The organism is Streptomyces shenzhenensis (assembly GCF_003688995.1).
GTDB lineage: Bacteria > Actinomycetota > Actinomycetes > Streptomycetales > Streptomycetaceae > Streptomyces > Streptomyces shenzhenensis_A.
Window position 1 is genome coordinate 518435 of sequence record NZ_PENI01000002.1, and the last position, 56150, is coordinate 574584.

The 56150-nt window shown below is 71.8% G+C and carries 55 protein-coding genes (2 of these 55 running past the window's edge); 29 read left to right on the forward strand and 26 right to left on the reverse strand.

Annotation, left to right across the window (positions count from 1 at the left end):
* The 3 genes from CTZ28_RS05185 to CTZ28_RS05195 all read left to right on the forward strand — a co-directional run.
* Positions 1-817: the 3' portion of a PAC2 family protein gene (locus tag CTZ28_RS05185; protein ID WP_121888014.1), read on the forward strand. Its footprint begins 119 nt before the window's first position; 817 of the gene's 936 nt are visible here — the last part of the coding sequence; its start codon lies beyond the left edge, outside the window; it ends in the stop codon at positions 815-817.
* Between the two features lie 333 nt (positions 818-1150).
* Positions 1151-1783, forward strand: a complete 633-nt coding sequence (coaE, locus tag CTZ28_RS05190) for a dephospho-CoA kinase (protein WP_121888015.1) — start codon at positions 1151-1153, stop codon at positions 1781-1783.
* Between the two features lie 50 nt (positions 1784-1833).
* Positions 1834-2214: a tetratricopeptide repeat protein gene (locus tag CTZ28_RS05195; protein ID WP_121888016.1), complete on the forward strand. Its 381-nt coding sequence runs from the start codon at positions 1834-1836 to the stop codon at positions 2212-2214.
* 91 nt (positions 2215-2305) lie between these two features.
* On the opposite strand, the gene CTZ28_RS05200 is transcribed toward CTZ28_RS05195, so the two are convergent.
* On the reverse strand, positions 2306-2632 hold the full coding sequence (locus CTZ28_RS05200) for a DUF6343 family protein (RefSeq protein WP_121888017.1): 327 nt from the start codon (positions 2630-2632) through the stop codon (positions 2306-2308).
* A gap of 263 nt (positions 2633-2895) precedes the next feature.
* Between CTZ28_RS05200 and CTZ28_RS05205 the strand changes: the two genes are divergently transcribed.
* Both CTZ28_RS05205 and CTZ28_RS05210 read left to right on the forward strand, forming a co-directional pair.
* On the forward strand, positions 2896-3576 hold the full coding sequence (locus tag CTZ28_RS05205; RefSeq protein ID WP_121888018.1) for a class I SAM-dependent methyltransferase: 681 nt from the start codon (positions 2896-2898) through the stop codon (positions 3574-3576).
* A 187-nt stretch (positions 3577-3763) separates the two neighbouring features.
* Positions 3764-4228, forward strand: coding sequence for a DoxX family protein (locus tag CTZ28_RS05210; RefSeq protein WP_121888019.1), 465 nt, complete (start codon positions 3764-3766; stop codon positions 4226-4228).
* An 85-nt stretch (positions 4229-4313) separates the two neighbouring features.
* Here CTZ28_RS05210 and CTZ28_RS05215 read toward each other — a convergent pair whose 3' ends face one another.
* Positions 4314-4934 (reverse strand): RNA-binding S4 domain-containing protein, encoded by a 621-nt coding sequence (locus CTZ28_RS05215; RefSeq protein WP_259471477.1) that lies wholly within the window; start codon positions 4932-4934, stop codon positions 4314-4316.
* A gap of 171 nt (positions 4935-5105) precedes the next feature.
* Between CTZ28_RS05215 and CTZ28_RS05220 the strand changes: the two genes are divergently transcribed.
* Both CTZ28_RS05220 and pip read left to right on the forward strand, forming a co-directional pair.
* Positions 5106-5807: a uracil-DNA glycosylase gene (locus tag CTZ28_RS05220; RefSeq protein ID WP_121888020.1), complete on the forward strand. Its 702-nt coding sequence runs from the start codon at positions 5106-5108 to the stop codon at positions 5805-5807.
* Positions 5808-5844: 37 nt separating this feature from the next.
* On the forward strand, positions 5845-6804 hold the full coding sequence (gene pip / locus CTZ28_RS05225; RefSeq protein WP_121888021.1) for a prolyl aminopeptidase: 960 nt from the start codon (positions 5845-5847) through the stop codon (positions 6802-6804).
* Positions 6805-6821: 17 nt separating this feature from the next.
* Here pip and CTZ28_RS46850 read toward each other — a convergent pair whose 3' ends face one another.
* The 3 genes from CTZ28_RS46850 to CTZ28_RS05235 are packed head-to-tail and all read right to left on the reverse strand — an operon-like array spanning position 6822 to position 7552.
* The gene (locus CTZ28_RS46850; RefSeq protein WP_183154272.1) at positions 6822-7004 is read right to left on the reverse strand and encodes a hypothetical protein; all 183 of its coding nucleotides are present in this window, start codon (positions 7002-7004) and stop codon (positions 6822-6824) included.
* 3 nt (positions 7005-7007) lie between these two features.
* Entirely contained in the window at positions 7008-7142 is a 135-nt protein-coding gene (locus CTZ28_RS48030; protein ID WP_259471478.1) for a hypothetical protein, read from the reverse strand.
* Complete coding sequence (locus CTZ28_RS05235) at positions 7139-7552, reverse strand: RidA family protein (RefSeq protein ID WP_121888022.1); 414 nt, start codon at positions 7550-7552, stop codon at positions 7139-7141. Before CTZ28_RS05235 ends, CTZ28_RS48030 begins: the two co-directional genes overlap by 4 nt.
* Before the next feature lie 182 nt (positions 7553-7734).
* Between CTZ28_RS05235 and CTZ28_RS05240 the strand changes: the two genes are divergently transcribed.
* The 5 genes from CTZ28_RS05240 (at position 7735) to CTZ28_RS05265 (ending at position 13930) form a co-directional block, all read left to right on the forward strand.
* Positions 7735-8565: a nucleotidyltransferase domain-containing protein gene (locus CTZ28_RS05240; protein ID WP_121888023.1), complete on the forward strand. Its 831-nt coding sequence runs from the start codon at positions 7735-7737 to the stop codon at positions 8563-8565.
* Positions 8566-8583: 18 nt separating this feature from the next.
* Positions 8584-9315 (forward strand): DUF7873 family protein, encoded by a 732-nt coding sequence (locus CTZ28_RS05245; RefSeq protein WP_121888024.1) that lies wholly within the window; start codon positions 8584-8586, stop codon positions 9313-9315.
* A gap of 649 nt (positions 9316-9964) precedes the next feature.
* Positions 9965-11818, forward strand: coding sequence for an FUSC family protein (locus CTZ28_RS05255; protein ID WP_121888025.1), 1854 nt, complete (start codon positions 9965-9967; stop codon positions 11816-11818).
* A gap of 187 nt (positions 11819-12005) precedes the next feature.
* Entirely contained in the window at positions 12006-13172 is a 1167-nt protein-coding gene (locus tag CTZ28_RS05260; RefSeq protein WP_121888026.1) for a cytochrome P450 family protein, read from the forward strand.
* Positions 13173-13285: 113 nt separating this feature from the next.
* Complete coding sequence (locus CTZ28_RS05265; RefSeq protein ID WP_121888027.1) at positions 13286-13930, forward strand: DUF899 domain-containing protein; 645 nt, start codon at positions 13286-13288, stop codon at positions 13928-13930.
* A gap of 195 nt (positions 13931-14125) precedes the next feature.
* Here the strand turns inward: CTZ28_RS05265 and CTZ28_RS05270 are convergent, their stop codons facing one another.
* The 3 genes from CTZ28_RS05270 to CTZ28_RS05280 all read right to left on the reverse strand — a co-directional run bounded on the left by CTZ28_RS05270 (position 14126) and on the right by CTZ28_RS05280 (position 17432).
* Complete coding sequence (locus CTZ28_RS05270) at positions 14126-15988, reverse strand: ABC transporter ATP-binding protein (RefSeq protein ID WP_183154276.1); 1863 nt, start codon at positions 15986-15988, stop codon at positions 14126-14128.
* Between the two features lie 368 nt (positions 15989-16356).
* On the reverse strand, positions 16357-16791 hold the full coding sequence (locus CTZ28_RS05275) for a hypothetical protein (RefSeq protein ID WP_121888029.1): 435 nt from the start codon (positions 16789-16791) through the stop codon (positions 16357-16359).
* Positions 16782-17432 carry an ATP-binding protein gene (locus tag CTZ28_RS05280; protein WP_121888030.1) on the reverse strand — a complete coding sequence of 217 codons (651 nt, stop codon included), beginning with the start codon at positions 17430-17432 and terminating at the stop codon, positions 16782-16784. The genes CTZ28_RS05275 and CTZ28_RS05280 overlap by 10 nt, the downstream gene beginning before the upstream one ends.
* A gap of 222 nt (positions 17433-17654) precedes the next feature.
* Between CTZ28_RS05280 and CTZ28_RS05285 the strand changes: the two genes are divergently transcribed.
* Both CTZ28_RS05285 and CTZ28_RS05290 read left to right on the forward strand, forming a co-directional pair.
* A complete protein-coding gene (locus tag CTZ28_RS05285; RefSeq protein WP_121888031.1) occupies positions 17655-18515 on the forward strand; it encodes a helix-turn-helix domain-containing protein in 861 nt (286 codons plus the stop codon).
* Positions 18516-18791, forward strand: coding sequence for a DUF397 domain-containing protein (locus tag CTZ28_RS05290; RefSeq protein ID WP_121888032.1), 276 nt, complete (start codon positions 18516-18518; stop codon positions 18789-18791).
* A gap of 366 nt (positions 18792-19157) precedes the next feature.
* Here CTZ28_RS05290 and CTZ28_RS05295 read toward each other — a convergent pair whose 3' ends face one another.
* The 3 genes from CTZ28_RS05295 to CTZ28_RS05305 form a co-directional block, all read right to left on the reverse strand.
* Positions 19158-20645, reverse strand: coding sequence for a glutamate synthase subunit beta (locus tag CTZ28_RS05295; protein ID WP_121888033.1), 1488 nt, complete (start codon positions 20643-20645; stop codon positions 19158-19160).
* A 163-nt stretch (positions 20646-20808) separates the two neighbouring features.
* Complete coding sequence (locus CTZ28_RS05300) at positions 20809-21288, reverse strand: anthrone oxygenase family protein (RefSeq protein WP_121888034.1); 480 nt, start codon at positions 21286-21288, stop codon at positions 20809-20811.
* A gap of 140 nt (positions 21289-21428) precedes the next feature.
* Positions 21429-22124: a DUF2293 domain-containing protein gene (locus CTZ28_RS05305; protein WP_121888035.1), complete on the reverse strand. Its 696-nt coding sequence runs from the start codon at positions 22122-22124 to the stop codon at positions 21429-21431.
* Positions 22125-22611: 487 nt separating this feature from the next.
* On the opposite strand from CTZ28_RS05305, the gene CTZ28_RS05310 reads away from it, so the two are divergent.
* Positions 22612-23244, forward strand: coding sequence for a nucleoside/nucleotide kinase family protein (locus CTZ28_RS05310; RefSeq protein WP_121888036.1), 633 nt, complete (start codon positions 22612-22614; stop codon positions 23242-23244).
* Positions 23245-23424: 180 nt separating this feature from the next.
* Positions 23425-23859, forward strand: coding sequence for a CBS domain-containing protein (locus CTZ28_RS05315; protein WP_121888037.1), 435 nt, complete (start codon positions 23425-23427; stop codon positions 23857-23859).
* Between the two features lie 25 nt (positions 23860-23884).
* Here the strand turns inward: CTZ28_RS05315 and CTZ28_RS05320 are convergent, their stop codons facing one another.
* Positions 23885-25012, reverse strand: coding sequence for a magnesium and cobalt transport protein CorA (locus tag CTZ28_RS05320; RefSeq protein ID WP_121888038.1), 1128 nt, complete (start codon positions 25010-25012; stop codon positions 23885-23887).
* A gap of 213 nt (positions 25013-25225) precedes the next feature.
* On the opposite strand from CTZ28_RS05320, the gene CTZ28_RS05325 reads away from it, so the two are divergent.
* On the forward strand, positions 25226-26020 hold the full coding sequence (locus tag CTZ28_RS05325; RefSeq protein ID WP_121888039.1) for a methyltransferase: 795 nt from the start codon (positions 25226-25228) through the stop codon (positions 26018-26020).
* Positions 26021-26347: 327 nt separating this feature from the next.
* Here CTZ28_RS05325 and CTZ28_RS05330 read toward each other — a convergent pair whose 3' ends face one another.
* From CTZ28_RS05330 to CTZ28_RS05345, 4 genes are all read right to left on the reverse strand, one after another.
* Positions 26348-27274: a carbohydrate kinase family protein gene (locus CTZ28_RS05330; RefSeq protein WP_121888040.1), complete on the reverse strand. Its 927-nt coding sequence runs from the start codon at positions 27272-27274 to the stop codon at positions 26348-26350.
* A complete protein-coding gene (locus CTZ28_RS05335) occupies positions 27259-28167 on the reverse strand; it encodes a pseudouridine-5'-phosphate glycosidase (RefSeq protein WP_183154273.1) in 909 nt (302 codons plus the stop codon). The genes CTZ28_RS05330 and CTZ28_RS05335 overlap by 16 nt, the downstream gene beginning before the upstream one ends.
* Before the next feature lie 249 nt (positions 28168-28416).
* Complete coding sequence (locus CTZ28_RS05340; protein WP_121888041.1) at positions 28417-28971, reverse strand: methylated-DNA--[protein]-cysteine S-methyltransferase; 555 nt, start codon at positions 28969-28971, stop codon at positions 28417-28419.
* A gap of 72 nt (positions 28972-29043) precedes the next feature.
* Positions 29044-29916 carry a glycerophosphodiester phosphodiesterase gene (locus CTZ28_RS05345; protein WP_121888042.1) on the reverse strand — a complete coding sequence of 291 codons (873 nt, stop codon included), beginning with the start codon at positions 29914-29916 and terminating at the stop codon, positions 29044-29046.
* A 274-nt stretch (positions 29917-30190) separates the two neighbouring features.
* Between CTZ28_RS05345 and CTZ28_RS05350 the strand changes: the two genes are divergently transcribed.
* From CTZ28_RS05350 to CTZ28_RS05375, 6 genes are all read left to right on the forward strand, one after another.
* On the forward strand, positions 30191-31078 hold the full coding sequence (locus tag CTZ28_RS05350; protein ID WP_121888043.1) for an MHYT domain-containing protein: 888 nt from the start codon (positions 30191-30193) through the stop codon (positions 31076-31078).
* Between the two features lie 40 nt (positions 31079-31118).
* The gene (gene uvrB, locus CTZ28_RS05355; RefSeq protein WP_121888044.1) at positions 31119-33266 is read left to right on the forward strand and encodes an excinuclease ABC subunit UvrB; all 2148 of its coding nucleotides are present in this window, start codon (positions 31119-31121) and stop codon (positions 33264-33266) included.
* 160 nt (positions 33267-33426) lie between these two features.
* Entirely contained in the window at positions 33427-34005 is a 579-nt protein-coding gene (locus tag CTZ28_RS05360) for a TerD family protein (protein WP_121888045.1), read from the forward strand.
* 55 nt (positions 34006-34060) lie between these two features.
* The gene (locus tag CTZ28_RS05365) at positions 34061-36073 is read left to right on the forward strand and encodes a TerD family protein (RefSeq protein ID WP_121888046.1); all 2013 of its coding nucleotides are present in this window, start codon (positions 34061-34063) and stop codon (positions 36071-36073) included.
* A 224-nt stretch (positions 36074-36297) separates the two neighbouring features.
* On the forward strand, positions 36298-37302 hold the full coding sequence (locus tag CTZ28_RS05370; RefSeq protein WP_121888047.1) for a TerC family protein: 1005 nt from the start codon (positions 36298-36300) through the stop codon (positions 37300-37302).
* A 248-nt stretch (positions 37303-37550) separates the two neighbouring features.
* Complete coding sequence (locus CTZ28_RS05375) at positions 37551-38648, forward strand: calcium:cation antiporter (protein ID WP_121888048.1); 1098 nt, start codon at positions 37551-37553, stop codon at positions 38646-38648.
* Here CTZ28_RS05375 and CTZ28_RS05380 read toward each other — a convergent pair.
* On the reverse strand, positions 38638-39909 hold the full coding sequence (locus CTZ28_RS05380; protein WP_121888049.1) for an MFS transporter: 1272 nt from the start codon (positions 39907-39909) through the stop codon (positions 38638-38640). The two genes, CTZ28_RS05375 and CTZ28_RS05380, sit on opposite strands and share 11 nt — an antisense overlap.
* 205 nt (positions 39910-40114) lie before the next feature.
* On the opposite strand from CTZ28_RS05380, the gene aroQ reads away from it, so the two are divergent.
* Complete coding sequence (gene aroQ / locus CTZ28_RS05385) at positions 40115-40588, forward strand: type II 3-dehydroquinate dehydratase (RefSeq protein ID WP_121888050.1); 474 nt, start codon at positions 40115-40117, stop codon at positions 40586-40588.
* A 70-nt stretch (positions 40589-40658) separates the two neighbouring features.
* On the opposite strand, the gene CTZ28_RS05390 is transcribed toward aroQ, so the two are convergent.
* The 6 genes from CTZ28_RS05390 to CTZ28_RS05415 all read right to left on the reverse strand — a co-directional run bounded on the left by CTZ28_RS05390 (position 40659) and on the right by CTZ28_RS05415 (position 45563).
* Positions 40659-41426, reverse strand: a complete 768-nt coding sequence (locus CTZ28_RS05390; RefSeq protein ID WP_121888051.1) for an amino acid ABC transporter ATP-binding protein — start codon at positions 41424-41426, stop codon at positions 40659-40661.
* Positions 41423-42355 (reverse strand): amino acid ABC transporter permease, encoded by a 933-nt coding sequence (locus CTZ28_RS05395; protein ID WP_121888052.1) that lies wholly within the window; start codon positions 42353-42355, stop codon positions 41423-41425. The genes CTZ28_RS05390 and CTZ28_RS05395 overlap by 4 nt, the downstream gene beginning before the upstream one ends.
* Complete coding sequence (locus CTZ28_RS05400) at positions 42352-43233, reverse strand: ABC transporter substrate-binding protein (RefSeq protein ID WP_121888053.1); 882 nt, start codon at positions 43231-43233, stop codon at positions 42352-42354. The genes CTZ28_RS05395 and CTZ28_RS05400 overlap by 4 nt, the downstream gene beginning before the upstream one ends.
* A gap of 446 nt (positions 43234-43679) precedes the next feature.
* Positions 43680-44051: a hypothetical protein gene (locus CTZ28_RS05405; RefSeq protein ID WP_121888054.1), complete on the reverse strand. Its 372-nt coding sequence runs from the start codon at positions 44049-44051 to the stop codon at positions 43680-43682.
* Positions 44052-44177: 126 nt separating this feature from the next.
* The gene (locus CTZ28_RS05410; protein WP_121888055.1) at positions 44178-44828 is read right to left on the reverse strand and encodes an MBL fold metallo-hydrolase; all 651 of its coding nucleotides are present in this window, start codon (positions 44826-44828) and stop codon (positions 44178-44180) included.
* Between the two features lie 45 nt (positions 44829-44873).
* Positions 44874-45563: a maleylpyruvate isomerase family mycothiol-dependent enzyme gene (locus CTZ28_RS05415; RefSeq protein ID WP_121888056.1), complete on the reverse strand. Its 690-nt coding sequence runs from the start codon at positions 45561-45563 to the stop codon at positions 44874-44876.
* A gap of 224 nt (positions 45564-45787) precedes the next feature.
* Between CTZ28_RS05415 and uvrA the strand changes: the two genes are divergently transcribed.
* Positions 45788-48838 (forward strand): excinuclease ABC subunit UvrA, encoded by a 3051-nt coding sequence (gene uvrA, locus CTZ28_RS05420; protein WP_121888057.1) that lies wholly within the window; start codon positions 45788-45790, stop codon positions 48836-48838.
* A 231-nt stretch (positions 48839-49069) separates the two neighbouring features.
* Here uvrA and CTZ28_RS05425 read toward each other — a convergent pair whose 3' ends face one another.
* Positions 49070-49981 carry a carbohydrate kinase family protein gene (locus CTZ28_RS05425; protein ID WP_121888058.1) on the reverse strand — a complete coding sequence of 304 codons (912 nt, stop codon included), beginning with the start codon at positions 49979-49981 and terminating at the stop codon, positions 49070-49072.
* Positions 49978-51102 carry a LacI family DNA-binding transcriptional regulator gene (locus tag CTZ28_RS05430; RefSeq protein WP_121888059.1) on the reverse strand — a complete coding sequence of 375 codons (1125 nt, stop codon included), beginning with the start codon at positions 51100-51102 and terminating at the stop codon, positions 49978-49980. The genes CTZ28_RS05425 and CTZ28_RS05430 overlap by 4 nt, the downstream gene beginning before the upstream one ends.
* A gap of 263 nt (positions 51103-51365) precedes the next feature.
* Between CTZ28_RS05430 and CTZ28_RS05440 the strand changes: the two genes are divergently transcribed.
* A complete protein-coding gene (locus tag CTZ28_RS05440) occupies positions 51366-51791 on the forward strand; it encodes a Rieske (2Fe-2S) protein (RefSeq protein WP_121888061.1) in 426 nt (141 codons plus the stop codon).
* Between the two features lie 26 nt (positions 51792-51817).
* Here the strand turns inward: CTZ28_RS05440 and CTZ28_RS05445 are convergent, their stop codons facing one another.
* Entirely contained in the window at positions 51818-52765 is a 948-nt protein-coding gene (locus CTZ28_RS05445; RefSeq protein ID WP_121888062.1) for a hypothetical protein, read from the reverse strand.
* 324 nt (positions 52766-53089) lie between these two features.
* On the opposite strand from CTZ28_RS05445, the gene CTZ28_RS05450 reads away from it, so the two are divergent.
* The 3 genes from CTZ28_RS05450 to rapZ form a co-directional block, all read left to right on the forward strand.
* On the forward strand, positions 53090-53464 hold the full coding sequence (locus CTZ28_RS05450; RefSeq protein WP_121888063.1) for a hypothetical protein: 375 nt from the start codon (positions 53090-53092) through the stop codon (positions 53462-53464).
* A 66-nt stretch (positions 53465-53530) separates the two neighbouring features.
* Positions 53531-55573, forward strand: a complete 2043-nt coding sequence (gene uvrC, locus CTZ28_RS05455; protein ID WP_121888064.1) for an excinuclease ABC subunit UvrC — start codon at positions 53531-53533, stop codon at positions 55571-55573.
* Positions 55570-56150: the 5' portion of an RNase adapter RapZ gene (rapZ, locus tag CTZ28_RS05460; RefSeq protein WP_121888065.1), read on the forward strand. The gene runs 421 nt beyond the window's last position; the window shows 581 of its 1002 coding nt (coding positions 1-581); its start codon is at positions 55570-55572; its stop codon lies beyond the right edge, outside the window. The genes uvrC and rapZ overlap by 4 nt, the downstream gene beginning before the upstream one ends.

Below are 56150 nucleotides of genomic sequence, written 5' to 3' on the forward strand. Positions count from 1 at the left end.
CGCGGGCGAGACCGGCGACCAGATCGTCGACCGGCTGCTCGACTCGCTGCCTCACCAACTCGTGGCCCGCTTCGACCACGACCGGCTCGTGGACTACCGGGCTCGCCGCCCGCTGCTGACGTTCAAACGGGACCGCTGGACCGACTACGAGGTCCCGGCCATCGAGGTCCGCCTCGTCCAGGACGCCACCGGAGCGCCCTTCCTGCTGCTGTCCGGCCCGGAGCCGGACGTGGAGTGGGAGCGCTTCGCCACCGCCGTACGGCAGATCGTGGAGCGGCTGGGCGTCCGCCTGTCCGTGAACTTCCACGGCATCCCCATGGGCGTCCCGCACACTCGCCCCGTGGGTGTCACGCCGCACGGCAACCGCACCGACCTCGTCCCGGGCCGCAGCCTCTTCGAGGAGGCCCAGGTGCCCGGCAGCGCGGAGTCGCTCCTGGAGTACCGCCTCATGGAGGCGGGACACGACGTCCTGGGCGTCGCCGCGCACGTCCCGCACTACATCGCCCGCTCCCCGTACCCGGACGCGGCGCTGACCGTCCTGGAGGCCATCACGGCCGCCACCGGCCTGGTCCTGCCCGGCATCGCGCACGCGCTCCGCACGGACGCGCACCGCACGCAGACCGAGATCGACCGGCAGATCCAGGAGGGCGACGAGGAACTGACGGCCCTCGTCCAGGGCCTTGAACACCAGTACGACGCCGCCGCGGGCGCCGAGACCCGGGGCAATATGCTCGCCGAGCCGGTCGAGATCCCGTCGGCGGACGAGATCGGGCAGGAGTTCGAACGGTTCCTGGCGGAGCGGGAGGGCGAGGGCTGACCGGTCCGGGGTGGGCCGTTACAGCCCGCGTGGGCGACCGAGTCCGGGGCGTTCGTGTGCGGGGCCGACAGGGTCGGGGCTGTTCCGGCCTGTTTGTGTGCGGGGTCGTTCGCGTGCTGAGCGTTCGGGGGATCGAACGTGGTGCGGCCGGCCGTGCGACGGGGCGCCGGACCCATGGACGGACCGCGCTGTCCGTGGGCGGTTCGCCTGGTCGGGCCCGCGTGATCAAGGGGCGGGCTGTCGTGGTCGGCCCGAGCGTGATCGGGGGTGGCCGTCGTGGTCGGTCCGTCCCGCCGATGTCGCCCGCGGAGCCGAGCGTCTAGGCTTCCGTTCATGCTGAAAGTTGGCCTTACCGGCGGAATCGGGGCCGGAAAGAGCGAGGTGTCGCGGCTGCTCGTGGAGCGCGGGGCCGTGCTGATCGACGCCGACCGCATCGCCCGCGAGGTCGTCGCACCCGGCACCCCGGGACTCGCGGCGGTGGTCGAGGCCTTCGGCGAGCGGGTCCTCGCCGCCGACGGCAGCCTGGACAGGCCCGGACTCGGCGCGATCGTCTTCGCCGACCCCGAGAAGCTGGCCGTCCTGAACTCGATCGTGCACCCCCTGGTGGGCGCCCGCTCGCGCGAGCTGGAGAGCGCGGCGGCCGATGACGCCGTCGTCGTGCACGATGTACCGCTCCTCGCCGAGAACGGCCTCGCGCCGCTCTACGACGTCGTGGTCGTCGTGGACGCCGGCCCCGAGACCCAGCTCGACCGGCTCGTACGGCTGCGCGGCATGACCGAGGACGACGCACGCGCGCGTATGGCCGCGCAGGCGACGCGGGAAAAGCGTCTGGAGATCGCGGACGTCGTCATCGACAATGATGTACCTCTCGACGCCCTGCGGCGGCGCGTCGCCGAGGTGTGGGCCGACCTGGTCCGCAGGGAACACACGCACCGCGCGGGTTCCGCAGAGGCCGCCGGGGAATAGCGTGCGCCCGACAGGGCGTTGAAACTCTTCTGCGAGGGAAGGAGTGTGCCGTGCCCGAGACCAGCGGATCGACCGGACGTACTCCGGAGACGCATGTCATCGACTTCCGTGCCGCGGAACATCTGCTCAACGCACGGGATCCGCGGGGCGCGGTGAAACTGCTCGACGGAGTCATCGCCGCGCACCCCGAGAACACGGCCGCCCGTCTGCTGCGCGCGCGTGCCTTCTTCGCCGCCGCGCAACTGCGGCCCGCCGAGCTGGAGTTCACCATCGTCCTGGAACGCGAGCCGGACAACGCGTTCGCGCACTTCGCGCTCGCCCGCACCTATGAGCGCCAGGGCCGCCGTGACCAGGCCAAACGCCACTTCCGGCTGGCGGCGGCACTCGACCCGAACCCGGAGTATCTGAAGGCGGCGCAGTTCGATACCTGAGCCTGTCCGGGCGGCGTCGCCGGCCGGCTCCATGACCCCGACGCCCCTGGCCGCCGCCCGGACCGTCACGGGCGCCCGCGCTTGCGGACGGTCATGGGTGCCAGTGCTGTGGCGGGCGGCGGTAGGGCAGCCGGCTCTGCGGTGGGCGACGGTGGGGCGGCGGACTGTCCGGCGGGGTGTACGGCGGGACGTCCCGGCCCGGCTGGTAGTGCGGCCCCTGACGGATGTGTCTGAGGATCATGGCCATGTCGATGGTGGCCACCAGCCACAGCACCCCACAGGCGGCGGCCCAGCCCGGCTGCCCCACCAGCGCGAACATCGCTGTGCCGAAGACCGCCCAGGTCAGCCCCCACACGCTCAGCCAGAACCGTGCCCGCAGCGCACTGCGTGCGGTCGTCGGCTCACTGCCCGTACGCATCGGATCACCACTCCTCTTTGCAACGTACTCTTCGAGGCGGGCACCGACCACATCGGCGTCCCCCGCCGTCCGGTCCGGCTCGGTGATCGTTCCCTGGCGCGGGCACGGGAGTGAGGACACGGAACCCGCGGACGCCGAGCCCGTTCGTGTTCGGCGACCCGCGGGTGGTTCCTGATCCGGTCGGAATTACTCGAACGGGTGAACAGGCGGGGTGGGGGAACGGGCGTACGACGCCGGGCCGTTGTTCGGGCATGACGGTTGAAATGCGCGAGGGATACGAGGGAACAGGACCCGGTGCGATCACCCCGGACGGCTGCGCGGTGGAGCTGTACTCGCGCCTGCCGGTGGGGATCGAGCCGGACATCATCGCCGCGGCGGTGCCGGCCGGGGCAAGCATCCTGGAACTGGGCAGCGGCGTCGGACGCGTGACCCACCCCCTGCTGGAGCGCGGGTTCACGGTCACCGCGGTCGACGAGTCCGCAGAGATGCTGCAGCGCGTCCGCGGGGCGCGCACGATATGCAGCCCGATCGAGGATCTCGACCTGGGCGAGACGTTCGACGTGGTGATGCTCGCGTCGTTCCTGGTGCACGCCGGGGACGTCGAGGTGCGGCGGGGACTGCTGCGCACCTGCGCCCGGCACGTGGCGGAGGGCGGCTGCGTGCTGATCCAGCGGGAGGGCGAGGACTACCACACGAACCTCCCGCGGGAGCGGGTCGACCCGAGCGGCTGCACGCTGCGCATGGTGTCGGCCGATCCGGTCGGCGACGGGGTGAACTCGGTGTACGCGGAGTATGTGTTCCCGGACGCGGTCTGGACACAGAGGTTCCTGGCCCGGCCGCTGACAAAGGAACAGTTCGAGGAAGCGCTGACGGAGGCCGGACTGGAGGTGGACACGTACCTGACCCCGGACCGAATCTGGGCACGGGCAGTCCGGGCGGCCTAGCACTGTGACCGCACAGGTGCGGTTGTGACGGCCGGCCGCTCTGGCGACACGACCCGGCCGCGGAGGCCGTAGAGCCGGGTGGGCCTGGGACGAACACCGACGAGAATCAGCCGGGCGGCGATGAGTTCGGGCACGGAAAGGGGTCTGCCTCTGTGACAGCAACCAGGACGCTTCAACGGGAGACCCCATGTCCGAGATCACCGCCTCCGGCACCTCAGCCACCGACACCGCGTCCGGTACGGTCATCGCCGAGTCCGCGACCCCGCGCGGCCGCCGCGCCCGTGCCGCCCTGTTCGGACTGCAGGTGCTGCTCGCGCTCTTCTACGCCCTCGCCAGTGCCCTGCCCAAGCTGATCGCGCACTCCTCGGCCGTCGAGTCCTTCGACACGATCGGCTGGGGCAGCACGGGCATGTACACCATCGGCGTGCTCGAACTGGCAGGCGCGGTCGCCCTGTTGATACCCGCCCTGCAGTCGGTGGCGGCCATGGCGCTCGGCGCGCTCATGCTGGGGGCGTTCGTCGTCCAGCTCACCTCGTTCGACGGAGAGAACGCGGCGACCCCGCTCATCCTGATCGTGCCGCTGGCCCTCATAGCCTGGGCCCGGCGCAGGCACAACGCGGATCTGCTGCGGCTGGTGCGCCGACAGGCATGACCGGCGTACCGCGGCGGCGTCCGACGGGCCGGGGCCGGGCGGGCGCCGCCACGGCGACATACGTGGCGTGAGGCCCCCGTGTGCGTCAACGGGAGCCTGGGGGGCGGCTGCTGAGGCCGCGCAGGGCCCGCAGGCGTTCCAGTTCGCGGCGGTCGCGCTTGGTGGGCCGGCCGGTGCCGGGGTCGCGCACACCCGCGGGGGCGATGGCCTCGCGGGGCGGGGGCGGCGGCGAGTTGTCGACATAGCACTGAACCGCCACGGGGGCGCCGACCCGCTTGCGGATCAGGCGCTTGACGACGACGATCCGCTCACGGCCCTCGTTCCGCAGCCGCACCTCGTCGCCGACGCGCACGGAGTACGCCGGCTTCACGCGCTCGCCGTTGACGCGGACGTGGCCGCCACGGCAGGCGGCGGCGCCGAGAGAACGGGTCTTGATCAGGCGTACGGCCCAGATCCAGCTGTCGATGCGGACGGTCTCGCCCTTGCCCGGACCGGCCGCCTCGGCGGCGGCCATCGCCGCGGCGATCTTGGGGTCCGGGGTGTCGCCGGTGGCGGGCGCGTCCGGGGTGCCCCCGGACTCGGCAGCGGCCCGCGCGCGGAGGCCCTCGGCCGGGGCGTCGGCCCGGGTGTCCGGCAGGGCGTCCGCCGGATCGCCGGTTCGCCCGGCCCCGTGGTCCCTGTTCACGTCCGCGTCCTCGGAAGCCATGCACCGACCCTAGCGCGCCGGGCCGGGGGACGCGGCGGCGTTTTCCCGCCCGCCGTGCTGCCGGCCGCGCTGCCCGCCGCCGGGTGCTCGCCGCAGGTCCCCGCGGTCCGCAGCTCGCGGCCTCCGGCTGCGGCGCCGGATGCGGCCGTTCGCCGGGCATACCGTGGGGGCATGGACAGCAGCCGCCTCGACGCTCTCGACCGGCGCATCGCCGGCTGCCGGGCCTGCCCGCGGCTGGTCGCCTGGCGCGAGGAGGTGGCCCGGACCAAGCGGGCCGCCTTCGCGGACTGGACGTACTGGGGCCGTCCCGTGCCCGGCTACGGACCGCCCGACGCCCGGCTGCTGATCGTCGGGCTGGCGCCCGCCGCGCACGGCGGGAACCGGACCGGCCGGATGTTCACCGGCGACCGTTCGGGAGACGTGCTGTACCGGGCGCTGTACGACCTCGGGCTGGCCTCGCAGCCCACCTCCGTGAGCGCCGACGACGGCCTGGAACTGTACGGCGTGCGTGTCACCTCGCCGGTGCACTGCGCCCCGCCCGCCAACCGGCCGACGCCCGTGGAGCGCGACACCTGCCGCCCCTGGCTGGTGCGGGAGCTGAGGCTGCTGCGGCCCACCCTGCGGGCCGCGGTCGTGCTGGGTGCCTTCGGCTGGCAGGCCGCGCTGCCCGCGTTCGCCGAGGCGGGCTGGACGGTGCCGCGGCCCCGGCCGGCCTTCGCGCACGGCACCCGGGTGTCCCTCGACGGGCTGGACCTCTTCGGCTGCTTCCACGTCAGCCAGCGCAACACCTTCACCGGACGGCTCACGCCCGAGATGCTGCGGGAGGTGCTGCGCACGGCGGCGGACGCGGCAGGGCTGCCCGGCCGGAAATGAGGGGACAGGTCCGTCGCCGGGCCGTTACGGTGCGCCGATGGCCCTCTACCCGGAGATCGAACCGTACGACCACGGCATGCTCGACGTCGGCGACGGCAATCTCGTCCACTGGGAGACCTGCGGCAACCCGCACGGCAAGCCCGCGCTCATGCTGCACGGCGGTCCGGGCTCCGGCTGCACCCCGCACCTGCGCCGCTACTGCGACCCGGCCGCCTACCGCATCGTGCTTCTCGACCAGCGCGGCTGCGGCCGTTCGACGCCGCGGGCGAGTGAGTACGGCACCGATATGAGCGTCAACACGACCGGCCATCTGATCGCCGACCTGGAACTGCTGCGCGGGCACCTCGGGATCGACCGGTGGCTGGTGTGGGGCATCTCGTGGGGGTCGGTACTGGGGCTGCGGTACGCGCAGACGCATCCGCAAGCCGTGTCCGAGCTGGTGCTGGCCGGGGTGGCGACCGGGTCCGACGCCGAAGTGGCGCTGCTGACAAGAGGATTGGGGAAGATCTTCCCCGAGGCGTTCGAGCGGTTCCGCGCCGGACTGCCCGAGGGGGAGCGGGACGGCAACCTGGCCGCCGCCTACCACCGGCTGCTGGAGTCGCCCGACCCGGCGGTGCGGGAGCGGGCGGCGCGCGCCTGGACCGACTGGGAGACGGCGATCGTGCCCGCGCCGCCGCGGTCGGTCGAGCGGTACGAGGACCCGGAGTTCCGGATGGGCTTCGCCCGTACGGTCACCCACTACTGGGGCAACGACCACTTCCTGGGCGAGGGCAACGACGCGGGCGTCGTGCTGCGCGACGCGCACCTGCTACGGGGCATCCCGGGGACCCTCGTCCAGGGGAGCCTCGACCTGGCCAACCTCGTCGGGATGGTCTGGCGGCTCCATCACGCCTGGCCCGGCAGCGAGCTGGTGGTCGTGGACGAGGCCGGACACAACGCGGGCGCGCCGGGCATTGTGGACGCGTTGGTGGCGGCGACGGACAAGTACGCGGCGTAGCCGCCCGCCAGGTCGCCTCACGGCTCCCGGCCTGTTTCGGTGGTCTCGGCGAACAGACGGCGGATCGCCGACCGGTAGTTGGCCTGCACATGGCGCAGTGCGTGGGCGCGGGCGCGGAGGCGCTGGTGCTCGGCTGCGCCGGGATGACGGGGCTGCCGCTCGTAGAAGCGGCGGGCGGGCTTGTTGACCTGGAGGTCCACGACTCACGCCTCTCCGGGCGGTACGACGTTACGGACGCAGTCCCTTACGGCGTCGTGGGAACGCAGCCACACGTCGTCGGCGGCGCCCGCTTCGGAGGCGACGGCATGCCGCAGGACGCCGTCCGCGCCGGTGCTCACCCGCCCACCCCTTCGGGGACGACGGCCGTGGCGGTGATCTCCACGAGCTGCCCGCGGTAACCGAGACAGGCCACGCCGACCAGCGTCGACGCATGCGGGCCGGCGCTGAGCCCCGAGGCCTCGACCACCTCCCACACCTGAGAGAGCACCGCGGGCTCACCGCTCGCGACGTACACGTCCGTCGCCACGACATGTGCCAGGTCGCTGCCCACGGCCCCGAGTTGCTCGACCAGATTCGCGATCACCTGCTCGGCCTGCCGTACGGGATCGCCCGGGCCGACGACCGTGCCGTCCGCATCGAGCGGCACGGCTCCCGCGAGGAACGCGAGCTTCGTGCCGGCCTCGACGACGGAGGCGTGGGAGTACCCGGGCGGCGGGAAGAGGGCGGGTGCGGTGATGCGCTGGATCACGGGGGCTCCTGGCACGGGTGTCGGGGGCGGACGAGTCGGGGGACGATCTGCCGATCATCCGGGGTCCGGTGTCGTGTTCGCATCCGGGTTATTCGGCTCGCGTGACCGGCCGACCGCACGTAGGCTCCCGGCGATCTCCATGGAAACGCACAGCACCGCAGTCCCACCCGCCGGAGCCGCCCATGTCGTCCGACCCCGACCAGACCTTCCTGGACGCCACCGCCGACCGCCTGGCCGCGCTTCCCGCCGTACGGGCCGTGGCACTCGGCGGCTCCCGGGCCCAGGGCACCCACCGCCCGGACAGCGACTGGGACCTCGCCGTCTACTACCGGGGCCCCTTCGACCCCGCGGAGCTGCGAGCCCTCGGCTGGCCGGGCGAGGTGTCCGAGATCGGCGACTGGGGCGGCGGTGTCTTCAACGGCGGTGCCTGGCTGACCATCGAGGGCCGTCGCGTCGATGTGCACTACCGCGACCTGGACGTCGTCGAGCACGAACTGGCGGAGGCGCGGGAGGGCCGCTTCCAGGTGGAGCCGCTGCTCTTCCACCTCGCCGGCATCCCCACGTACCTCGTCGTCGCCGAGCTGGCGGTCAACAGAGTGCTACGGGGCGAACTGCCGCGTCCCGCAGCCTATCCGCCGGAACTGCGCCGAACCGCCCCCGAACGCTGGCACGGCACCGCCCGCGTCACCCTCGCCTATGCCAGGGCCAACCACGCACCGTACGGCCGCCTCACCGAGGTCGCCGGCGCGCTCGCCGTGGCCGCTGCCCAGACCGCGCACGCGGTGCTCGCGGCGCGCGGGGAATGGGTGACCAACGAGAAACGGCTGCTGGAGCGGGCGGGACTGCGCGCCGTCGACGGCATCGTGGCGGGGCTGGACGGCGCCGGGCCGGTGGCCGGGATCGAGCGTGCCGAGGTCCTCTTCGAGGAGTCGGTCGCCGCGGCCCGCGTCGTCGCCGGTTCGGGTGGGGCGGCGGAGCGGCCGGCGAATAATCGTTCGAGAAGGTGGAGTTGACGCTGTTAGCGTCCTTCCGTGGCGAAACTCAATCAGATCATCGCAGTCGAGAAGGGCATCAAGTCCAAGGCGCACCAGGACCTGACCGCCGCTCATCACGGGCTGCAGAAGCCCGCGTTGCTGGCGGGCATCTCGCGGACGTACCAGCCGAAGGACGAGGAGGGCGAGCAGTTGCCGCCCGAGTCGACGCGGGTGCAGGTCAAGGCCGAGGACGTGCTGCGGGAGACCGCGGCGACGCTGACGCGGCTGTTCGACGTGACCGCCACCAAGGACTGGGCCAACTGCGCCGCACGGGCGGACGTGAAGGTGGACGGGCGGGTGCTCGTCGCCGACGTCCCCGTCTCCTACCTGCTGTTCCTGGAGAAGCAACTCGTCGACCTCAACACCTTCGTACGGAAGCTGCCGGTGCTCGACGCCTCCGAGTCGTGGATGCAGGACCCGTCCACGGACGCCTGGAAGACCGAGCCGGTACGGACGCTGCGCACCAAGAAGGTGCCCCGCAACCACGTCAAGGCGGAGGCCACCGACAAGCACCCGGCCCAGGTCGAGGTCTACTACGAGGACGTACCCATCGGGTACTGGACCACCGTGAAGTTCTCCGGCGCCCTGCCCGCCCGGCGCGTCAACGAACTCCTCGACCGGGTCGAGAAGGTGCAGCAGGCCGTGAAGTTCGCGCGGGAGGAGGCCAACGGCGTCGACGTTGCCGACCAGCGGGTCGGTGACGCCGTGTTCGGTTACCTCTTCCAGTAGCCCGTTCTCTGTGAGACTCCCCGGTCCTCGTGACCGGGGTGCGCGAGGAGCGCAAGCTGAAGCTGAAGCTTGTCGTGACTGCGCGGTTCCAGTGGAGGTTCGAGTCCTCCCCGCGGCATCCAGGAATGATCCCCGTGCCGCGGTGGCCCAACCGGCAGAGGCAGACCGCGATCAATCTCAGACTCTCGCTCCAGACTCAGCATTCGCCGTCGATCGCCGGATCGACCGGGCCCAGGCCCCAGGGCGTCGAGATGCCGGTTCAAGTCCGGTCCGCACAGCTCGATGTGCGGTGGTCCAAAGGCAGGACGCGACGACATGACAACTGACCTGGGTTCTCAAGCGTGCCGGCGTGTGATTGTGGACGGCATCTCAAGGGCCCGGGGGCAGGCTACGCCCCCGGGCCCGCTCCCGTCCGGCCCGACGACCCGGCCCGGACCGCGGCCGGCCACGCCGCTTCGCTCATGAAGAAGGCCCCTCCCCGGACCGTTGCGTTCATAAAGAACGCCCCTCGCGGGCCGACCGTCACACCGCGGAAACACGACCGCTCCATTCCGTACGGCCCCGCGCCCTACCGTGGACCCACACGCCCACCAGCCACGGCCGCCGTCGCCCGAAGGCACACCCCGCCCTCGTCCGGACAGGAGCCCCGGTGCCTCGTGCCCTCCCCGCCGTCCCGCCCTGGCTCGCCCACGCCCTCAAAGCCCAGCGCGGGCCCGTGCCCTGGAGCGCCGTCGCGCGCGGGGCGCTCGCCGCGGGCCCGCTGCTGCTCGGCGCCGTCCTCGGCGGCCATGCCTCCCTCGGTGTCGTCGCCGCCGTCGCCGCCATGCTCGCCGGGGTCAACGACCGGCCGGGCAGCCGGCGGGCGGCGGTCGAACGGCTCGGCGTGCCCGCGCTCGCCGGGGCGGCCGGGCTGCTGGTCGGGACGTACGCGGGCCGAAACCTCGGCGCCGTCCCGCTGACCCTGCTGCTGACCGGCCTCGGGCTCCTCGCGGGCGGCATCAGCGCCGTCGGGCCCGTCGCATCCGGCGCCGGCACCCAACTGCTCGTCGCCGCCGCGATCGGGGCCGGCATGCCGCTGCCCGAACCGGGCCCGCTGTGCGCGCTCGCCTACCTCGCCGGGGCCGGCTGGCTGCTCGCGCTGCGGCTCGCCCTGCCCACGCCCGGCGCGCTCACCGGTGACTACCGGTTCGACGGGGAACGGGCGGCGGTGGCCGACGTGTACGACGCCGTCGCCGACCTGCTGGACGCCGTCGGCACCGACGCGGCCACCCCGCGCCGGGCCGCGCTCACCACCGCCCTCGACCACGCGCAGGACGCCCTCGCCGGACCCCGGCTGCGCCGGTACGCGAGTTCCGCGGCCGAGCGCCGGCTGCACGCCCAGTACGCCGCCGCGCTGCCGCTCGCCGAGGCCGCGACCGCGCTCGCCTGGGCCGGGGAGACGGTGTCCGGCAGGGCCGCCGAAGGGCCCCGCAGGCTCGCCGCCGCCGTCCGCGGCAACCGCCCCACCGGCCCGCTGCCCGCGCCCAGCCGCTCCGCCCCGGCCCTGCGCGCCCTCGACGACGCCCTCCTGCACGCCGCCGACGCCTTCGACCGGGGCAAGAGCGGCGAGCTGCACCCCCGCAGGCGGCGGACGCGGGGTGCGCTCCGCACGGCGCTGGGCACCGGCGGACGGGAGTACGCACTGCGCGTCGCCCTGTGCTTCGGGGCGAGCGCGGCCATCGCCCAGGCCCTGCACCACGCCCGCTGGTACGGGCAGCACCAGCACTGGTACTGGCTGCCCGCCACCGCCGTCTTCCTCGTCAAGCCCGACCTCGGGCCGCTGGCCTCGCGCGTGCTGTGCCGGGCCGCCGGTACCGTCCTCGGCGCCCTCGTCTTCGCCGGACTCGCCGCCGTACTGCCCCGGCCCGCGGGGCTCGTCGCGCTGGTCGCCGTCAGCGGGGCGCTCATCCCGGTCGCCACCCGGCACTTCGCCGCGCAGACCGCCGTCGTCACCGTGCTCGTGCTCGCCCTCGTCATGGTCGGCGGGGAGCCGCAGGCCGCCGTGAGCCGGATCGGCGAGACGCTGCTGGCCTGCGCGCTCGTACTGGTCGTCGGGCATCTGCCGATGCCGGGGGAGCGGGGCGCGGGCGTCCGGGCCCGGCTCGCCACGGCCCGGGGCGCCGCGCATGCCTATCTCGGCCACGTCCTCGTGGGGTCCGTGGACCGGGCCGAGCGGTGGGCGCTGCGCCGCGAGGCCTACCGCACCCTCGCCGCGGCCCGTACCGCCATCGCCCTGGCCGCCGCCGAACTGCCCGCCCTCGCCCGGCACACCGAGGGCACGGACGCCGTGGCGGCCGTCCTCGAACGGCTCGTCGACACGACCACGGCCTGTGCCGTGCACCTCGACGACACCGGGCGGCTCAGCCCGCGCCACATCGAGCGGCTCGAAGAACTGCTCGCGGAACTGGACGGCGGCAGGCCGCGACTCGGGGCGACGGCCCCGGAGCTGCCACTCGCCGGCTGACCACCGCACCCCGCCGGCCGGCCGTGCCGGCGGCACCGCGGCCCCTCGCGCCCGGCCGGACCCTCGATGTCCCTCCATGGCAAAGGAGTTGACGGCCCGTCCGCCCGCGCTCGTCGGCCGCGGACACGGCCGCCGTATCCAGGAGTACGGCACCTGAGCACCCCGTTTTCTTTCTAGGCTGTGCCGCATGGATCTCGCGGACGGCCTCCTCGACCACCCGTACGACGTGTACCGGCGGCTGCGCGACAGCGCGCCGGTCCACCGCATCACCGGGCCCGACGGCACCCCCGCCTGGCTCGTCACCCGCTACGACGACGTGCGCGACGCCCTCGCCGACCCCCGGCTCTCGCTCGACAAACGGCACGCCACGGCGGGCACCTACAAGGGGTTCTCGCTGCCGCCCGCGCTCGACGCCAACCTCCTCAACATGGACCCGCCCGACCACACGCGCGTGCGCCGCCTGGTCGGCCGGGCCTTCACACCGCGCCGCGTCCAGGGGCTGCGCGCGCCGATCCGGCGCACCGCCGACGCGCTGCTCGACGCGCTCGGCCCGCACGGCAGCGCCGACCTCGTCGCCGCCTACGCCGCACCTCTGCCGATCACCGTCATCTGCGACCTGCTCGGCATCCCGGACCGGCACCGGCTCGACTTCAGGGTCTGGACGGACAGCCTCGTCGCGCCCGACCCGGCACGGCCCGAGGCCGGCAAGGAGGCGGTGGTGGCGTTGCTGGAGTACTTCACCCGGCTGCTCCGCGACAAGCGCGCCGAACCGGACGACGACCTGCTCTCCGACCTGATCGCGGTGCGTGACGACGGCGACCGGCTGAGCGAGGACGAACTGATGTCCCTCGCCTTCCTCATCCTGTTCGCCGGGTACGAGAACGCGATGCAGCTCATCGGCAACTCGGTGCTCGCCCTGCTCAGCCACCCCGACCAGCTCGCCGCGCTGCGCCGGGACCCCGGCCTGCTGCCCGGCGCCGTCGAGGAGTTCGCCCGCTACGAGGGACCCGCGCTGCTCGCCATCCGGCGCTTCCCGGTCGAGGACGTGACGATCGGCGGGGTGACCGTGCCGGCGGGCGAGACGGTCTGGGTGTCGCCGGCCGCCGCCAACCGGGACCCCGCCCGCTTCCCCGACCCCGACCGCCTCGACCTCGGCCGCGACGCCGGCGGACATCTCACCCTCGGCCACGGCATCCACTACTGCCTCGGCGCGCCGCTGGCCCGCGCGGAGACCGAGATCGCCCTGGCCGCGCTGCTGGAGCGGTTCCCCGATCTGGCGCTCGGCGAAGGCGCGTTGCGGTGGCGCAGGTCGCTGCGCGCACGGGGGCTGGTCGCGCTGCCCGTGACCTACTGATACCGGCGCCGGCGCCGAGTGGTGGAAAATACTCCCGGCGCGGCGATGAGTTCCGCCTCGCCCGCCGGTCACCACCCACAACACAGCGTCGTGACCTGGTACAGGAGGGATCCATGCGGTTACCGGAGATCGTCTCGCGCGAGCAGTGGCACGCGGCGCGGGCGGAGTTGCTCGCCAAGGAGGAGGCGGTCGGGCGCGCACGCGACGTGCTCAACGCGGAGCGGCGCCGGCTGCCCGTGGTCGAGATCGGCACGCAGTACGTCTTCGAGGGCGGCGACGGCAAGTCGACGCTGCTCGACCTCTTCGCGGGACGGCGCCAACTCGTCGTCTACCACTTCATGTTCGCGCCCGAATGGGACACGGGCTGCCCCCACTGCTCCGCGTTCCTGGACCAGATCGGGCACTTGGCGCACCTCCACGCGCGCGGCACGACGTTCGCGGCCGTCTCCCGGGCGCCGTTCACCCGGATCCTGCCGTTCAAGGCGCGGATGGGCTGGACGCTGCCCTGGGTCTCGTCGTACGACAGCGACTTCAACCGGGACTTCGAGGTGACCCTCGAACGGGACGGCGAGCTCGTCGAACGGCCCGGGATCAGCTGCTTCCTGCGCGAGCACGACCGGGTCTTCCACACCTACTCGGCCCACGAGGACGGGCTGGACGGGCTCGGCTCCATCCCCAGCCTGCTGGACCTGACGGCGCTCGGCCGCACCCCCGAGGGCAGTGACCGCGTCCGCTATCACGACGAGTACGACTACTGACACGGAAGTGCGCGAACCGCGGGCCGCACGGATCATGGCCGGCGCGAGGAGTTCGCGCACGCGCGACGGCGAGCGCACCGAGTGACCCGGCGCACCGAGTGACCCGGCGCACCGAGTGACCCGGCGCACCGAGTGGCACGGTGCACCGAGTGGCACGGTGCACCGAGTGGCACGGTGGCGTCGGACCGAGGCGGCTCAGCCCGCCTTCCGCGTGGGCAGCTTCGACGTGAACTGCTCCGCCTGGAGCCCGTACAGCTCCGCGTAGACACCGCCGCGGGCCAGCAGCTCGTCCGGGGTGCCGGACTCCACCAGCCGGCCCTGTTCGAGGACATGCACCAGATCGGCGTGGCGCACCGACGCCAACCGGTGGGTGATCAGGACGACCGTCTGCCCGTTGCCCGCCAGCGCCCGGATCCGCTCGAAGACCTCCAGCTCGGCACGCGCGTCCAGGGCCGCCGTCGGCTCGTCCACGATCAGGATGTGCCCGCGCCGGTACGCGGCCCGGGCGATGCCGAGCCGCTGCCACTGGCCGCCGGACAGCTCGTGCCCGCCGCTGAAGTTCCGGGCCAGCAGCGTGTCCAGGCCGTGCGGCAGCTCCGCCACCACCTCCTCCGCGCCCGCCCCGGCCAGCGCCGCGGCGAGCCGCTCCTCGGTGAGCGGCGCCGAGGAACGGCCGACGGCGACGTTGACCCGCGCGGTGAACGGCCAGCGCTTGAAGTCCTGCGCCACCATCGCGATCCGCTCGGCCAGTTCGTGCCGGTCGGCGCCCGCCGCGTCCACGCCGTCCCACAGGATCCGCCCCCGGTCCGGCGTGTACAGGCCCGCCAGCAGCTTGACCAGGGTCGTCTTGCCCGAGCCGTTCTCGCCCACCAGCGCCACGATCCGGCCGAGCGGCAGGGCGAGCGAGACGTCGTCGAGGGCGGGACGGGTGGCCTCGCCCGGGTAGCTGAACGTGACGTTCTCGAACCGCACCTCCTTGGGATCCTCGGGCAGCCGCTCCCCGCCCACCGGGATCGCCCGCTCTCCGGCCTCGACGTACAACCGCTGCAGATCGCCCACGAAGAGGGCCTCCTCGTGCAGCTGGTTGATCTCCAGCACGAGGGTGCCGAGGCTCGCGGAACCCGTGCGGATCGCGATCACCGCGGTGCCCGCGACGGACAGCGCCATCGCCCCGGTCAGCAGCAGCGCGCCCAGCGTCGCGTACGTCGCCACGGTCGCCAGGCCGGTCAGGGCCGCCGCGATCAGACCCGTGCGGGCCGCCAGCCGGGCCAGCCGCGCCTGCTCCCCCTCCGCGGTCTCCGACATCTCCCGGAAGTGCCGCAGCAGGAACGGGCCGACGCCGTGCACGCGGATCTCGGGCGCCGCCGCCGGTTCCGTGAGCAGGCTCGCGATCAGATGCCCGGCGCGGGCGTGCTGCACCCAGGTGTGGAAGGACTCGTAACGGCGCCGGGCGTTGGTCAGCGCGCCCCACGCGCTCGGCAGGGTCATGGTGATCAGCAGCGGCAGCAGCGCCGGGTGCAGCACGGTCAGCACGCCGGCCGCGGCGACCAGCGAGATCACCGCGTTCACCACCCGCGTTCCGTACGTGATCATGCGACGGGCCGACTGCGCGCCGTACTGGGCGGTGTCCAGCAGCTTGTGGAAGGCGTGGTCCTCGATCGCGGCCAGCTCCACGGCCGCCGCCCGCTCCAGGTACAGCTCGGTCGCCACCCGCTCCACCTTGGGTTCCAGACGGCCGGTGGCGTAGGTCGACGCGGCCCGCAGCAGGGCGGCCACCAGCATCACCGCGGCCATCGTGGTCAGGGCCGGCACGGCGCCGCGCAGCCGTTCCTCGATCGGGCCCGCGCCGATCAGCCGCCCCAGCACGCTGTTGACGGCCAGCAGGCTCACCGCCTGGGCCACGCCCCGGCCCGTCTCCGCGACGAGCACCGTCCGCGCGGCCCGCGGGTCGGCCCGCCGCGCCAGCCGGAAGCTGGACGCCAGCATGCCGGGCAGCCGGGTCAGCATCGCCCGGAAGCCCAGCTCCAGGAAGGCGTCCCGGTGCTGGTTCCATCCCATGTCGTAGCGCAACGGCCCGCCGAAGAGCAGCCGCTCCGACTCGGACACCTCCGGCGTGACCCGATCTTGCCTTTTTCCCACTGCCGACCTCCCCCGACATGGACGGACGGCCACTATCGCGGGACCGCCCGCCGCGGGGCAGAGCGCGAACGGAGGGACAGGAAGCACGGGGGCGTACGGCACCGGGGCCACACCGGGATCCGTGCCTCGCGCCCCGGGGCGGACCGGCACACGTCGAGCCGACCTGGTGCGCGGATTCTGGTGGGAGTGGTGTGTGGCGTGCGGTCAGTCCGGCCGGGTGCGCGGTGTCCGATCACCCTGGCGTCCAGGTGCCGCTGCTCGACCGCCTCGGTGAGGTGGCGGGACGCCTACGCGCTGAGCTGCCGGGACCAGTCCGGTGTGGTTCCCGTCACCCGGCACAGGGCCAGATAGAGCGGAATCGGCGGGGTGTACGGAACCGTGCCGTCCGGCCGGTGGATGAGCCGGGAGACGGCGGGCAGCCGGGCGCCGGGCGCGTAGTGCGCCGGGGCCGGCCAGGGGAGCGCGTAGTCAGAGTCCGACGGGACGATCCACCACCAGTGCGACCCGTCGGCGTACACGCACCCCACGCGCGGCAGCCGGGGGACGACGAGCGGACCGAAGCGGGCGGGCACCGCGACGGCGTCGCAGCCCAGCGGTGTCGTCATGCCCTCGGGAAGCGAGAGCCGTCCGGTCGCGCCGGGCGAACGCTGCGCGCGCCGCAGCCGCACCAGGGTGTCGAGCCCGAGCACCGGACTGGAATGGGGGGCGCCGCTCACAGCCATTCAGGCCTCACAGACTGCCGTGTCTCCGTCTCGGACGTCCTGCGGTACTGCTTCTGCACCCGCTCCTCCTCGCCGGTACCCCGGCCGGGGCCGGGCGTGGGGCGGGTGCCCCAGCCCAGGTCGTTGCGCGGTTCGACGGCGTCCCGGGCGGCATCGGCCCGGCTCGGCAGCTCGGCCCAGACCAGCAGGCCCGGCCCGTTCTCCTGGGCGCCCCAGGCCCGGCACATGGCGTCCACGAGGAGCAATCCCCTCCCGTGCTCCTCCTCGGCCCGCCGCGGGGACGGGTGGGGTTCACCCGGCGCGCATCCCTCGTCACGTACGGCTATTCGCAGCACGTCGTCGTGGTCGTGCAGCTCGCACACCACCCGGCGGCTGGCCGTGTGCACGATCGCGTTGGTGACCAGCTCGGATATGACCAGGGCCGCGGTGTCGCAGGTGTCCGCGCACACCGACCACCCGGACAGCCGAGCCCGCGTCAGGCGTCTCGCCTGGGCGGGTGAGCCCGGATGTGCGGCCAGCTCGAACCGGAACCGACGCTCGGCAGCGGCCTGACCTGCGGCTGCTCCCGCGGCAGCACCGAGACCTGGCCGGTCTGCGGCGGCTTCTGTTCCTAAGGGCGCGGACGGAATCACGCTTGCCACTATCGCCCCGCCGTGAACACTTGGCAAGTGTCACTCTGAAAATTGCAGAGTGCTGTGTGACTCGGTCGAGGGCCATGGCACACTGCTCGGAACAGCACGTCCGGCGGCGCCAGTTCGAATCACCGGCGATCCAGCGGATCACCGATGACTTCTTCGACCGGCGCCGCAGGGCTGTCCGGATTCATGCGTGTTCGAAGCGTGTCTCAGACGTGGAGGTGGAGCGTGAGCGAACCGCGGTCCGCGCCGACCGTGGGCCAGGTGGTTCTCGGCCGGCGCCTGCTGGACCTGCGGGAACGCGCAGGGCTCAAGCGCGAGGAGGCCGCCCGCATCCTCCGCGTGGCCCCCGCCACCGTCCGCCGCATGGAGATGGCCGAGGTCGCTCTCAAGATCCCGTACCTTCAGCTGCTCCTGAAGGCCTACGGCGTCTCCGACGGCGAGGCCGACCTCTTCGTGCAGCTCGCCGAGGAGGCCAACAGGCCCGGCTGGTGGCAGCGCTTCCATGACATCCTGCCCGGCTGGTTCTCGATGTACGTCAGCCTCGAAGGCGCGGCCGGCCTGATCCGCTCGTACGAACCGCACTTCGTGCCCGGCCTGCTGCAGACCGAGGAGTACGCGCGCGGTGTCCTGGAGTCCGGCGCCATCGGACAGGCCCAGCCCGAGGACATCGAGCGCCATGTCGCGCTGCGTATGCAGCGCCAGGATCTGCTCACCCGCACCGACGCGCCCCGCTTCTGGGTGGTGATGGATGAAACCGTTCTGCTGCGCCCGGTCGGCGGTCCCGAGGTGATGCGCGCGCAGGTCGACAAGCTGCTCGAGGCCGCAAAGCTGCCCAATGTGACCCTCCAGATCGCCCCGTTCGCCAGCGGGCCGCATCCGGGCACGTACGGGCCCTTCGTGCTGTTCCGATTCGCCGTGTCGGAATTGCCGGACATGGTTTACAGCGAGTACCTGACCGGCGCCGTCTACCTGGACGCGCGCTCAGAGGTGGCGACCCACCTCGAGGTCATGGACCGCATGGCGGCTCAGGCCGCCACGGCACATCGCACCAAGGAGATCCTCCGGGATTTCCGCAAGGAGTTGTGAATGGAACGCAGCAAGATCCACGCCAAGCCGCTGTTCCGCGCCCAGCGGATCTACAACGGCATGCCCGCGCGCGAGCTGGGCAGCGACGGCTGGCACAAGCCGTGGAGCGGCGGCAACGGAGGCAACTGTCTGGAGGCCATGAAGCTCGCCGACGGCCGGATAGCCGTCCGTCAGTCGACCGACCCGGACGGGCCGGCACTGATCTACACCACGGACGAGATGACCGCCTTCATCGAGGGCGCGAAAGCGGGTGAGGCGGACTTCCTGCTGTCCTGAATCCGGCTCGTTGATTTTGTTTCTGACTCGACATCCTAATTTTGGTACTGAATTGATCACTGACCGCGTCCGACGCTTATGGAGTGCCCCATGACCGGGCAGGACCGCACCGCTGCCGTCGAGATCGACACCAGCAGACCGCAGGACAACCACCCTGCCGACGAGTGGGGGTACCGCCCACGTCCTTGAGGCAGTGGGGGAGGGCCGGCAGATGCCGGCCCTCGATCCCCGGGTGCAGGTGATGGCCCGGCACACCGGAGGGCGTCACCCACTACCTCCGGGTCGACGTCGGCGTACGGGGGCGGCAGGTGGCGCACGGCGCGTCCCATGCCGCCTCCGTACGCATGCTCCCCGGACAGCGGGCCTTCACACGGCCATCGGCCGGTCGTACGCCGATATCGGCGCGGGCAGCCGCGAACTCCCCGTCAGATACCGGTCGACCGCCGCGGCCACCGCCCGCCCCTCGGCGATCGCCCACACGATCAGCGACTGTCCGCGCGCGGCGTCCCCCGCGGCGAACACACCGGGGACGTTGGTCGCGAAGCCCGCGTCCCGTGCGATCGTGCCCCGCGCGTGCATCGCCAGCCCCAACTGGTCGACGAGCCCGTCGGTCCGGTCGGGCCCCGAGAAGCCGAGCGCGAGCAGCACCAGGTCTGCGGGCAGCGTCCGCCCGGTGCCCGGCAGCGGCCGCCGCCCCGCGTCCACCTCCACCAGGTGCAGCGACCGCACATGCCCGCTCCCGTCCCCGGTGAAGCGCAGCGTCGACGCCGCGAACAGCCGGGCGTCCGCGTCAGCCGCCGGCGCCGTCACCAGATCGCGCGCCTCCTCGTGCGCGGCCGACAGCCGGTAGATCTTCGGATACGTCGGCCAGGGCTCGGCGTCCTCGTCCCGATCGGCGCCCGGCTGGGCATAGATGTCCAGCTGGGTCACGGACGCGGCGCCGTCCCGCACCGCCGTGCCCAGACAGTCCGCACCGGTGTCACCGCCGCCCACGATGACGACGTGCTTCCCCGCCGCGCACAGCGGCGACACCACCAGATCGCCCTCACCGACCCGGTTGGACAGCGGCAGATACTCCATCGCCTGATGGATCCCCGCCAACTCCCGCCCCGGCACCGGCAGTTCCCGCCACGCCGTGGCCCCCGTGGCGATCACCACGGCGTCGTACCGCGTCCGCAGCTCGTCCGCCGCGACATCCCGCCCGACCCGCGTGGACGTACGGAACCTGGTCCCCTCGGCGCGCATCTGCTCCAGCCGCCGCTCCAGATGCCGCTTCTCCATCTTGAAGGAGGGGATGCCGTACCGCAGCAGCCCGCCCACCCGGTCGTCCCGCTCGTACACGGCGACGGTGTGCCCGGCCCGGGTCAGCTGCTGTGCCGCGGCGAGACCCGTGGGCCCCGACCCGATCACCGCGACCGTCCGGCCGGACAGCCGGTCCGGCGGCCGGGGCGGTGTGAAGCCCTCCTCCCAGGCCCGGTCGGCGATGGCGCACTCGACGTTCTTGATGGTCACCGCCGGCTGGTTGATCGCGAGCACACACCCCGCCTCGCACGGCGCCGGACACAACCGGCCGGTGAACTCGGGGAAGTTGTTCGTGGCGTGCAGCCGGTCCGCCGCCGCCCGCCAGTCCTCGCGCGCCACCAGGTCGTTCCACTCGGGGATCAGGTTCCCCAGCGGACAGACGTCGTGGCAGAACGGTATGCCGCAGTCCATGCACCGGTCGGCCTGCTTGCTGATGATGGGCAGCAGCGCGCCCGGGACGTACACCTCGTCCCAGTCCCTGACCCGTTCCTCGACGGGCCGACGTGGCCACTCCTCGCGCGGCGTGGTCATGAAACCCTTGGGGTCGGCCATGGTCGTCTTCCTTGCCTACGCGTATGACGGGCCATGCGTCATCGGGCGGCACTCTTCCGGCCACGATACGTCTCCCCGGCCACCCCCGCAGAGCCGCCGACAGCCCCTTCCCCAGGCCCCGGCCCGCCCCGCGACCCGCCCCGGGGCCACCCCGCGAGCCCACTCAGGTGAGCGCCAGCACATACACCACCGCGGCGGCGGCCGAGGCGACCGTGCGGACGTGGTTCCACATGGTCCACTCGCGCACATACGTCGGCCAGTAGGCGGCGGCCTCCGGGCTGCCCGGCTCCATCCCGGCCAGGGTGTCGTTGCGAGGCACGTTCGCGACCACGGTCAGCCCGAACGAACCGACCAGGAACAGCGCGCTGCCCAGCAGCAGTTCCACCTTGCCGTCGTCCGGCCACAGCACGAACGTCACCACGGCTATCATGGCGCACAGCACCGCGGACCCCGCGAACACCAGCATGAACGCGGGTGTCACGGCGGCCACGTTGATCGCGTTCATCGCGGCGACGCCCTGTGCGGGCGGCAACGCGCCCAGCCCGCGCATGACGAACGTCGAGAACCCGCAGAACACCCCGGCCACCAGCCCGGTACCGAGCACCCCCAGCACGATCAGCACGAAGTACGGGCCGTCGATCATGTCCTCATCCCCTCCCCACCTCGAACCGGGGCCCGCTCGGACCCCCCGTCACCCTCAGTGAATTCCCCCCGCGAAACCGCGACCATCGCCGTGACGCGCGAGCGCATACGCGAGCGTCCAGCCGCCCCGGCCGCCCGGTCTCACCCCACGTCCGCACCGGCCCCGCGCCACCCGCGCAGCACTGCCTCCACGGCGACCGCTATCCGCCGCCGCGCCTCGTGCCGCGGCACCCCGCTCATCAATAACCGGTCGTACGGCGTGTCCAGGTGCCGCACGGCCGCCACGACCGCCGAGACCACCGCCCCCTCGGACAGCGCCCGCCCCGCCGCGCTGCGCCCCACCCGCCCGCTGCCCCGCACGGACGCGTGCGTCGCGATCGCCTCCGCCCGCTCGGCCGGGCAGCCGGGAAACAGCCGCCGGATCTCCGCCGCGAACGCCTCCGTGAACCGCGCGTCCTGCACCGCCCGCCGTCGCGCGTCCCGCGCCCGGCGCCGCCGCCGCGCTTCCGCGTCGGCCAGGCACCGCTCCTCCGCCCGGGCCAGGGCCGTCTCCTCGACGAGCACACCCTGCCGCTCGTACCGGCTCCTGCGCCGGTTGAACCGCACCACCACCGCCGACAGCCCGCTCTCCTCCCTCGACCTGCGCGTCAGCGCGGTGTCGCCGCGCGGCAGGAACACCAGATGGCCGAGGTCGGCACAGTCGAGGCAGCGTGGCGCCCCGCCCTCGACCACGAGCAGGGGCAACGGCCCACGACGGCAGGCGGCGCACTGCTTCCGCCGCAGCGGCTGGATCACGAGAAGTCCCGTGTCCGACGGGTGAGTTGCGAGGCGCGCCATATCCCGTTCCTTCCCCACACGGCCCCGCTTCTCCCGCCCGCCGACCCGATCCCACGCCCCTACGGAGGCCGGAGCCCGCGTCCCCATGATGGCCGGAGCCTGGGTTCCCGTGGAGGCTGGAGCCTGTGTCCGCATGGAGATCGGGGCCTGCGCCCTCACGGAGGCTGGAGCCTGCGGCCGCACGGAGGCCGGAGCCCGCGTCCGCACGGAGGCCGGACCCGGCGTTCTCGCGGAGGCCGGTGCCTGGAGCCCGCGCCCATGAACGGCACTCCTGACCAACAACCGCGGTCACCCCACGCCCCCGGACGCCGAGACCGGCCGGGGGAGCGCGGCCTCCGCGGACCACGGCACCGATGCCCGCCCCGCCGGCGGACCGAGGACCCCGGCGCCGCTGTCGGACGGGCCCACGAGGGCCCCCGCGCCCCTCCCCGGCGGCCCCGGTCGGTCCCGTGCGGGTGCTCTGGGTCCGGCGCGGCATCATGGGCCCGTGCGACTCGAAGCGATCACCTGGGACCGGCTGGCCGAACGGCTGGCCGAGCGGCTGCTCGACGTCCGGCCCGCGGACGGCGGTCCCTGGCCGCGCGTCGCCTTCGACGGCGCCTCTGCTGCCCGCCCGGTCGACCTCGCGGAGCGGGTCGCGCAGGCGCTGCGAGTACGCGGCCGCCCCTCGCTCGTCGTGGGCGCCGAAGGATTCCTGCGCCCCGCCTCGCTCCGACTGGAGCACGGGCACCGGGACGTGGAGTCGTACTACAACGGCTGGTTCGACACCGCGGCACTGTGGCGCGAGGTCTTCGGTCCGCTCGAACCCGGCGGCGACGGCCGTGTCCTGCCCGACCTGTGGGACCCGGTCACCGATCGGGCCACCCGCAGCTCCTACGTCCAACTCCCGCCCGGCGGGCTGCTGTTGCTGCACGGTCCGCTCCTCCTGCGGCACTGGTTCCCCTTCGACCTGACCGTCCATGTCCTCCTCTCGCCGGGTGCCCTGCGCCGCCGTACCCCCGAGGCGGACCACTGGACGCTGCCCGCCTTCGAGCGGTACGCGGACGAGACCGACCCCGCCACGACGGCCGACGTCCTGGTCCGCGCCGACGACCCCCGGCACCCGGCCTGGAACGGCTGACCCACCCCTCGCCCGAAGCCTCAGCTGTGGCAGATGCGGCCCGGGTGCCCGAGCCGAGGGCGGAGCGGGACTCTCCCCCTGCGGGTGCGGAGACCCGGCCGGGCGCGGGAGAATGTAGGATGCCGGGACCAGCGGTGTTTCCCGCGCCGCGCCGGCCCGTCCGGTACCGGGAGGTGCACCATGACCACCGCCGGAGACATCATGCACCGTGGCGCCCAGTGGATACCCGCCCACGAGACCTTGGACCGCGCAGCCCAGTTGATGCGCGAGCTGAACGTCGGAGCGCTGCCCATCAGCGACGAGAACGAACGGCTCTGCGGCATCCTCACCGACCGCGACATCGTGGTCGGCTGCGTGGCCATGGGGCACGACCCCGCCAAGATCACCGCAGGGCAGATGGCCCACGGTACGCCCCGCTGGATCGAGGCGAGCGCCGACGTCGGCGAAGTGCTCCAGGAGATGCGGGAGCACCAGATCCGCCGCCTGCCCGTCATCGAGAACAAGCGCCTGGTCGGCATGATCAGCGAGGCCGACCTCGCCGAGCACCTCGGGGAGAACCAGATCGCCGCCTTCGCCGAGAGCGTCTACGCCCGGACCACCCCGTCCAGCCACTGACGCCCCGCGTCCGGCCCCGGGCCGGTCACAGCCAGCCGTTGCGTCTGAACCCTCGGTACAGCGTCAGACACGCGATGGATATCACCCCGATGACCAGCGGATAGCCGAATCGCCAGCGCAGCTCCGGCATGTGGTCGAAGTTCATGCCGTAGACCCCGCACACCATGGTCGGTACGGCGATGATCGCGGCCCATGCCGTGATCTTCCGCATGTCCTCGTTCTGCGCGACCGTCACCTGTGCCAGATGGGCCTGGAGGATCGAGTTGAGCAGTTCGTCGAAGGAGGCGATCTGCTCCTTCGCCCGTATCAAGTGGTCGAGGACATCCCTGAAATAGGCCTGTATCTCCGGGTCGACCACCCGGATCGGCCGCGTGGCGAGGTCCTCGACCGGACGGGCCAGCGGCACCACAGCCCGCTTCAGGTCAAGGAGTTCCCGCTTCAGCTGGTAGATGCGCCCGGGGTCGACCCGCGCCCCGTTCTCCGCGAACACATCCGTCTCGACCTCGTCGATGTCGGACTGCACCGCGTCCGTCACGTTCAGATACTCGTCCACCACATGGTCCGCGATGGCGTGCAGCACCGCCGCCGGGCCCTTGGCCAGCTGCCGGGGCTGCGACTCCAGTTCCTCGCGTAGCGGTCCCAGCGAGCCGTGCCGTCCGTGCCGGACCGTGATCACGAAGTCGTGGCCGAGGAACACCATGATCTCGCCGGTGTGCACCACCTCGCTCGTCGCCGTCAGCTCCTCGTGCTCGACGTAGCAGACCGTCTTGAACACGGCGAACAGCGTCTCCCCGTACCGCTCCAGCTTCGGGCGCTGATGGGCCTCCACCGCGTCCTCGACCGCCAGCGGATGCAGGTCGAACAGTTCGGCGATGCCCGCGAACTCGGCGTCCGTCGGCTCGTGCAGCCCCAGCCAGACGAATCCGTCCCCGCTCTTGCGCACCCGCTCCACGGCGTCGACCAGGTCGCCGCCGCCGGAGACCCGGGCGCCGTCCCGGTACGTCACGCAGTTGACCACCGAGGAGCCCAGCGGTGACCGGGCGGGATGGCTCAGATCGACGCGCGGTCGCTTCCGCGTCAGCCGTGCGACCTTGCGCAGGCGGCCGACCCCGCTCAGGTCCCTGACCTTGCGCAGATTCCCTGCCATGGACATCTGGATCCCCCTGCCTGCTGCTCCTCGCGCCGTGCTGTCGCGCCTTGACCAGAAAGTCTGCCAGCCCGGCGCGATCCGTGGACAAGCCTGTGGGAGCCGCCCATTCCGCTTGGTTCCCGGCTGTGGACAAGTGGTCACGGCCGGGGGCCTGCCGCCCGTCGCGCCGGAGCGTCGTCCATCCGCGACCGGCGGAACAACTGGGATGATCGCGGCATGACGCGATCCGACGGATATCTCCTCGACAACCGGCAGGCCGAGGCGGGGCAGCGCTTCGACGCCTTCGCCACCCTCTTCGACCCCACCACCTTCCGGCACCTGGTGGGCTTCGGGCTGGGGCCCGGCTGGCGCTGCTGGGAGGTCGGCGCCGGCGGTACTTCCGTGGTGTCCTGGCTGGCCAAGAAGGTGGGCCCGACCGGCAGGGTCGTCGCCACCGATATCGACACCTCGCTGCTCCTCCCGGCCGCGCGTCCGCCCGTCGAGGTGCGTGTCCATGACGTCGGCGAGCAGGAGCCGCCCGGAGTGGGGTTCGACCTGGTGCACGCCCGCCTGGTCCTTGTACACGTCCCGGACCGGGAACGGGCGCTGCACTCGATGGTCCAGGCGCTGCGGCCCGGCGGACGGCTCCTGGTCGAGGACGCCGACCCCGCGCTCCAGCCCCTCATCTGCCCGGACGAGCACGGCCCCGAGCAGCAACTCGCCAACCGGCTGCGGAAAGGGTTCCGCACCCTGCTCGCCGACCGCGGCGCCGATCTGTCCTACGGCCGCAGGCTCCCGCGCCTGCTGCGCGAGGCCGGACTGCGCAACGTGCAGGCCGACGCGTACTTCCCGCTCGCCTCGCCCGCCTGCGCGGCTTTGGAGATCGCCACCGTGCGGCAGATCCGGGACCGGCTCGTCGCGGCGGGACTGGCCACCGACGGGGACATCGACCAGCACCTCGCCAATGTCGCCGCGGGCGGCATGGACCTGGCCACGGCACCGATGATCTCGGCGTGGGGACGCAAGGCCTAGCAGGCCGGACGCATCCGCCGTACCGCGCCCCACGGCCGCTGTACCCCTGCGCCGTCCGCGGTCTCGCGTCCCGCCGGGCGGCCGTCCGCGTCCGCTGTGTCGCGCCCGACCGCTTTCCCCGCTGTGTTCCACGCGCCTGCGCTGCCGCTGCCCTCTCTGTCCGCCGTGCCGCGCCCGTCCGCCGTATCGGACGCGCCCGCCGCGCCGCGGCCAGTCCATGCCGCAGCCGGCTCGTGCCGGTGCCAGGAACGTGTCACGGCCAGCACTGCGGTGCCGCCAGGGTCGCGTTGCGGCCGGGGCTGCATTGTGGCCAGGGCTGTCGCGCGGTCATTCCCGTGCCGGTGGCCGGCCGCCGACCTGCTCCACCGCACGGGCGCCCGCCCGGCACCCCTCCGCCGCCGCGTCCTCGGCACCCGCGCCCGCGACGAGAGCGGCCAGGAACGCGCCGGTGAACGCGTCCCCCGCACCCGTCGTGTCCCGGGGCGTCGCCGGCGCGGCGGGAACGCGGGCGAGCACATCGCCGGACCGGGCCACCAGCGCTCCGTCAGCGCCGAGCTTGGCCACCACCAGCGGGACCAGACGGCTCAGCTTGGCCGCGGCGTCCGCCGGGTCGGGCAGCCCCGTCAGCAGACACGCCTCGTCCCGGCTGGGCAGCAGGATGTCCAGGCCTTCGGCGAACGCCAGGAAGCGGTCGACCCCCAAGGCCCGGAGAAACCCCGTCGACGCCGGATCCAGGCTCACCGGCACCTCACGCGCGCGTGCCGCCCGCAGTGCCACCGCCGCGAGCGCCCGGCTCGGCTCGGAGAACAGCAGATAGCCGGACAGATGCAGCCGCGCGACCCCGTCGAGCAGCGTGTCCGACCAGTCGGCCGGTTCGAGCCGCAGCGCCGCGCCGCTGTCCGTGAGGAAGGTCCGCTCGGCCGCGGCGTCCGCGTCCACCAGGCAGATCACCGTCGCGGTCGCCGCCTCCGTGTCGAGGACGAGTCGTGGACGCACGCCGGCGGACACCAGCTCCCGCTCGTGCCACGCCGCCGCGTCCGCACCCACCCGCCCCAGCAGCCGCACGTCCGCACAGCCCGCGGCGGCGGCCCAGCAGGCCACGTTGGCGCCAGCCCCGCCGGGAAGCGTCCGGATCGCCGCCGCCGTGTCGGTGCCGGCCGCGAGCGGGCCCCGGTGCCGCGCGACGACATCGGTGACGACGTCCCCGACGACCAGCAGCGCCCCCGCCCGCCCCGCCGTCACCCCCGGGTCCACGCCGCGGCGATCCGCGCCGCGAGCCGCACATTGCCGCGGACGGCCGCCAGATTGGCACTCAGCGAAGCGCCATCGGTGTGCCGGACCAGATAGTCCAACAGGAACGGCGTGACCGCCTGGCCGGTGACCCCCTCCTGCTCGCACGCGCGCAGCGCGTCGGCGAGCACCCGCGCGTGCAGCGCGGGATCCAGCTGCTCCTGCTCGGGCACGGGATTCGCGACGATCACCGCCGACTCCGGCCCGTCCAGCGCGTCCTGGGCGCGCATGACCCGCGCCACCTCCTCCGGGCTTCGCACCGTCCAGTCGACGGGATGCCCGGAGTCGGACAAGTAGAAGCCGGGGAACCGGTCAGTGCCGTACCCGGCGACCGCGACTCCCAGCGTCTCCAGACGCTGCAGGGTGGCCGGTACGTCCAGGATCGACTTCACCCCCGCGCACACCACCGTGATCCGGGTCCGGGCCAGCAGGCCCAGGTCCGCGGACTCGTCCTGCGTCACCGTCCACTCCCGGTGCACACCGCCCAGCCCGCCCGTCGCGAACACCCGGACGCCGGCCAGCGCGGCCAGCAGCGCGGTCGCCGACACCGTGGTCGCCCCGCTCGCCCCCGCCGCCACGGCGAGCGGCAGGTCGCGATGGCCCAGCTTGCGCATCCCCTCCTCGTTCGCGATCCGCTCCAACTGCCCCTTGTCCAGGCCCACATGGGGCCGCCCGTCCAGCACGGCGATCGTCGCGGGCACGGCACCCTCCCGCCGTACCGCCTCCTCCAGTTCCTGCGCCACCCGGAGATTGCGCGGGCGCGGCAGCCCGTGCGCGATGATCGTGGACTCCAGGGCCACCACGGGGCGACGCGCGTCGATCGCGTCCCGTACTTCTTCCGCCACCACCAGCACCACGCGCCTGCCTCCTGTCGCTCGGTCCCTCTCTCATCCCTGGCGAGCCGCCCGGCGGGATAAACGCCGAGGAGACGATCCTCGGCCCGAGCCCGCTCAACGGCCGAGTGGATGAGGATGCCGCGCGGCTTCCGCTTCCGGAACCCCGACGGTCACGTGCTGGAAGCACGGCACTGCGCTCGGCCCCACCCCGGAGGCGCGCCCGTGCCAGGGCACGCCGACCGGTGCGACAGAGCCGTCGGAACAGGGCTGTCAGAACAGGGGCTCGGGCAGCACGCCCTCCAGGGCGAGCAGCTTCCGCTTGGTCTCCAGACCGCCTCCGAACCCGCCGATGCCGCCGTCGCTCTCCACGACGCGGTGGCAGGGCACAATGACCGGCAGCGGATTGGCACCCATTGCCGTGCCCACCGCCTGCGCCGCGCCCGGCTGGCCGACCCGCCCGGCCAGGTCGCCGTACCCGACGACCGTGCCGTACGGGACGCCGGCCGCCAGTTCGCGCAGCACCTGCCGGTTGAAGCCGGAGATCAGCGACCAGTCCAGCGACAGTTCGAAGTCCTGCCGTCTCCCCGCGAAGTACGCCTCGACCTGGCGTATCGCCTCGGTCAGCAGCGGTGAACCGGGTGCCTCGACGGGCTCGGTGCCCAGTCGGGCCGCGAGCCGCTCCAACGCCTGGTCACGTACCTTGTCGGTGGCGTGGAACACGACGTTGACCAGGCCGTCCCTGGTCGCCGCCAGCAGCAGTGGACCGATGTCGGTGCCCACGACGGCCCACACGACCCGCTGCTCGTACTGCCCATGGCTGTCCATGCGCCCACCGTACGACCCGCCACTGACAACGCCCCGGCGCCGGTCGGTCCTGAGGCGTTCCGCTGCGCGGGCTCAGGACGCGCTCAGCGCCTTCCGCACCACGTCGGGCCGGTTCGTGATGATGCCGTCGACGCCGTACCCGGCGACGTTCCGGGCGGTCGACGCGTCGTCCACGGTCCAGGCGAACACCCCGAGCGGCCTGCCGTGCGGCCCCTTGTAGGAGTGCACTGTGGTGACGTAGTCCCTGGAGACGGACTTGTGGGACGGGTTGATCAGGTCGGTGAAGCCGGCGTAGGTGTGCAGGTCGGCCGCCGGGGGCGTGCCGAGGTAGCCGGTCGTGAGGCCCGGCTTCAGGTCGTGCACGATCCGCAGGCTGTCCGTGCTGAAGCTCTGCACGACGAGCCGTCCTAGGTGCTGCCGGTCCAGCCAGCCCTCGTTGCCGAGGAGCTTGAGGGTCTCCCGCTCGATGCCCGGGTACAGTTCCGGACTCTTGATCTCCAGGAGCAGTTTCTCGTGGTTGTGCTCGACCCGGCGCAGGTACTCCTTGAGCGTCGGCACGCGCGTGCCCGCGTACGCGGGTCCGAACCAGCTGCCCGCGTCCAGGCGGGCGATCTCGGCCGCGGTGAAGTCCTTCACCTTCCACGGCGCCCGGCCCGGGAACACCTTCTCGGCGTTCGTGGTGCGGGTCAGGCTGTCGTCGTGGATGACGACGAGTTCACCGTCCTTGGTCCGCTGCACGTCGTTCTCGACCCAGCTGAAGCCCCTTCGGGCCGCCTCGTCGACGGCGGGCAGTGTGTTCTCCGGGGCGTAGGCGGAGGCGCCCCGGTGGGCGACGATCGTGACCTGGCCGCCGGGGCTGCCGGCCCGGGCGTCGTGGGTCGGCGTCACCAGCGCGGCGACCCCCAGGAGCGCGACCGTCGTTACGGCGATGACACGCGCACGCATGCGTACTCCTCACCTCGGGCGAAAGCGGACGGTATCAGAGTGACAGCAGAGAGTAGAGGTGGCGGGGTGCAGGATGAGCACAGTTTGGACCGAGATGCCCGTGGTCGCTCACCGGTGCCGCACAAGTGGGGCAAGGCGTGTTTCTTTGCCGGAAAATCGTTCGTCCGTTCCTGTGGGGGTCATACTCTCTGTCAACCCTGACCGCCCGAGCGGTCCTGGGACGGGGGCGCACACCAGATAGTCCGGGACGCAAGAGGCGGAAGGGCAGCCGCGCATGCAGGGCACGGTCGACGACTTCAGTTACGGGGCCGTCACCCCGTTGGTGGCCTTCCTGATGGCCTGCCTCGGCGGCGCCCTGGGCCTGCGCTGCACTACCAGATCCCTGCTGGTGTCCCAGTCCAGGCGTCCCGCCTGGCTCGCCCTTGGCTCGGCCGCCATCGGCTCCGGTATCTGGACCATGCACTTCGTCGCCATGATGGGGTTCACCGTCGCGGAGATCCCGGTCCACTTCGACAAACCGCTCACGTACGCCAGCCTCGCCATCGCCATCATCATGGTGGGCGTCGGGATCTTCATAGTCGGCTACCGCGGCGCCACCGGAACGGCGCTGTTCACCGGTGGAACGATCACCGGCTTGGGCATCGCCTCGATGCACTACCTCGGCATGGCGGGCATACGCCTGGACGGGCGGCTCGAATACAACACCGTCGCCGTCGCCGTCTCCGTCGTGATAGCGGTCGTGGCCGCCACCACCGCTCTGTGGGCCGCCGGACAGGTGCGTGGCTTCCTGTGGAGCGTGGGCGCCAGCCTCGTCATGGGACTCGCGGTCACCGGCATGCACTACACCGGTATGGCCGCCCTCACCGTGCACGTCCACGGCTCCGCCACGGCCATCGGCGGCTCCTCGCCCGCGGCCCTGCTCGCGCCCATGCTGATCGGCCCCCTCACCTTCCTCCTGCTCGCGGGCGTCGTCGTGATGGTCGACCCGTTGATGATCGCGGGCCGGCCCGCCCGGCCCACGCAGGAGCGCAAGCCGGGCGTCCCCGCCGGCGCGTTCGCCCCGCACCCGCGCCGCCACCCGGCGGTTCCGGCAGGCCCGCCGCGGATCCGCCAGGGAGCCGGCCAGGGGCACCACAGCTCACGCACCCCGCAGAACCGCTGATCGGAGCCCGTTGTCAGTGCGGGGTCGTACGGTGGATGGCATGCGGCCCGTTTCCCACATCGAACGCACGGTGGCGCCCTTCGAGGTCGTCAGCCCCTACCAGCCCAGCGGCGACCAGCCGACGGCCATCGCCGACCTGGCCAAGCGCATCGGGGCCGGTGAGAAGGATGTCGTCCTGCTGGGCGCGACCGGCACCGGCAAGTCCGCCACCACGGCGTGGATGATCGAGAAGCTCCAGCGCCCCACGCTCGTGATGGCGCCGAACAAGACACTGGCCGCGCAGTTGGCCAACGAGTTCCGCGAGCTGCTTCCGAACAACGCGGTCGAGTACTTCGTCTCGTACTACGACTACTACCAGCCCGAGGCCTACGTCCCGCAGTCGGACACCTACATCGAGAAGGACTCCTCGATCAACGAGGAGGTGGAGCGCTTGCGGCACTCCGCGACCAACTCGCTGCTCACCCGCCGCGACGTCATCGTGGTCGCCTCGGTCTCCTGCATCTACGGCCTCGGCACGCCACAGGAGTACGTGGACCGGATGGTCCCCCTCCGGGTGGGCGACGAGATCGACCGCGACGAGCTGCTGCGCCGCTTCGTGGACATCCAGTACGCGCGCAACGACCTGGCGTTCGCCCGCGGCACCTTCCGCGTCCGCGGCGACACCATCGAGATCTTCCCGGTGTACGAGGAACTCGCCGTCCGCATCGAGATGTTCGGCGACGAGATCGAGGCGCTGTCCACGCTCCATCCCCTCACCGGCGAGATCATCAGCGACGACGAGCAGCTGTATGTCTTCCCCGCCTCGCACTACATCGCCGGTCCCGAGCGCATGGAGCGGGCCGTCAACGACATCGAGAAGGAGCTGGGGGAGCGCCTGGCGGAGCTGGAGAAGCAGGGCAAGCTCCTGGAGGCCCAGCGGCTGCGGATGCGCACCACGTACGACATCGAGATGCTCCGCCAGATCGGCACCTGCTCCGGTGTGGAGAACTACTCGATGCACTTCGACGGCCGCTTGCCCGGCTCCCCGCCCAACACCCTGCTGGACTACTTCCCGGACGACTTCCTGCTCGTCATCGACGAGTCGCACGTCACCGTCCCGCAGATCGGCGCCATGTACGAGGGCGACGCCTCCCGCAAGCGCACCCTCGTGGAGCACGGCTTCCGCCTGCCCTCCGCCCTGGACAACCGCCCGCTGAAGTGGGAGGAGTTCCAGGAGCGCATCGGGCAGACCGTCTACCTGTCGGCCACCCCGGGCGCCTACGAGCTGTCGCGCTCCGACGGGGCCGTGGAGCAGATCATCCGCCCCACCGGCCTGGTCGACCCGGAGGTCGTGGTCAAGCCCACCGAGGGCCAGATCGACGACCTGGTGCACGAGATCCGCAAGCGGACCGAGAAGGACGAGCGCGTCCTGGTCACCACGCTCACCAAGAAGATGGCCGAGGACCTCACGGACTACTTCCTCGAACTCGGCATTCAGGTCCGCTATCTGCACAGCGACGTGGACACCCTGCGCCGCGTCGAGCTGCTGCGGGAGCTGCGCTCGGGCGAGTTCGACGTCCTGGTGGGCATCAACCTCCTGCGTGAGGGCCTCGACCTGCCCGAGGTCTCCCTCGTGGCGATCCTCGACGCCGACAAGGAGGGCTTCCTGCGCTCCGGTACGTCGCTGATCCAGACCATCGGCCGAGCGGCGCGCAACGTCTCCGGTCAGGTCCATATGTACGCCGACAAGATCACCCCGGCGATGGAGCGGGCCATCGAGGAGACCAACAGGCGCCGGGAGAAGCAGATCGCCTTCAACAAGGCCAACGGCATCGACCCGCAGCCGCTGCGCAAGAAGATCAACGACATCGTCGCGCAGATCGCCCGCGAGGAGGTCGACACCGAACAGCTCCTCGGCACCGGCTACCGCAAGTTGAAGGACGGCAAGGGCGCCAAGGCCTCGGTCCCGTCGCTCGGCGACAAGGCGGCCAAGGGCGCGAAGCCCGCCAAGCCCGCCAAGGGCAAGGCCAAGGAAGCGGTGCCGACGGACCGCCCCGCGGCCGAACTCGCCGAGCAGATCGAGGAGATGACGGAGCGCATGCGTGCCGCCGCCGCGGACCTGCAGTTCGAGATCGCGGCCCGGCTGCGCGACGAGGTCTCCGAGATGAAGAAGGAACTGCGTCAGATGAGGGAGGCGGGGCTGGCCTGAGCCCCGCGTCCGACCGCCCCGACCCCGGCATGTGCGCGGAGTGTTGCAACACCGACACAAAGCGCGGGCCGGGGTTCGGCACTGTCAGTGGCGGTGCGTAGGGTTCTGGTCAACCGCGGATACCGCGGCAACAGGGGAAACACCGAGAGGGGAAGCAGCCGTGACCGTCAACATGACCAAGGGTCAGGCCATCAGTCTGGAGAAGAAGGACGGGGGCACCCTGACCGCGGTCCGCATGGGTCTCGGCTGGCAGGCGGCCCCGCGCCGCGGTCTGTTCGGCTCCCGCACGCGGGAGATCGACCTGGACGCCTCCGCGGTGCTGTTCGCCGACAAGCAGCCGGTCGACGTGGTGTTCTTCCGCCACCTGGTGAGCGACGACGGCTCCGTGCGTCACACCGGTGACAACCTCGTCGGTGGCGCGGGCCAGGGCGGCGACGACGAGTCCATCCTCGTCGACCTCCAGCGCGTGCCCGTCCACATCGACCAGATCGTCTTCACCGTGAACTCCTTCACGGGGCAGACCTTCCAGGAGGTGCAGAACGCGTTCTGCCGCCTGGTCGACGAGACCAACGGCCAGGAACTCGCCCGCTACACGCTGGCCGGCGGTGGCGCCTACACCGCCCAGATCATGGCCAAGGTGCACCGGTCCGGCGCCGGCTGGGCGATGACCGCTCTCGGCACCCCGGCCAACGGCCGCACCTTCCAGGACCTGATGCCGGCGATCCTGCCGCACCTGTAGGACGACCGGCGACACCGACGAGCGGCGCACGACACCACGACACAGGGGGAAGGCGATGACGGCCGAACTGGTACGCGGGCAGAACCACCCGCTCTCCCAGGCCCGGCTCGAGATCCGGATCACGGCCGGCGTGCCGGTCGTGGCGGGCGCCGCGCTCAGCGACGAGAACGGCACGGCGCGCGGTGACGAGTGGGTCGCCCACCCGGGCGCGCCCACGCTGCCCGGTATCGAGGTGTCCCGGCAGGCGGCCGCCGACCATCGGCTGGCCGTGGACCTGGCGGCCATGCCCGAGGCCGTGCACCGGGTCAATGTGTTGCTCGCCCTGCCCTCGGGGGCGGGCGGCCCGCTCCGCTTCGGCGCCGTCACCGCCCCCCGTGCGGCGGTCACCGGCCTCGACGGCACGGAGATCGCCCGCTACACCCTGACCGGTCTCGACGCCGAGTCGGCCGTGGTGGCCCTGGAGCTGTACCGCAGACAGGGCGGCTGGAAGGTGCGCGCCGTCGGACAGGGCTATGCGGGCGGCCTCGCCGCGCTCTTCACCGACCTGGGGATGCCCGGGGCCGGTGAACTCGCGGGCGGCATCCAGGAGGCGGTGGCCCGGGGCCTGGCCCGGTCGGTCGCGGCACCCCCGCCGCGCCCGGCCGACGGCGACCGCACCCGCCGGGCCGCGGCGCCCGCGGCCGGCGCCGACCAGCCGGGCTCCGCGTCCCGCGCCGCCGACCCGGTGCCGCCGCGGCCCGCCCATCCGTACGAGGCGTCCGGCCCCTACGCGGCCCAGACACCGGCGGGGCCGGGGGAGCGCGGGTACGAGCCCACGGCGGACTCGGCACAGCCCACCGCGGCCACCGGTAGCCCCATCGACTACACCCATCCGAATCGCGGACACGCGACGGCGCCGCCGCCCCCGCCGCAGGCGCCGCCCGCCCCGCCGGGCTCGCCCGCGCCACCCGTGGCGGGCGACGCGGCCGGCTGGTCCCTCGACGAACGGCTCTACAACCAGGTCTGGGGCATGTTCGAGGACCTGGCCCGGACGGCGGCCGCATACCGCAGCGCCGTCGACTTCGCGGACTCCCGCATGGAGAAGGAGCTGGACCAGGTACTGTCCGACCCGCGCAGCAGGCTCGGCTCGTCCGGCGATGCCGCGCGGGAGGCGGCCCGTGCCAAGCGTGCCCAGCTCGTCGATCAGGCGGCGGCGGTCCTCGACCGCGACCTGGCCCAGCTCACCGCCGAGGCCGGGGTCGTCGAGCCCGCGTTTCCGCCGGCGTACGCACGCTGGGACAACCCCGTCTGGCACGGGTACCGCGTGCCGACGGAGCCCCCGATGGCCCTGCGGCTGGGCGACCTCCATCTGCCGGAGAGACCGGCGCTGCGCATACCGCTGCTGATGCGACTGCCTCTGGAGCGGGGACTGTGGATCGACAGCGGCCCCACGGCGGCGGACGTCTCGGCCCTGGACTCCGGTGAACTGCGGCAGCGCGCGATGGAAACGGCGGTGTCGGTCGCGGCCCGGCTGCTCGCCGCCCACCCGGCGGGCGACTTCGCCGTCCATGTGATCGATCCGGCCGGTTCGGCGGCCCGGGAACTCGCTCCGCTGGTACGGGCGGGCGTGCTGGCCGCCTCACCCGCGACCGGTGCCGCGGGCGTCACACAGGCCCTGGGCGGGCTCACCCAGCGTGTCGACCTGGTGCAGATGGCGCTGCGCGGCGGCGCCACCGATGCGCTGCCGCCCGGTCTCGACACGGCCCGGCATCTGCTGATCGTCAATGACTTCCCGCACGGTTTCGACGACCGGGCCGTCACGGCGCTGCGCTATCTCGCGGACGAGGGTCCGTCGGTCGGTGTCCATCTGCTGATGGTCGCGGACCGCCAGGACGCCGCCGCGTACGGCCCTTTGCTGGACCCGCTGTGGCGTTCGCTCATGCGACTCACACCAGTGCCCGACGATCATCTCGCCGACCCCTGGGTCGGCCATGCCTGGACGTACGAGCCGTCGCTCGTCCCGCCGGGCAGCCAGGTGCTCGACCATGTGCTCGCCCAGGTGGCCATCGCCCGTACCAAGATCCAGTAAAGGGCCTCTGACCAGGCGATTTGATCATTCTTTTGCCAATCCCTTTACCTTTACTTGGTGATTGGGGTACTGTCCTTTGCACGGAGGGGAGTACTCCCTGTCTGCTGCGGCGTTCCCGTCAATACGGATCAGGCCAGATCCCGGGGCGCCGGCCCGTTTCGGGTGGAAGAGACCTCCGGTAGCGACGACGCTGACTCTTTGCCCGTTCACGTACCGGAGGCGCAGTGGATGTATCCGTGGCCCTGTGGGTCCTGACCATCGCGGGGCTCGCCGCCCTGATCTCGGTCGATTTCTTCATCGGCCGTAAACCCCACGACGTGTCGATCAAGGAAGCCGGCATCTGGACGGCCGTCTGGATCGCCCTGGCCGGGCTCTTCGGCCTGGGTCTGCTCGTCTTCAGCGGCGGCCAGCCGGCCGGCGAGTTCTTCGCGGGCTTCATCACCGAGAAGTCGCTGAGCGTCGACAACCTCTTCGTCTTCGTCCTGATCATGGCGAAGTTCGCGGTGCCCTCGCAGTACCAGCAGCGCGTGCTGCTCATCGGCGTCCTCATAGCCCTGGTCCTGCGGGCCGTCTTCATCGCCGCGGGAGCCGCGATCATCGCGAGCTTCTCCTGGGTCTTCTACCTCTTCGGCGCCTTTCTGATCTGGACCGCCTGGAAGCTGATCCAGGAGGCCAGGGCGGAGGAGCAGGACGAGGAGTACGAGGAGAACAAGCTGCTGAAGGCCGCCGAGCGCAGGTTCGGCGTGGCCGACCGCTACCACGGCACCAAGCTGTGGATCCAGCAGAACGGCAAGCGCGTCATGACGCCGATGCTGGTCGTGATGCTCGCGATCGGTACGACGGACGTGCTGTTCGCGCTGGACTCCATCCCCGCGATCTTCGGCCTCACGCAGGACCCGTACATCGTCTTCACCGCCAACGCCTTCGCCCTGATGGGCCTCAGGCAGCTGTACTTCCTCATCGGCGGACTGCTCAAGAAACTGGTCCACCTCTCGTACGGCCTGTCGGTCATCCTCGCCTTCATCGGCGTCAAGCTGGTGCTGCACGCCTTGCACGAATCGGGGGTGCACGTCCCGGAGATCAGCATCCCGGTCTCGCTCGGCGTGATCTGCGGCGTCCTGATCGTCACGACGATCACCAGCCTGATGGCGAACAAGAAGCAGGCGGCGGCCGAAGCGGCGCAGTCGCCGACGCCCGGCCACGGACCGAAGGACAGCATCGACGCCTGACCACGGCCGACGCTGGACAAGACGCACACGAAATCAGTCAGCACGGGAGCGGTGTGCGGCGTCAGGCCGCTCACCACTCCCGCTGCTCCGCCGGGCGCTGAGCGTTCCCGCCCCTCCGCGGGCGGGCGCGGGTTCAGGCCGACGCACCCGGCAACTCCGAACGGACGGGGATCCGAGCCACGCTCGACCCCCTTCGCCATCGAAAGGACCGGAATGCGAACCCTGTACGCCTCTGCCACCATCGCCGCATGATCCCTCGGCTCAGGTCGCTCACTCAGTGGACGCTCCTCGTGCCGGTGCTCGCGGTCGTCCTTCTCGCCCTCACCTGGGGCCGTAATCTGCCCGGTGCCGTCGTCGCGCTGGTGACCGTGATCCTCGCCGGGTCCGTCCTGGCAGCCGTGCACCATGCCGAGGTGGTCGCCCACCGGGTCGGCGAACCCTTCGGCTCCCTCGTCCTCGCCATCGCCGTCACCATCATCGAGGTCGCTCTGATCGTCACCCTTATGGTTGACGGCGGCGACAAGAGTTCAACACTGGCCCGGGACACGGTCTTTGCCGCGGTGATGATCACCTGCAACGGCGTGGTGGGACTCTGTCTCCTCGTCGGGTCCCTGCGCCACGGCACCGCCGTCTTCAACCCCGAGGGCACCGGCGCCGCACTGGCGACCGTCGCGACCCTGGCCACACTCAGCCTGGTGCTGCCGACCTTCACCACCAGCAAACCGGGCCCCGAGTTCTCCGGTGTGCAACTGACCTTCGCGGCACTCACCTCACTGGTTCTCTACGGACTGTTCGTGGCCACCCAGACCGTCCGGCACCGCGACTACTTCCTGCCGATCACCCGCCAGGGCGAGGTGATCACCGCGGACGACCACGCGGCGGCGCCGTCCGCGCGCACCGCCTGGATCAGCCTCGGCCTGCTCGGCCTGGCCCTGGTCGGCGTGGTCGGCCTCGCCAAGGGTGTGTCGCCGACCATCGAGTCCGGGGTGGAGGCCGCCGGCCTGCACCATGCGGTCGTCGGTGTGATCATCGCGCTGCTGGTGCTGTTGCCCGAGACGATCGCCGCGCTCCGCTCCGCCCGTCGCGACCGGGTGCAGACGAGTCTGAATCTCGCCCTCGGCTCGGCGATGGCCAGCATCGGGCTGACCATCCCCGCCGTCGCCCTCGCCTCCGTCTGGCTCTCCGGACCGCTGGTCCTCGGCCTCGGCTCCACACATATGCTGCTGCTGGCCCTGACCGTGGTGGTCAGCTCCCTGACGGTCGTGCCGGGCCGTGCCACGCCGCTCCAGGGAGGGGTGCACCTGGTGCTGTTCGCGGTCTATCTGGAACTGGCGATCAACCCGTGACCGGCTCGGCCGCCACCGTCGGCACCGGACGGGTCTCCGGCAGCAGGGCGAAGCACCCGAGGCTGAGCAGCGCCACCGCGGTCAGATAGGCGCCCACACTCCAGGGGACGCGCCCCGAGTGCTCGGCGAGCGCGGTCGCCACGATCGGGGTGAGCGCGCCGCCGAGGACTCCGCCGAGGTTGTAGCCCACCGCGGCGCCGGTGCAGCGCAGCCGGGCCTCGTACAGCTCCGGCAGATACGCGGCGATCACCGCGAACATGGTGATGAACGCGACCAGCGCGCCCAGGAAGGCGAGGAACATGAGCAGCGGCTCCCCGGTGGCCAGGAGCGCGACCATCGGGAACATCCACAGGGCGGCGGCGGTGCACCCGCTCAGGCACATGGCTCGCCGCCCGAAGCGGTCGCCGAGCAGGGCCATGACGGGCGTGAGCGCCCCCTTCACCACCACGGCGGCCATGACACAGGTCAGCATGACGGAGCGGCTCACCCCGAGCCGCTCCGTCCCGTAGGCGAGGGACCAGGTGGTCACGGCGTAGAACACGGCGTACCCCACCGCGAGCGCTCCGGCGGTCAGCAGCACCAGCCGCCAGTGGTGCCGGACGACGTCGACGAGCGGCACGCGCGCGTGGTCCTCGATGGCCAGGAACCGGGGACTTTCGGTGAGCGAGGAGCGCAGCCACAGCCCGGCCAGGGCGAGGGCCCCGGCCGCCCAGAACGGCACCCGCCAGCCCCACTGCGCGAACTGCGCGTCGGACAGCGACGCCGACAGGGCCAGCAGCACGGCGTTGGCGAGCGCGAAGCCCACCGACGGCCCCACCTGCGGAAAGCTGGACCACAGGACACGCCGTCCGGGAGGCGCGTGCTCCGCGGTCAGCAGCACCGCCCCGCCCCACTCGCCGCCGAGCCCCAGCCCCTGCACGAAGCGCAGGACGAGCAGCAGCACGGGCGCGGCCACCCCGATCGTCGAGTACGTCGGCAGACACCCCACGGCGACCGTCGACACGCCGGTGAGCAGCAGCGAGATGATGAGGACCGGCCGCCGGCCCCGTCGGTCCCCCATGTGCCCGAACAGCACGGAACCCAGCGGCCGGGCCACGAACCCCACGGCGAACGTGGCGAAGGCGGCCAGTGTCCCCGCCAGCGGCGAGAACGTCGGGAAGAACAGCGGCCCCAGGACGAGGGCCGCCGCGGTCCCGTAGACGAAGAAGTCGTAGAACTCGATCGCGCTGCCGATGAGAGAGGCGGCAGCGAGCCGCAGCATGGAAGGTGCCCTTACGGTGCGTACATCGTGCATGGCGCTTCAGCTACCCACAGTGATGGGCGGTTACGGGGGCGTGCGGAGGCGAGGCGCGCGTCAGTAGATCACCGTGATGCGCCGGGCCGGCCACCGTGCCGACGCACCGTGATAGACCGGGTCCCAGAAGCGGTCGTCCACGCACCGCCACCCCGAACGGACCGGAGGAACCGTGCCCCGCACCCTGGCCAACGCCCCGATCATGATCCTCAACGGGCCCAATCTGAACCTGCTCGGCCAGCGCCAGCCCGAGATCTACGGCTCCGACACCCTCGCCGACATCGAGGCCCTGTGCGCCAAGGCCGCGGAGGCGCACGGCGGCACGGTGGACTTCCGGCAGTCCAACCACGAGGGCGTACTCGTCGACTGGATCCACGAGGCGCGGCTCAACCACTGCGGGATCGTCATCAACCCCGGTGCCTACTCGCACACGTCCGTCGCGATTCTGGACGCGCTCAACGTCTGTGACGGCCTGCCCGTGCTGGAGGTCCACATCTCCAACATCCACAAGCGCGAGTCGTTCCGGCATCACTCGTACGTCTCCCTGCGCGCCGACGGCGTCATCGCGGGGTGCGGAGTGCAGGGGTACGTGTTCGGCGTGGAGCGGGTCGCCGCGCTGGTGGGCGCGGCCCAGGCCGACGCATAGGGACGCACAGGTTTGAAAGCCCGCTGTCGACTTAAAGGCCTTGAAAGGCCGTCGTCTTGATGCTGTAGCCCTAGAGGCGGCCCGCTTCCACGATCCGTCGCAGGAAGCGCCGGGTGCGCTCCTGCTGCGTGTCCTCGAAGACCTGCTCCGCGGTGCCCCGCTCCAGCACCACGCCACCGTCGAGAAAGCAGACCTGGTCGGCCACGTCCCGGGCGAAGCCCATCTCGTGCGTCGCCAGCACCATGGTCATGCCGTCGTTCTTCAGATCGCGGACCACGGTGAGCACTTCGCTCACCAGCTCGGGGTCGAGGGCCGCGGTGATCTCGTCGAGCAGCAGCAGCCGTGGGCGCACCGCCAGGGCCCGCACGATCGCCACCCGTTGCTGCTGGCCGCCGCTCAACCGGTCCGGATACGCCCGCGCCCTGTCGCCAAGACCGAGCCGCTCCAGCAGCGCCACGGCGCGCTCCTCCGCCTCCGCGCGCGTCACCCCGTGCACCCGGCGCGGGGCGAGCGTGATGTTCTCCAGCACCGTCATGTGCGGAAAGAGGTTGTACGCCTGGAAGACCACGCCGATACGGCGCCGTACCGCGTCCTGGTCGACCCCGGGGCCGGTGATCTCCTCGCCGTCCAGCCAGATCGCGCCGTCGTCGATCTCCTCCAGGAGATTGGCGCAGCGCAGCAGCGTCGACTTGCCGGAGCCGGAGGCGCCGATCAGCGCCGTGACCGTGTGCGGAGCGACCTCCAGACCGACGTTCCGCAGGACCACCGAGCCGCCGAAGGTCTTGCGGACGGACTCCATGCGCAGCACGGGGGAGCCGTCCGTGTGCGTGGTGCTCATATCGCCCCTCCTTGGGCCCGCTGCCGGTCCATCCGGGCCGTCACCCAGTCCGTGCAGCGGGTCATCGGTATGGTCAGCGCGACGAAGACCAGTCCCGCGACGATGTACGGCGTGTAGTTGAGGCTGCGGCCCACGATGATGTCCGCGGCCCGCACGGCGTCCACGGCGCCGCCGATGGACACGAGACCCGTGTCCTTCTGGAGTGACACCAGGTCGTTGAGCAGCGGCGGCACCTGGCGGCGCACGGCCTGGGGCAGCACCACATGGCGCAGCGTCTGCCGGTTGGTGAGGCCGAGCGAGCGGGCGGCGGCCCGCTGCGAGGGGTGTACGGACTCGATGCCGGCGCGGAACACCTCGGCGACGTACGCCGAGTACGTCAGGGTCAGTGCCGTGCCGCCCAGCAGCACCGGATCGACCGTCACGCCCTGCAGCCGCAGCGCTGGAACGCCCAGCACCACGATCATCAGATTGATGATCAGTGGCAGCCCGCGGAAGAAGTCGGTGTACGCGGCGGCCAGCACCCGCAGGGGGAAGAACACCGGGCCGCGCAGCGTGCGCGCGACGGCGATCAGCATGCCGAGGACCAGGACGGCGATGCCGCAGACGAGCAGCAGCCGGACGTTCAGCCAGAGCCCTTCGAGGACCTTGGGGAACGCCTCGCGCGCGTACTGTCCATTGAAGAACGTCTCCTTGGTGCGCGGCCAGCCGGGCGCGCTGACGACGATCAGATACAGGACGGCGGCCGTGGCCAGCGTCGAGAGCGCTGCCACGGCCGTGGCGCGCCGGGCCCGGACGCGTTTGTGGCGCTCGCGCTCGAGCCGCCGTCGCGACGGGACGTAGCCGTCGTCGACGGCGTCCGTCCCATCACCCGGCAGCCGGCCGCCGTCGTCCGCGTCCTCCCGGCCGGACCCGCCCTTCGTGACCGTCACTTGAGCACCGGGGCGTCGACGGCATCGGACAGCCACTGTGTCTCGATACCGGCGAGCGTGCCGTCCTTGCGCAGCGCGTCGACGGCCCGTGTCACACACGGGGTGAGCGCGCTGCCCTTGTCGAGCACGAGCCCGAACTGCTCGGGCGTGTCGCCCTGGTCCTCGAACTGGCCGACGATCTCGGCGTCGGTGATCTCTGCGGCCGTGATGTAGAACGCGGTCGGCAGGTCCGCGACGATGGCGTCGACCTGACCGTTCTGCAGAGCGGATTTCGCCTGGTCGTTCTTGGCGTACACGGCGGCCTCCTGCTTCGGCCGTACCACGTCGGTGATGTAGTCGAGGCTGGTGGTGCCCACTTGGGCGCCCAGCTTGAGCCCCGCCAGGTCCGCGATGCGCGTCGCCTTCGCGGCCTTCGTGCCCTTGAGCGCGATGACGGCCTGGCGCACGTCGTAGTAGCCGGAGGAGAAGTCCACGGCCTTCTTGCGCTCGGCACTGATCGACACCTGGTTGATGTCGAAGTCGAAGGTCTTTGCCCCGGGCGCGAAGGCCTTGTTGAAGGGGACGCTCTGCCAGACGACGGCATCCCGGTCGTACCCGAGCTGCCGGGCCACCGCGTACGCGACCGCCGATTCGAAGCCCTTCCCGTTGGCGGGCTCGTCGTCCTTGAACCATGGTGCGTAGGCCGGTTCGTCGGTCGCGACGGTCAGCTTGCCGGCCGTCTTGGTGTCCAACTCGCCCTTGGCACAGGCCGTCCCGGCCGAACCGGACGGCGTGGCGGCCGCCTTCTCCTCGGGCTGCGGAGCGCAGGCGACGGCGGTGGCGAGCAGGGCTATGGCGACGGCGACGGCGCCACGCAGGGCGCGAGGGGCAGGATGCATGGCGGGAGAGTGGCAGTGAATGCCGCGCTTGTCGAGGTCATGATGGTCATGGTCCGCATGCTGGGAACGGGTGTTGCCGCCGTGTGAACAGCACCCATGCCCGCCGGTTTCCGCCCCCCAGCCGATGGCCCGTGCCCGCCTGCCCGCCGCCTGGGCCGCCGGCCGAGGGCGGGATGGGGTGGCCGACGGCCCGTACCGCCCAGGAGCCGTCATCCTGCGCGGGGCTGCTTCCAGTTGACCGCGCATCAGCGCGCTCCGGGAGCGCGCACGCGCACCCGATGTGTGCGAATGGTTCACACGGGGCGCGCGTCGCTACCCCGCGCGGGGCGTACGAGCCGAGTGTGCGCCGGTGCAAGAGCGAAGCTCGCGCGCCCGGCGCTCATGGCAGGCGCATGCGCGGCGCATGCGTGCAGGCCGAGCCCGCCTGGCCGCATCGGCGTTTGCCGTCAGAGGTCGGTCCTGCCCCCGAAGTGCTCTGGAACCTGCTCGCGCAGTGTCCGCTCCACCTCCCGGAAGTCCTGTTCCTGACCGAGGCGAGAGCGCTGAAGCGCGGAGCGCAGACCCTTGATCAGGCTCTCCAGCCGTATCTCGTCGCCCAGTTGGCCGACACGGCGTGCCTCGGCCAGGAGACCGGAGAGGGCCCCCACCGCGGCGTCCCTGTCCTCCTCCCAGAGCCAGGCGAACACATTGCCGAACGGCTCTCCCGGGATGACGACTTCGGCGTCCCGGCCGAAGTGAGCGATTTCTTCGGCCTCGCTACGGATGAAACCGCTGAGCAAGTGCTCGAACGTCCGATGAGGAACCCCTATGCGGTCCATGCATGTCCCTTCGCCGGCGACTGCCAGGGACATCGTGACGGGCTCGGCGACGCCGCGACAGGGGGCGACGCGACGGAGCCGGGCCGAGCCCGGCTGCTCGCCTCTGTCAGGCGAACGCCCGGGGGCCTACCAGCCGCGGGCGAGCCATTCCTGGATGTGAGGGCGTTCCGCCCCGAGGGTGGTGTCGTTGCCGTGGCCCGGGTAGATCCACGTCTCGTCCGGCAGGGTGAAGACCTTCGCTTCGAGCCCGGACATGAGGCTCTGGAAGTCCGCGGGGCGTGTCGTCCGGCCCGGCCCCCCGGGGAAGAGGCAGTCCCCGGTGAAGACGTGCGGGTGGCCGTGCGGGTCGTCGTAGACCAGTGCGATCGACCCCGGGGTGTGCCCCACCAGGTGGCGCGCGGTCAGCTGGACCTGCCCCACCCGGATGACATCGCCGTCGTCGACCGGGACGTCGGTCGGCACCGGGATGCCGTCGGCGTCGGCCCGGCCCGCGAACGTACGCGCACCCGTGGCCGCCACCACTCGGTCGAGCGCCTGCCAGTGGTCACCGTGCTGGTGCGTGGTGACGACGGAGGCGATGCCGTCGTCACCGATCATGCCGAGCAGTGTCTCCGCGTCGTTGGCGGCGTCGATCAGCAACTGCTCGTCCGTGGCCCGGCAACGCAGCAGATAGGCGTTGTTGTCCATCGGCCCGACCGCGATCTTGGTGATCATCAGGTCCTTGAGCTCGTGCACGTCCGCCGGTCCGCCGACCGTCACCGCTCCGCTGTACGTCATGACCGTCAGCCTATAGCGGGGGAGCGGCCCCGGAACCCCGCACGGCTACAGCGGAGGCAGCGTCGGCAACGGGCCGCCCTCGGTCCGCAGGACGGAGCCGTCGCGCCGCCCGGCCAGCCAGCCGAGCAGGTCGGCGGCCGGACCCTCGACGGTGATCGGACCGCCGTCGGCACCGCCGCCCGTGGCCCACTTCCGGCCCTCGTCGTCGGTCAGGCTCGTCGCGGGCACGTCACGGTGGCCGCGGAAGCGCTCCGTGAGGAAGTCGATCTCGCGTGCCACGAACTCCGCCGGAAGGTCCTCCAGCTCGTACCCGATCCCGAGGTCCACGTGGTGCAGCTCGACCTCGACCCAGCGCCGGAACGGCACCCGGGACGCCGAGTCGACGACCCCGTTGCGCAGCTCCACCTGCCGTGCCCAGTCCGCGGGCGCGGCGCCCACGTTCTGGAAGCGGGCCGCGCTGTCGCGCAGGTCGGCGAGCTGGACGTCCAGGGGGCGCGCGGCGTCGCGCTCGATGTCGGCGTCGCGCGCCTCGGCCGAGTCGTACATGGCACGCCCCTCCAGGACGTTCACGAGCGCGTCCGCGTTGCGGGCGAGGTGAGCCAGGATGTGGCCACGGGTCCAGTCGCGCAGCCGTGACGACTCGGTCACGGCCGCGTTGTCCAGTACGGCGGCTGCGATGAGGAGCCGGTCGGACGCGGTACGTACAGACGCCAGGTCGTGGGCGTGATCAATCATGGGGCCGACCTTAGCCCCGCCACTCCTTCGGGTGAAGGTTGTGGGGCTGGACCGCAAATCGAATGTGCGTGCTATATCGTCGGGGGCGGCGTCGGGCATGCTGGATGGCCCGGGATTGTTGTGGAAGCTGGAATGCGACCGGCGTTGTCAGAGGCTCCCCCTAGGCTGAAGAAGCACGGGGGCTCCGACCCCTGTCACTTCTCTGAAGAAAGGTGCGGACCGGCGTGGCCGACCGTCTCATCGTCCGTGGCGCGCGCGAGCACAATCTGAAGAATGTCTCGCTCGACCTGCCGCGCGACTCGCTCATCGTCTTCACGGGCCTGTCGGGGTCGGGTAAGTCCTCGCTGGCCTTCGACACCATCTTCGCCGAGGGACAGCGGCGCTACGTGGAGTCGCTGTCCTCCTACGCCCGGCAGTTCCTCGGGCAGATGGACAAGCCGGACGTCGACTTCATCGAGGGCCTGTCCCCGGCTGTCTCCATCGACCAGAAGTCGACCTCGCGCAACCCCCGCTCCACGGTCGGCACCATCACCGAGGTCTACGACTACCTGCGTCTGCTCTTCGCGCGCATCGGCAAGCCGCACTGCCCCGAGTGCGGCCGCCCCATCTCGCGCCAGTCGCCGCAGGCCATCGTCGACAGGGTCCTGGAACTGCCGGAGGGCAGCCGCTTCCAGGTGCTCTCGCCCCTCGTGCGTGAGCGCAAGGGCGAGTTCGTCGATCTGTTCGCCGATCTTCAGACGAAGGGCTACAGCCGTGCGCGCGTGGACGGGGAGACCGTCCAGCTCTCCGACCCGCCCACGCTGAAGAAGCAGGAGAAGCACACCATCGAGGTGGTCGTCGACCGCCTCACGGTGAAGGACTCCGCCAAGCGCCGCCTCACCGACTCCGTGGAGACCGCCCTCGGTCTGTCCGGCGGCATGATCGTGCTCGACTTCGTCGACCTCCCGGAGGACGACCCCGAGCGCGAACGCATGTACTCGGAGCACCTGTACTGCCCCTACGACGATCTGTCCTTCGAGGAACTGGAGCCCCGCTCCTTCTCCTTCAACTCGCCCTTCGGTGCCTGCCCCGACTGCACCGGCATCGGCACGCGCATGGAGGTCGACCCGGAGCTGATCGTCCCGGACGAGGACAAGTCCCTCGATGAGGGCGCCATCCACCCCTGGTCGCACGGGCACACCAAGGACTATTTCGGCCGTCTCATCGGCGCCCTGGCGGACGCCCTCGGATTCCGCACGGACATCCCCTTCGCCGGCCTTCCGCAGCGGGCCAGGAAGGCCCTGCTGTACGGCCACAAGACGCAGATCGAGGTGCGCTACCGCAACCGGTACGGGCGCGAGCGCGTGTACACGACGCCCTTCGAGGGAGCCGTCCCCTTCGTCAAGCGCCGGCACAGTGAGGCCGAGAGCGACGCCAGCCGCGAGCGCTTCGAGGGCTATATGCGCGAGGTGCCCTGCCCCACCTGCGAGGGCACGCGCCTCAAGCCGATCGTCCTCGCGGTCACGATCATGGAGAGGTCGATCGCCGAGGTCTCCGCGATGTCGATCAGCGACTGCGCGGACTTCCTGGGCGAGCTGAAGCTGAGCGCCCGGGACAAGAAGATCGCCGAGCGGGTGCTGAAGGAGGTCAACGAGCGGCTGCGCTTCCTGGTCGACGTCGGCCTGGACTACCTCTCGCTGAACCGTGCCGCAGGCACGCTCTCCGGCGGCGAGGCCCAGCGCATCCGCCTGGCCACCCAGATCGGCTCCGGGCTGGTCGGCGTCCTGTACGTCCTCGACGAACCGTCGATCGGTCTGCACCAGCGCGACAACCACCGGCTCATCGAGACCCTGGTCCGGCTGCGCGACATGGGCAACACGCTCATCGTCGTCGAGCACGACGAGGACACCATCAAGATCGCCGACTGGGTCGTGGACATCGGCCCCGGCGCGGGCGAGCACGGCGGAAAGGTCGTGCACAGCGGCTCCCTCAAGGAACTGCTCGCCAACGAGGAGTCGCAGACCGGTCAGTACCTGGCGGGCCGGAAGTCCATCCCGCTGCCCGACGTGCGGCGCCCGCAGGACCGGTCCCGCCGGCTCACGGTGCACGGGGCCCGGGAGAACAACCTCCAGGACATCGACGTGTCCTTCCCGCTGGGCGTGTTCACGGCCGTCACCGGCGTGTCAGGCTCCGGCAAGTCGACGCTGGTCAACGACATCCTCTACACGCACCTGGCCCGCGAGCTGAACGGCGCCCGCAGTGTGCCCGGGCGGCACACACGCGTGGACGGTGACGACCTCGTCGACAAGGTCGTGCACGTCGACCAGTCGCCCATCGGCCGCACGCCCCGGTCCAACCCGGCGACGTACACCGGCGTCTTCGACCACGTCCGCAAGCTGTTCGCCGAGACGACCGAGGCGAAGGTCCGCGGCTACCAGCCCGGCCGCTTCTCCTTCAACGTCAAGGGCGGCCGCTGCGAGAACTGCGCCGGCGACGGCACGATCAAGATCGAGATGAACTTCCTCCCGGACGTGTACGTGCCGTGCGAGGTCTGCCACGGCGCCCGGTACAACCGGGAGACCCTGGAGGTCCACTACAAGGGCAAGTCCATCGCCGAGGTCCTGAACATGCCGATCGAGGAGGCCCTCGACTTCTTCGAGGCCGTCCCCGCGATCGCCCGCCACCTCAGGACCCTGCACGACGTCGGCCTCGGCTACGTCCGGCTGGGTCAGTCCGCGACCACCCTGTCCGGCGGCGAGGCCCAGCGCGTCAAGCTCGCCAGCGAACTCCAGCGCCGCTCCACGGGACGCACCGTCTACGTCCTGGACGAGCCGACCACCGGTCTGCACTTCGAGGACATCAGCAAGCTGCTGAAGGTCCTGTCCGGCCTGGTGGAGAAGGGCAACACGGTCATCGTCATCGAGCACAACCTCGATGTGATCAAGACCGCCGACTGGGTCGTCGACATGGGCCCCGAGGGCGGTGCCGGCGGCGGGCTCGTCGTCGCCGAGGGCACACCGGAAGAGGTCGCCGGGGTCCCGGCGAGCCATACCGGCAAGTTCCTGCGCGAGATCCTCGGCGCCGAGCGCATCAGCGACGCGGCGTCGGTGCCGGCCCCGCGCGGAGCCTCCGCCAGGAAGACCGTCGCGGCCAAGTCGACGGCGAAGAAGACGGCCACGGCCAGAACGGCGAAGACCGCCAACAACACGGCGACCAAGAAGGCCGCAGGGGTCACCAAGAAGGCGGCACCCGCGAAGAAGACGACACGGACACGCAAGGCTCAGCCGGGCGTCTGACCTCCGGCGCCTGGCGGCAGTCACATCCTGACACATCATCAAAAAGACGGCGCCCCGCGGGAACTCCCCGCGGGGCGCCGTTCGTTCCATCAATAGCCAGCCCGGTCCTGCGGTCTCACCGCTCCCACGAACCGCAGGCCCGGCCGAACCTTGACAACAACATCAAGGAACCAGCCCCCGAAGGGCCCGGAAGGGCCCTCGAAGTCGCCGCGCCCCTCTCGCCGCTCACCCCTACAACTCGCCCAGTTCGGCGGCGTACGGCGGCTCCGCCCCCGCACGCGAGCACGTGATCGCCGCCGCACGTGCCGCGAACCGCAGCAGCCGTGTCCAGCCGTCCGCGCCCAGGCCCGCGAGCGCCTCGGCGGACAGGGAGTCCTGCGCGGACAGTCCGTGCAGGAGGGCCGCGTTCACCGTGTCACCGGCCCCGATCGTGTCGACGACATCGACCTTCTCACCCGGTACGGAGTACTCCGCGCCGTCCCGGGTGAAGGCGGTGAGCCCGTCACCACCCCGGGTGACCACCACGGCCGAGGGCCCCGCGGCCAGCCACTCGCGCGGGCTGCCGCCCAGCCACTCGGCATCCTCCTCCGAGAGCTTCAGCAGCGTCACGGAGGGCAGCCAGCTCCGGAAGCGGGCCTGGTAGGCGTCCGGGTCCGAGATCAGGACGGTCCGGATGTTCGGGTCGAGCGCGGTGAACAGTCCCTGCCCGGCGGCGGTCCGCATCAGCTCCTCGTAGGCGCTCGCCCCCGGTTCCAGGACGAGTGAGCAGGTGCCGAAGGACAGGGCGCGCGCCCCGGCCGGGAGGGCGGCCGGGGCCGCGAAGAGGCGGTCGGCGGTGCCCTCGACGTAGAAGGAGTAGGCAGCTGAGCCGCTCCCGTCGATGGTGGCGACCGCGAGGGTCGTCGGCTCCGCGCCGCGCTGCACACCCGAGACATCGACGCCCGCCCCGCGCAACCCGTCGAGCAGGGCCTCGCCGAAGGCGTCGTGGGAGGTGCGGGAGCAGAAGGCGGTCGGGGAGCCCAGGCGGCCGAGGGCCACGGCCGTGTTGTAGGGGCCGCCGCCGAGCGCCGGCTTCAGCTCCGCCAGGGCACCCGTGCCCTGCGGTACCAGGTCGATCAGGGCCTCACCGGCGACGACGATCACGAGACGCTTCCTTTCCTGGGCTGTTCGGGTTGGTCCGGTCGCCCGGGTTGTCGTGGGTGTTGAGCGGGCTCCGGCGGCCCGGTCCTGACGAGGGGCTCCGGGCAGCCGCACGATGTGCGGTGTACGAAGGCGCACGGCAGCCGGACCGTCCGCGCGGGCCGGTCCGGTGCGCCCAGGCGGTCCAGCAGTACACGGACGGCCTGCGCGCCGATCTCCCTGCTGGGCTGGGCGATCGCGGTGAGCCGGGGCGAGAAGAGGTCCGCCCATGCGAAGTCGTCGAAGCAGCACAGGGCGATGTCGTCCGGTACTCGCAGACCGCGGTCCCGCAGGGCCCGCAGGGCACCGATGGTCATCGCGTTGTTGGCGGTGACGAGTGCCGTGGGCGGAGCGGCGAGGGACAGCAGGGCCGCCGTCGCCCCCTCGGCACCGGCCGACTCGGAGTTGCCCGGCACCACGAGGCGTTCGTCGTGGGGCAGACCGGCGGCGCTGAGGCCGTCCCGGTAGCCGGTGATCCGTTCGCCGGTGGTGCTGAGCCCGGGCAGCCCGGCGACCAGGCCGATCCGGCGATGCCCCAGTTCGGCGAGATGGGCGACCAGCAGTGCCATGGACTCGGTGCCCTCGGCACAGACCTGGTCGAAGGGTGGCGTGCCGGTGGTGGGCCCGTCGAGGTGGTCGTCGATCAGCCGGTCCAGGAACACGGTGGGTACGGCATGGCGGCCCAGGTAGGCGACGAGGTCGCGCGGATCGGCGGACGGGGCGACGATCATGCCGTCCACCCGTCGCTCGTGGAGCAGTTGGACGACCTTGTGTTCGTGCCGTGGGTCGTCGTGGGGGTCGGCGATCAGCAGGCTGTAGCCGGCTTCCAGGGCACCGGCCTCGACGCCCTGGAGGATCTCGGTGAAGTAGGGGTTGCTGATCGCCGACACCGCGAGCCCGATGGAGCGGGTCCGGGAGGTCACCAGGGAGCGGGCGAGGGTGTTGGGCGTGTAGCCGAGCCGGTCGATCGCGTCCAGCACCGCCTGACGGGTGTGGGGCAGCACGGGACGCGTGTCGTTCAGCACATGGGAGACGGTCGCCACGGAGACTCCGGCGCTCCGTGCGACGTCGGCCATCGTGGGCATCGCGCTTCCTCCCGGCGGGCCGTGGCAGTCCTTCTGGCCGCGAAGGTATCTCATTCGTCGGTGCGCGTAAACGCTTGCGCAAGCGTTTACGCCGACGCAGGCTCATCTCGCCCTCGCCCTCGCCCTCGCCCTCGCCCTCGCCCTCGCCCTCGCCCTCGCCCTCGCCCTCGCCCTCGCCCTCGCTCGGCGACCCGGGACGGATCGCCCGGCGGGGTGCCGGATAGGGTCGGTCCCGCACCACCCCCTGACCAGTGGAGACCCCGATGTCCGCCCGCCGCTCCGCAAGCCGTCGTACCGTCCTTCGAGGAGCCGCCGTGGCTCCGGTCGCCGGGCTCGGTCTCGCCGCCTGCTCGGCAGTGGGCGGGACGACGTCGGACGCGACACCGACGGCTCCGGTCGAACTCGGCGCCGAGAGCGAGGTCGCCCAGGGCGGCGCCCAGCTGTACACGAACCACAATGTCGTGGTCAGCAGGGACGCGCAGGGCACGCTGAAGGCGTACAGCACGATCTGCACGCACGGCGGGTGCCCCATCAACAAACTGGAGGGGACGACGCTGATCTGCCCCTGCCACGGGAGCGAGTTCGACGCCATGACGGGCAAGGTGGTCCAGGCTCCGGCCACCGTGCCGCTTCCCGAGCTGCCGGTGAAGGCGTCCGGCGGCAAGCTCATCGCGGGGCCCGGCGCCTGATCGGCGGGTCTGCCGGGCGGCCGGGCTCAGCTCCAGTCCCAGCCGATCCCGATGATGCCCGGCCGTACCCGCGGCTCGACCAGGTGCACCGAGTGGTGCACCCCGCTGAGCGGAAGTTCCTGCCGGCCGCTGCGCGGCGCCGCCGCGGAGTGCTGGGTGAAACGGTGGCACCGGGCCGGGAGCGCGTCCGCGTCGAACCGCACCTGGAGGGCGTACTGGCCGCCGGGGAAGGTGAAGTCGCGCAGGTACTCGCGCGAGGGTCCGGCCGTGCCGTCCTCGACGCCGTACCGGAACAGGAAGGTGTCGCCGGAGCGCAACCGGGTGCCGAAGAGCAGTTCGGCGACCAGGACACCGGTGTCCTGGTCCCAACGGACGCGTCCCGTGCGGCAGTTCTCCAGGGCATGCACCGTCATCCGGTCGGGCGCGCAGCCCGGGTCGCCGTGGTGGACGGCTACGAAGCGGTCGGCCCCGTCCCGGTGCGCCCGCACGATGTGGTGCGACTCGCGGCCGGCCAGTTCCCGGCGTGCGCCCACCCGTACCCGCTCGTGGTGGCCCAGCGCGTGCAGCCCGCCGTCGAGGCTCCAGCCCAGCTCGGCCTGGAGCCGGTTCAGCACACCGGAGGCCTCCATCCGGGAGCGGTACGAACGGGCCGCGGGGCGCTGGCCGGCCGTGCCCTCGTCGGTCTCGGCGAGCAGCCGGATCAGTGACTCCTCCGGCAGCTTGAGTATCTCCTCCAGCGCGCGTACGGCCCGCAGCGACTCCGGGCGCTGTGGCCGCCGGGCACCCTGCTGCCAGTAACTCAGGCTCGTGACACCGACCTTGACCCCGTGCCGCGACAGGTGGTGCTGGACGCGCTGGAGCGGCAGTCCGCGGGCGGCGATCGCGGCACGCAGCGCGACATGGAAGGGGCCGCCCCGCAGGGCCGTGTCCAGTTCCTTGCTGGCGAGGTCCGCGTGCTGTGTGCCGTGCCGCATGCACAGGGGCCTTTCTGTGAGGGTTCGCTACGGCGGGTCAGACCGTTCGCGCGGGCCTTCGGGGTCACCGCGGTGGCGCCGGGGCGCCCGCGTATCCGTACGCTGATCCGTGCGCCGCCGTTCACGGCCCCGAGTTCCACCGCATTGAAGCGTGTTGACCGACCCCCGACAACACCTCGGGCCCAGCCGCGGTATGCGGTCGGCCGCCGCGGCTGCGGCACACGCTCGGCCCCCTCGATCGCCGACCGCCCCGCACGGCCGGCCACCGTGCCCCGCCCCGCACGGCGTCCCGCCACCTCGCGCCCGGGGTGGCAGGATCGCCGTGTGACGGAGTCCTGGACCCTGGCCGACGGATCTGCGGCGCTCAGGGGCGACGAGGCGGTCGAGTTGCTGCGGCGGCGGATCGCCGTGGGCGGCCTCGAAACGTGGCTGACAAGCCGCGCGGGGCGGTCGCTCGCCGTGGTCAGCAACGCCGAGCGGGCGATGGTGCTGCTGCTCGACGCGGAGGGTGAGCCGGAGGGGCATGCGGTGGACCCTGTGGCGTGGGGGACGAGCGGCGGTTTCGTCCTCGCGAACGGGCAGTGCGACGTGTACCCCGACCGGGACACCGTGCCCCTCGCGGAGGCGTTCCGGACCGTCCGGCGGCTGATCGCCACGGGGGAGCCGCCGACGGGCGCCGGGTGGGCCGTGGACCGCTGAGCCACGGGGTGCGGCGTTGTCCACAGCCCCGCCGGACTGTCCCCGCCCGACAGTAGGGTGTGAGACATGGCCGACCCCTCCAGCTACCGCCCCAAGCCGGGAGAGATTCCGGACTCGCCCGGGGTGTACAGGTTCCGTGACGAGCACCGTCGGGTGATCTACGTCGGAAAGGCGAAGAGCCTGCGCCAGCGGCTGGCGAACTACTTCCAGGACCTGGCGAACCTTCACCCGCGCACCCGGACGATGGTCACCACGGCCGCGTCCGTGGAGTGGACCGTCGTGTCCACGGAGGTCGAGGCGCTGCAGCTGGAGTACTCCTGGATCAAGGAGTACGACCCCCGGTTCAACGTCAAGTACCGCGACGACAAGAGCTATCCCTACCTCGCGGTGACGATGAACGAGGAGTTCCCGCGCGTGCAGGTGATGCGGGGTCACAAGAAGAAGGGCGTGCGCTACTTCGGGCCGTACGGGCACGCCTGGGCCATCCGTGACACGGTCGACCTGCTGCTGCGGGTCTTCCCGGTGCGCACCTGCTCGGCCGGTGTCTTCAAGAACGCCGCCCGCACCGGCCGCCCCTGTCTGCTCGGCTACATCGGCAAGTGCTCGGCGCCCTGCGTCGGCCGGATCTCCGCCGAGGACCACCGCGAACTGGCCGAGGAGTTCTGCGACTTCATGGCCGGCCGCACGGGCACGTATCTGCGCCGCCTGGAGCGGCAGATGACGGAGGCGGCCGAGGAGATGGAGTACGAGCGGGCCGCCCGCCTGCGCGACGACATAGGGGCCCTGAAGAAGGCCATGGAGAAGAACGCGGTCGTGCTCGCCGACGCGACCGACGCCGATCTGATCGCCGTCGCCGAGGACGAGCTGGAGGCGGCCCTCCAGATCTTCCACGTCCGCGGCGGGCGGGTGCGCGGCCAGCGGGGCTGGGTGACCGACAAGGTGGAGGAGGTCACCACGGCCGCCCTCGTCGAGCACGCCCTCCAGCAGCTCTACGGCGAGGAGAGGGGGGACGCCGTGCCCAAGGAGGTTCTGGTCCCCGCCCTGCCGGAGCCGGTCGAACCCGTGCAGGAGTGGCTCACCGGGCGCCGCGGGTCCCATGTCTCCCTGCGCATCCCGCAGCGCGGCGACAAGAAGGCCCTCATGGAGACCGTGCAGCGCAACGCCCAGCAGGCGCTCGCCCTGCACAAGACCAAGCGCGCCTCCGACCTGACCACGCGCTCGCGGGCCCTGGAGGAGATCGCCGACGCCCTCGACCTGGACAGCGCCCCGCTCCGGATCGAGTGCTACGACATCTCGCACCTCCAGGGTGATGACGTGGTGGCCTCCATGGTCGTCTTCGAGGACGGGCTCCAGCGCAAGAGCGAGTACCGCCGCTTCCAGATCAAGGGCTTCGAGGGCCAGGACGACGTCCGCTCCATGCACGAGGTGATCACCCGCCGCTTCAGGCGCTATCTCGCCGACAAGGAGAAGACGGGCGAGTGGGTGGACGAGGACGGGGAGAACGGCCTCAAGGACGAGGACGGCCGTCCCAAGAAGTTCGCCTATCCGCCGCAGCTCGTCGTCGTCGACGGTGGCCAGCCGCAGGTCGCGGCCGCCAGACGGGCCCTGGACGAGCTGGGCATCGACGACATCGCCGTCTGCGGTCTCGCCAAGCGGCTGGAGGAGGTCTGGCTGCCGCAGGACGACGACCCCGTGATCCTGCCCCGGACCAGCGAGGGCCTCTATCTGCTCCAGCGCGTCCGTGACGAGGCGCACCGCTTCGCCATCACCTACCAGCGCGCCAAGCGCGCCAAGCGGTTCCGGGCGAGCCCCCTGGACGAGGTGCCCGGCCTCGGCGATACCCGCAAACAGGCGTTGATCAAGCATTTCGGCTCGGTGAAGAAGCTGCGGTCCGCGACAATCGACCAGATCCAGGAGGTGCCCGGCATCGGCCGCAAGACGGCCGAGACCATTGCCGCGGCCTTCGCCCGGGCGGCCCCGGCCGCACCCGCCGTGAACACGGCGACCGGAGAGATCATTGATGACGAGGAACCCGATACGACGGCGGGCTCCTCGGGGGAGCCCGTGACCGCGGGCGCCCCGGACGAACGACGGGGGCAGGAGAGATGACCGAGCACGACGCACAGCACACAGCGCAACGAGATCAGACGCACAAGGAAGCGAGCGAGGATCAGCCTCAGCACGCGGTCCAGGAAAGCGGAGACGCAGTGAGTACGGACGTCACGACGGCCGGGGTCCCCGAGGCGGCCATCCCCGAGCTGGTGATCATCTCCGGCATGTCCGGAGCGGGCCGCTCGACGGCGGCGAAGTGCCTGGAGGACCTGGGCTGGTTCGTCGTCGACAACCTGCCGCCCGCGCTGATCCCCACCATGGTGGAGCTCGGCGCCCGCTCCCAGGGCAATGTGGCCCGGATCGCGGTCGTCGTCGACGTACGCGGCCGGCGCTTCTTCGACAATCTGCGCGAGTCCCTCGCCGACCTCGACACCCGGGGGGTCACCCGGCGGATCGTGTTCCTGGAGTCCTCCGACGAGGCCCTGGTGCGCCGCTTCGAGTCGGTGCGCCGCCCGCACCCCCTCCAGGGCGACGGCCGGATCGTCGACGGCATCGCCGCCGAGCGCGAACTGCTGCGCGAGCTGCGCGGCGACGCCGACCTGGTGATCGACACCTCCAGCCTCAACGTGCACGA

Coding starts and splice junctions, on each gene's coding strand:
- CTZ28_RS05200 (WP_121888017.1), bottom strand. CDS start 2,632: ATGCGTACGGGCAGTGAGCCGACGACCGCACGCAGTGCGCTGCGGGCA.
- CTZ28_RS05390 (WP_121888051.1), bottom strand. CDS start 41,426: ATGAGCACCACGCACACGGACGGCTCCCCCGTGCTGCGCATGGAGTCC.
- CTZ28_RS05205 (WP_121888018.1), top strand. CDS start 2,896: ATGCGCGAGGGATACGAGGGAACAGGACCCGGTGCGATCACCCCGGAC.
- CTZ28_RS05405 (WP_121888054.1), bottom strand. CDS start 44,051: ATGGACCGCATAGGGGTTCCTCATCGGACGTTCGAGCACTTGCTCAGC.
- CTZ28_RS05365 (WP_121888046.1), top strand. CDS start 34,061: ATGACGGCCGAACTGGTACGCGGGCAGAACCACCCGCTCTCCCAGGCC.
- CTZ28_RS05315 (WP_121888037.1), top strand. CDS start 23,425: ATGACCACCGCCGGAGACATCATGCACCGTGGCGCCCAGTGGATACCC.
- CTZ28_RS05345 (WP_121888042.1), bottom strand. CDS start 29,916: ATGCGTGCGCGTGTCATCGCCGTAACGACGGTCGCGCTCCTGGGGGTC.
- CTZ28_RS05220 (WP_121888020.1), top strand. CDS start 5,106: ATGGACAGCAGCCGCCTCGACGCTCTCGACCGGCGCATCGCCGGCTGC.
- CTZ28_RS05350 (WP_121888043.1), top strand. CDS start 30,191: ATGCAGGGCACGGTCGACGACTTCAGTTACGGGGCCGTCACCCCGTTG.
- CTZ28_RS05340 (WP_121888041.1), bottom strand. CDS start 28,971: ATGGACAGCCATGGGCAGTACGAGCAGCGGGTCGTGTGGGCCGTCGTG.
- CTZ28_RS05375 (WP_121888048.1), top strand. CDS start 37,551: ATGATCCCTCGGCTCAGGTCGCTCACTCAGTGGACGCTCCTCGTGCCG.
- CTZ28_RS05305 (WP_121888035.1), bottom strand. CDS start 22,124: ATGGCGCGCCTCGCAACTCACCCGTCGGACACGGGACTTCTCGTGATC.
- CTZ28_RS05290 (WP_121888032.1), top strand. CDS start 18,516: ATGGAACGCAGCAAGATCCACGCCAAGCCGCTGTTCCGCGCCCAGCGG.
- uvrB (WP_121888044.1), top strand. CDS start 31,119: ATGCGGCCCGTTTCCCACATCGAACGCACGGTGGCGCCCTTCGAGGTC.
- CTZ28_RS05275 (WP_121888029.1), bottom strand. CDS start 16,791: ATGGCTGTGAGCGGCGCCCCCCATTCCAGTCCGGTGCTCGGGCTCGAC.
- CTZ28_RS05215 (WP_259471477.1), bottom strand. CDS start 4,934: ATGGCTTCCGAGGACGCGGACGTGAACAGGGACCACGGGGCCGGGCGA.
- CTZ28_RS05240 (WP_121888023.1), top strand. CDS start 7,735: ATGTCGTCCGACCCCGACCAGACCTTCCTGGACGCCACCGCCGACCGC.
- CTZ28_RS05410 (WP_121888055.1), bottom strand. CDS start 44,828: ATGACGTACAGCGGAGCGGTGACGGTCGGCGGACCGGCGGACGTGCAC.
- CTZ28_RS05265 (WP_121888027.1), top strand. CDS start 13,286: ATGCGGTTACCGGAGATCGTCTCGCGCGAGCAGTGGCACGCGGCGCGG.
- CTZ28_RS05400 (WP_121888053.1), bottom strand. CDS start 43,233: ATGCATCCTGCCCCTCGCGCCCTGCGTGGCGCCGTCGCCGTCGCCATA.
- CTZ28_RS05320 (WP_121888038.1), bottom strand. CDS start 25,012: ATGTCCATGGCAGGGAATCTGCGCAAGGTCAGGGACCTGAGCGGGGTC.
- CTZ28_RS05300 (WP_121888034.1), bottom strand. CDS start 21,288: ATGATCGACGGCCCGTACTTCGTGCTGATCGTGCTGGGGGTGCTCGGT.
- CTZ28_RS05380 (WP_121888049.1), bottom strand. CDS start 39,909: ATGCTGCGGCTCGCTGCCGCCTCTCTCATCGGCAGCGCGATCGAGTTC.
- CTZ28_RS05210 (WP_121888019.1), top strand. CDS start 3,764: ATGTCCGAGATCACCGCCTCCGGCACCTCAGCCACCGACACCGCGTCC.
- CTZ28_RS05415 (WP_121888056.1), bottom strand. CDS start 45,563: ATGATTGATCACGCCCACGACCTGGCGTCTGTACGTACCGCGTCCGAC.
- CTZ28_RS05270 (WP_183154276.1), bottom strand. CDS start 15,988: ATGGGATGGAACCAGCACCGGGACGCCTTCCTGGAGCTGGGCTTCCGG.
- CTZ28_RS05430 (WP_121888059.1), bottom strand. CDS start 51,102: ATGCCCACGATGGCCGACGTCGCACGGAGCGCCGGAGTCTCCGTGGCG.
- uvrC (WP_121888064.1), top strand. CDS start 53,531: ATGGCCGACCCCTCCAGCTACCGCCCCAAGCCGGGAGAGATTCCGGAC.
- coaE (WP_121888015.1), top strand. CDS start 1,151: ATGCTGAAAGTTGGCCTTACCGGCGGAATCGGGGCCGGAAAGAGCGAG.
- CTZ28_RS05260 (WP_121888026.1), top strand. CDS start 12,006: ATGGATCTCGCGGACGGCCTCCTCGACCACCCGTACGACGTGTACCGG.
- CTZ28_RS05325 (WP_121888039.1), top strand. CDS start 25,226: ATGACGCGATCCGACGGATATCTCCTCGACAACCGGCAGGCCGAGGCG.
- CTZ28_RS05445 (WP_121888062.1), bottom strand. CDS start 52,765: ATGCGGCACGGCACACAGCACGCGGACCTCGCCAGCAAGGAACTGGAC.
- pip (WP_121888021.1), top strand. CDS start 5,845: ATGGCCCTCTACCCGGAGATCGAACCGTACGACCACGGCATGCTCGAC.
- CTZ28_RS05440 (WP_121888061.1), top strand. CDS start 51,366: ATGTCCGCCCGCCGCTCCGCAAGCCGTCGTACCGTCCTTCGAGGAGCC.
- CTZ28_RS05295 (WP_121888033.1), bottom strand. CDS start 20,645: ATGGCCGACCCCAAGGGTTTCATGACCACGCCGCGCGAGGAGTGGCCA.